Raw genomic sequence first — 47,424 nt, forward strand, 5'->3', positions numbered from 1 at the left:
GGCCACCAGCTCCCTCGAGCTCGGCATCGACATGGGCGCGGTCGACCTCGTGATCCAGGTCGAGTCGCCGCCGTCGGTCGCCAGCGGGCTGCAGCGCGTGGGCCGCGCCGGCCACCAGGTGGGCGAGACGTCCACCGGCGTCGTGTTCCCCAAGCACCGCGCCGACCTCCTGCAGGCCGCGGTCACCGTCGAGCGCATGCGCGAGGGCGCCATCGAGTCACTGCGCGTGCCCGCCAACCCGCTCGACGTCCTCGCCCAGCAGACCGTCGCCGCCTGCGCGCTCGAGCCCGTCGACGTCGACGACTGGTACGCCGCCGTCCGCCGCACCGCCCCGTTCGGCAGCCTGCCGCGCTCGGCGTTCGACGCCACCCTCGACCTCCTGGCCGGCCGCTACCCCTCCGACGAGTTCGCCGAGCTGCGCCCCCGCATCGTCTGGGACCGCGTCGGCGGCACCCTCACCGGACGCCCCGGCGCCCAGCGCCTGGCCGTCACCTCGGGCGGCACCATCCCCGACCGCGGGCTGTTCGGCGTCTACATGGTCGGCGAGAAGGCCGCCCGCGTCGGCGAGCTCGACGAGGAGATGGTCTACGAGTCACGCGTCGGCGACGTCTTCGCGCTCGGCGCCACCAGCTGGCGCATCGAGGACATCACGCACGACCGCGTGCTCGTCAGCCCCGCCTACGGCCAGCCCGGCAAGCTGCCGTTCTGGAAGGGCGACAGCCTCGGACGCCCCTACGAGCTCGGCCGGGCGGTCGGCGCGTTCACCCGCACCCTCACCGGCGCCACCCCCGACGACGCCCGCACCCGCTGCCTCGACGCCGGGCTCGACGCGTGGGCCACCGACAACCTGCTCTCGTTCGTCGGCGAGCAGCACGAGGCCACCGGCCACGTCCCCCACGACCAGCTGCTGCTGCTCGAGCGGTTCCGCGACGAGCTCGGCGACTGGCGCCTGGTCCTCCACTCCCCCTTCGGCATGCAGGTGCACGCCCCCTGGGCGCTGGCCATCGGCGCCCGCATCCGCGAGCGCTTCGGCACCGACGGTGCGTCCATGGCCTCCGACGACGGCATCGTCGTCCGGCTCCCCGACACCGACGACGAGCCGCCCGGCGCCGACCTGTTCGTGCTCGAGCCCGACGAGGTCGACCAGGTCGTCACCGACGAGGTCGGCGGGTCGGCCCTGTTCGCGTCCCGCTTCCGCGAGTGCGCCGCCCGGGCGCTGCTGCTGCCGCGCCGCAACCCCGGCAAGCGGTCGCCGCTGTGGCAGCAGCGCCAGCGGTCGGCCGCCCTGCTCGAGGTGGCCCGCAAGTACCCGAGCTTCCCGATCGTGCTCGAGGCCGTGCGCGAGTGCCTGCAGGACGTCTACGACGTGCCGGCGCTGGTGTCGCTGATGGACGACGTCGCCGCGCGACGCGTGCGCGTCGTCGAGATCACCACCCAGCAGCCGTCGCCGTTCGCGCGGTCGCTGCTGTTCGGCTACGTGGCCGCGTTCCTCTACGAGGGCGACAGCCCGCTCGCCGAGCGTCGGGCCGCGGCGCTCTCGCTCGACACCTCGCTGCTGTCCGAGCTGCTCGGACGCGCCGAGCTGCGCGACCTGCTCGACCCCACCGTGCTCGCCGACACCGAGTCCGAGCTGCAGCGCCTCGCCGACGACCGCAAGGCCAAGGGGGTCGAGGGCGTCGCCGACCTGCTCCGCGTCCTCGGCCCGCTCTCCACCGAGGAGGTCGAGGCCCGCATCACCGAGCCCGCCCAGGCCTCGGCGTGGCTCGTCGACCTCACCCAGGACCGTCGCGCGCTGCGCGTCTCGTTCGCCGACCGGCAGTGGTGGGTCGCGGTCGAGGACGCCGCCCGCCTGCGCGACGCGCTCGGCGTCCCCATCCCCATGGGCACGCCCGACGCGTTCGTCATGCCCGTCGACGACCCCCTCGGCGACCTCGTCAGCCGCTTCGCCCGCACCCACGGCCCGTTCGTCACCACCGACGTCGCGGCGCGGCTGGGGCTCGGCGTGGCCGTCGTGCACGACGTGCTGGTGCGCCTGTCCGGAGCCGGACGCATCGTCGAGGGCGAGTTCCGTCCCGGGGCGCAGGGCGCCGAGTGGTGCGACGCCGAGGTGCTCCGACGCGTCCGGCGCCGCTCGCTCGCCGCGCTGCGGCACGAGGTCGAGCCCGTCGAGGTCTCCACGCTCGGGCGCTTCCTGCCCAGCTGGCAGCACGTGGGCGGCCGCCTGCGCGGCGTCGACGGCGTCGTCACCGTCATCGAGCAGCTCGCCGGGGTGCCGGTACCGGCGTCGGCGCTCGAGCCGCTCGTGCTGCGCTCGCGCGTCATCGACTACGCGCCGTCGATGCTGGACGAGCTCACCTCCACCGGCGAGGTGGTGTGGGCCGGTTCGGGCTCGCTGCCCGGCAACGACGGCTGGGTGGGCCTGCACCTGGCCGACACCGTCGACCTCACCGTGCCCGACGCCGCCCCGCACGACCTCGACCCGCTCGAGACCACCGTCCTGGAGGCGATGGCCGGTGGCGGCGCCTACTTCTTCCGCACGCTGTCGGACGCCGTGGGCTCGACGGACGACCAGGCCCTCGCCGCGGCCCTGTGGCAGCTGGTCTGGGCCGGTCACCTCACCAACGACACCCTCGCGCCGCTGCGGGCCCTGATCGGGGCGGGCCGCACCGCCCACCGCTCCAAGGCCGCCACCCCGCGCAGCCGGTCGGTCCGCGGACGCCGTCCGATGCGGCCCGGTCGGCCCAGCATGCCGTCGCGCACGGGCCCACCCGCCGTCGCCGGACGCTGGTCGCTGCTGGAGCGACCCGTCGTCGACGTCACCGTCCGCGCGGCCGCGATGGGAGAGCTGCTGCTCGACCGCTACGGCGTCGTCACCCGCGGATCGGTGCAGGCCGAGCACGTGCCGGGCGGCTTCCAGGCCATCTACAAGGTGCTCAGCGGCTTCGAGGACGCCGGCCAGTGCCGCCGCGGCTACTTCGTCGACTCCCTCGGTGCCGCCCAGTTCGCCACCGCCGGTGCCGTCGACCGCCTGCGGTCGCACTCCCGCCAGGACGGCCAGCAGACCGAGACCACCGCCCCCTCGGCCCTGACGCTCGCCGCCACCGACCCCGCCAACCCCTACGGCGCCGCCCTCCCGTGGCCCGAGCCGGCCGGCACGCACCGCCCCGGGCGCAAGGCGGGCGCCCTGGTCGTGCTCGTCGACGGCGACCTCGCGCTCTACGTCGAGCGGGGCGGCAAGACGCTGCTCACCTTCCTCGACGACACCGACCGCCTGCAGCCGGCCGTCGACGCCCTGGCCCTGGCCGTCCGCGACGGCGCCCTGGGTCGTCTCACCGTCGAGAAGGCCGACGGGGCGCAGGTGCTGGGCACCCCGCTGGCCGACGCCCTCGAGCAGGCCGGGTTCCACGCCACCCCGCGCGGCCTGCGGATCCGGTCGTGACCGGTGCCTGAGGGCGACACCGTCTACCGCGCCGCGCAGAACCTCGCCGCGGCGCTGGACGGCGAGGTGCTGGTCAAGACCGACTTCCGGGTGCCGCAGCTGGCCGTCACCGACCTGTCGGGGCGCACGATCGAGTCGGTGCGCAGCCGCGGCAAGCACCTGCTGATGGACCTCGGCGACCACGTCGTCCACTCGCACCTGAAGATGGACGGCTCCTGGCACCTGTACACGCCGCAGAGCACGTGGAAGCGGCCCGCCCACCAGGCGCGCGTGGTGCTCAGCACCGCCGACCGGGTCGCCGTCGGCTTCCTGCTGGGCGTCCTCGAGGTCTGGACGGCCGACGAGGCCGCCACCGCCCTCGACTACCTGGGCCCCGACCTGCTCGGCCCGGACTGGGACGCCGACGCGGCCGTCGCGGCGGTCGCGTCCGACCCCGACCGCGGGGTGGCGATGGCGCTGCTCGACCAGCGCAACCTCGCCGGCGTGGGCAACGTGTACGCCAACGAGCTGTGCTTCGTCGCCGGGCTCCACCCGGAGGCACCGGTCTCGGCGATCGCCGACGTCCCACGGCTGATCGACCGCACGTCGCGGCTGCTCAACGCCAACTCGCGCCGCGCCATGCGCTGCACCACCGGCGACCTGCGGGCCGGGCACGAGCTGTGGGTCTACGGACGATCGGGGCGTCCGTGCCGGCGCTGCGGCACCCGGATCGCCAAGGGCGAGATCGGCGAGGACCCGCTGATGATGCGCGTCAGCTTCTGGTGCCCCCGCTGCCAGCCCGCCCCGTAGCGGTCGACGACCGCGTGCCGTCAGGCGGGATGCCGGGGCGTGCGGCTACGGCTCGTGCCTGGACACCAGGCCGTTGCGGACGGCGACGGCCACGGCCTCGACCCGCGAGTGGGCGCCGAGCTTGGAGAGCACGGCGCGGACGTGGGTGCGGACGGTGGTGATGCTGATGCCCATCGAGTCGGCCATGACCGAGGTGCTCTGGCCGGCGCACATGCGGGCCAGGGTCTCGCGCTCGCGACTGGTGAGGGTGGGCATGCCGCCGTCGAGCTCGCGGGGCCCCGGCGTGGTGAGGGCGACCATCGAGCGCTCGCCGGCGCTGCGTCCGCCGCGGGCGTCGACCGCCGCACGGGTCGAGGGGTCGAGGCGCGCCTCGCGGGCGCGGTGCAGCGACTCGGCCACCAGGGCCGCCGGGTCGCCGTGGTTGCCCTCGGCGTAGGCCGAGGCCACGCCGCTGCCGATGCGGATGGTGTCGCCGCCGACCGAGAACGGCTCGCCGATCGTGCGCGAGATGCGCGCGATGACGATGTCGAGGTCGAGGGGCGTGCGCACCTCGACCAGGACGGCGATCTGGTGCTCGGCCACCTGGACGACCGAGTCTCCCGAGCGGGCGACGCTCGAGATGCGCGCCGCCGCGTGCGTGTAGGACTCGCGCAGCTTGTCGGCCAGCGTCGGGTCCTGGCTGGCGGACTCCTCGGCCCGCTTGAGGTCGACGCCCACCACCCCCACGACACCGGACTGACGCGACAGGCGCGTCATCGAGTAGCGCACCCGCTCCACGAAGTCGTCGAGGTCGTTCTGTCGTCGCTGGTCGTTCATCGCAGCCCCCTCGCTCACGCTCGCGATCCTGATGATGCCGTAGTCGGACTCGGGCCCGTCGCCGGCGCGGACCATGTCCCACCGGACGGGTCCGGTGGCGCGGGAGATCCCGGCGGGCATCGGGACGGTGCCCGTGTGGTCCGCGAGGTGCTCCAGCATCTGGTCCACGGCCTCGACGTGCTCCTCCGGCGCATGGTTGCGCACGAGGTCGCCGGGACGAACCGTCCACGCGGCACCGCGTCGGTTGCTCCACCGCACCCGGCCCCGGTGGCCGGGGCGCAGGTCGACCACGGCGATCGGGTCGCGGGTGTCGCGGCTCACGCGCTCGAGAACACCCGCCAGGGCCCGCTCGACCATGGGCCGCGCAGCCACGGGCTCGCGGCGGCGTGAGTCAACTGCATCAGGTCGCACCATCACATTGTGTCAGTTTTCACGCTGGAACGTCTTCAAACCCGCCGGAGGGGACGATCAAGCAGCGTAGGCCGGTGCCGTCCCGGTGGAGGAGGACACCTCGGACAGGGCGGTCGCTTCATCGACCTCGAGCAGCACACCGACGTCGCGGAGGACCTGCGAGAGCGGGACGCCGAGGGCTCCGCAGAGCGAGGCCAGCAGCTCCGACGAGGGCTCCTTCTGGCCGCGCTCGACCTCGGAGATGTAGCCCAGGCTCACTCGTGCGCGCGAGGACACCTCGCGCATGGTGAGCCCCTGGGCGAGCCGACGCTGCCGGAGCACGTCGCCCACCAGCTGGCGCAGCAGCACCATGGCACTCCTCCCTCGGGCCGTCGACAGGACGGCCATCATCTCACCAACACCGCGCCTGCGCTGCTTCTTCCGGCGGGCCCGACGACGGCCCGCTCAGCGCTGGACGGCGCGGGCGAGGAGCGCGAGCGCCTCGCGCACGGCTGCGGCGCGCACCGCGGCGCGGTCGCCGTCGAGGTCGAGGCGCTCGACGGCGGTGCCGGTGGGCGTCGCGACGGCGACGTAGACGGTGCCCGGCGGGTGTCCCTCGCTCGGGTCGGGCCCGGCGACGCCCGTGGTGGACAGGCCGAAGGTCGCGCCGAGGCGGTCGCGGACGCCGACGGCCATCTGCCGGGCGGTGCCGGCGTCGACGGTGCCGGCGCGCTCGAGGTGCGCCGGGTCGACGCCGAGCAGGGTCGCCTTGAGGTCGGGCGCGTAGGCGACCACTCCCCCGCGGACCACGTCGGACGCACCGGGCACGGCGACGAGGTCGGCGACCACCAGCCCACCGGTCAGCGACTCGGCGACGGCCACGGTGGAGCCGGCCTCGCGGAGTGCGTCGACCACGGTCGACGACGTGGTCATGCCGCCGCCCGGGCCTCTCGCCGCATCCGGACCGCCTGCATCACGTAGTCGACGGCCGTGACCACCGTGACGACCACGGCGAGCACCATCGCGACGTGCGTGACCCAGAGCAGGATCGTGGACAGCGTGCCGCCCCAGAGCTCGAACGGCAGCAGGTAGCCACCGAGGGCCACCGACTGCAGCGTGGTCTTGATCTTGCCCCCGCGGCTCGCGGGCATGACGCCGTAGCGGATGACCACGAAGCGCATCAGCGTGATGCCCCACTCGCGCACGAGCACGACGATCGTGACCCACCACCAGAGCACGCCGATGATCGACAGGCCGACGAAGGCCATGCCGGTGAGCGCCTTGTCGGCGATCGGGTCGGCGATCTTGCCGAAGTTGGTCACCAGGCCCCGGCTGCGGGCGATCTCGCCGTCGATGCGGTCGGTGATCATCGCGAGCGCGAACACCACGAAGGCGACGACGCGCAGCGTGGTGTCCTGCCCGTCGTCCATGAGCAGCACCCAGGCGAACAGCGGGACGAGCGCGATGCGCAGGACCGTCAGGGCGTTGGCGATGTTGAGGTTGCTCACCGGGGGCTTCTCGGCGACGCCGGTGCCGTCCGCGGCCGGCTCAGCCATGGTGGTTCCCTTCGGCGACGGGCTCGGCCACGAGGTCGATGCCGTCGTGGCCGGTGACGATCGCGGCCACCATAGCGCCCACCTGCGGGGACTCGCCCGACGTGACGATCCGGACGCACCCGTCGACCTCGGGGCCCTGGTGGGCGGCCCGGCCGACGACGCCGTCGGCGACGTCCTCGACGAGCACCTCGACGACCTCGCCGACGCGCTCCTCCGCGCGCTGGTCGGTGAGCTCCTCGACCAGGCGGCTGACGTGGTCGACGCGCGCGAGCACCTCGTCCTCGTCGTGCTTGCCGTCGAGGTCGGCCGCGGCGGTGCCGTCCTCGTCGGAGTAGCCGAAGACGCCGGTGGCGTCGAGGCGCGCGGCGACCAGGAAGTCGCAGAGGATCTCGAGGTCCTCCTCGGTCTCGCCGGGGAAGCCGACGATGACGTTGCTGCGGATGCCGGCCAGCGGGTCGTGCGAGCGCACCTGGTCGAGCAGGCCGAGGAACCGCTCGGGGTCGCCGAAGCGGCGCATCCGGCGCAGCACCGGCGCCGACGCGTGCTGGAAGGACAGGTCGAAGTACGACGCGACGCCTGGCGTGGTGGCCATGACCTCGACCAGGCCCGGACGCGTCTCGGCGGGCTGCAGGTACGAGACGCGCACGCGCTCGACGCCCGGGACGGCCGTCAGCTCGGGCAGCATCGTCTCGAGCAGGCGCAGGTCGCCGAGGTCCTTGCCGTACGAGGTGGAGTTCTCGCTGACCAGGAACAGCTCCTTGGCCCCCTGCGAGGCGAGCCAGCGGGCGTCGTCCAGCACGTCGGTGGGGCGCCGCGAGACGAACGAGCCGCGGAACGCCGGGATGGCGCAGAAGGTGCAGCGGCGGTCGCAGCCCGAGGCGAGCTTGAGCGGGGCCATCGGGCCGTCGGTGAGGCGCATGCGCGCGGCCGACGGACCGCCGGCCGGGACGATGCCCGCGGGCAGGTCGGGCTCGGCGACGCGGTGCCCGGGCACGACGGCGGTCGCCGCCGCGCGCTCGACGGGCGTGATGGGCAGCAGGGTGCGGCGGTCGACGGGCACGTGCGGCTTGGGCGCGTCGCCGGCCAGGATGCGGCGCAGGCGGTCGCCGATGTCGGGGTAGCTGTCGAAGCCGAGGATCGCGTCGGCCTCGGGCAGCGCGTCGGCGAGCTCGTTGCCGTACCGCTCGGCCATGCAGCCGACGGCGACGACGGCGCGCGCCTTGCCGTCCTTGAGGTCGGCGGCGGCCAGGACGGTGTCGACCGAGTCCTTCTTGGCGGCCTCGACGAAGCCGCAGGTGTTGACCACGACCGTCTCGGCGTCGGCAGGATCGGCGACCAGGACGAACCCGTCACCGGCCAGGCGGGCGGCGAGCTCCTCGGAGTCGACCTCGTTGCGGGCGCAGCCCAGCGTGACCAGCGCGACGCTGGTGGGGGCGGTGGCGTTCTCGGTGGCAGTCATGCGACCACCAGGATAGGTGGCCGCCCGCAACCGACCGGTCTCAGGTCAGGCCTTGCCGATCTTGCGCTCGACGCGCTCGCCGGGGTCGCCGAGGCGGCCGATCGAGCGGTCGTTGACCCGGGCGGCGATCAGGCCGCCGTCCGAGGCGGTGATCGTGCCGCGGCCGACGAGCCGCACCTGGGCGGAGTCGCCGTCGGCGAGGCGCCCGACCCACACGGCCTGGCCCTCGGAGTCGCGGACGACGACGCGCGTCGACTCGCCGCGACCACGCAGGACGAGCTGGTTGGTGGTGGGGGCGCCGAGGCCGGCGACGCTGGAGGGGTCGACGGCGGGCTCGGTGGCCGCCGCGCTCGGGGCGACCGGCACCGAGTCGGCCGGCTCCTCGCCGCGGTCGGTGAGCAGGTGGCCGAGGCCCCAGATGATCGCGAGCACCATGACGACCCCCAGCAGCGCGCCCCAGTTGGGGCCGCCGGTGGTGAGCCGGATGGACGGCTTGGGCCCGGTGGCGAGCTCGGCCTCGAAGACCGTGCGGGCGCCGACGGGGGCCTGGGCGTAGTGGGCGTCGTAGTCGGCGACGAGCGCGGCGGCGTCCATGCCGAGGATGCGGGCCAGGCTGCGCAGGTGGCCGCGGGCGTAGAAGTCGCCACCGCACGGGGCGAAGTCGTCGATCTCGATGGCCTCGATGACGTGCGGACGGATGCGGGTGCGCTCGGCCATCGCGTCGACGCTCAGGCCGAGGCGACGCCTGGCCGCGGCGACCTGCTCGCCGACGACGGCCACCTCGGGCACGTCGGGCGTCCAGACCACCGGGGGCGGGCCCTCGACGGGCTCGGGCTCGCGGACGGCCGGGGTGGGCTCGAGCACCAGGCCAGGGCGGTCGGTGCGGGGGTCGAGGTGGCGTGCCTCGGGGAGCCAGGCGTGGTCGCGGTCGTCGTCGAGCGCGTGGTCGTGGCTGAGGGCGGTGGCGCCCATCGTCTGCGGGGCGTTGCGGACGAGGTTGGCGCGGATGGCGCGGCGGGCGGTCGCGGCACTCGCCACGATGCGGGCGGCGGGGCGCAGCGGACGCTCGTCCTCCACCGGCTCGGGCTCGGCCTCGGCGGCCTCCTCGTCGGCGGGCCGGTCGCGCTCCTGGTCGTAGACGTCGACGTCCGGGCGCTCGAAGGCCTGCTCGGGCACCTCGAGGGCCGGGCCGGCGACGGCGGGCACGGCGTCGCCGCCGGTGGACGGCACGACCTCGGCGACCACGGCGCGTCCGTCGGCGAGCTCGCGCAGCCGGGCGACGACGTCGGGCGTGACGGGTGTGGACAGGCCGACGCGGGTGGTGAACCGCTCGCCGGAGTGCAGGTCGACGTCGACCTCGCCGTCCTGCCAGGGGCGGCGGTGGCGTCGCACCGAGACCGCGGCGACGTCCGACCACGGCACGCCGGTCCAGGTTCGGCCGTCGCGGTAGCGGAACCCGTGGACGTCGACCACCATGACGGGGCTGCGGGCGTCGAGCGCCGCGGCCACGAAGACCGCGCCGACGAGCAGCAGCGGCACCGCGACGACGAGCGCCAGCGGCGCGCCGTCCAGGCCGCGCCACCCGTAGGCCAGCGCGAGGGCCACGGCCCCGAGGCCCACCAGGCCCAGCAGGGCGCCGTTGCGGCGCACCTCCACCGGGTCACCCACGTGCTGCTCGTCCATCTCGATCACTCCCCCTGGATGGTGGCGACGACGCCGTCGACCTCGTCGGGCTTGACGAGGACGTCGCGGGCCTTCGAGCCCTCGCTGGGGCCGACGACCCCGCGCGACTCGAGGATGTCCATGAGCCGGCCCGCCTTGGCGAAGCCGACCCTGAGCTTGCGCTGCAGCATCGACGTGGACCCGAACTGCGTCGACACGACCAGCTCGATCGCGGCGACCACGAGGTCCATGTCGTCGCCGATGTCGTCGTCGAGCTCGCGCTTGGACGCCGGCTGCACCGTGACGTCCTCGCGGTAGACCGGCTGCAGCTGCTCCTTGCAGTGCCGGACGACGTGCTCGATCTCGGTCTCGGTGATCCAGGCGCCCTGCATGCGCATCGACTTGCTCGCACCCATGGGCAGGAACAGGCCGTCGCCGAGGCCCACCAGCTTCTCGGCGCCGGGCTGGTCGAGGACGACACGGCTGTCGGCGAGCGAGGAGGTGGCGAACGCCAGGCGGCTCGGCACGTTGGCCTTGATCAGGCCGGTGACGACGTCGACGCTGGGTCGCTGGGTGGCGAGCACCAGGTGGATGCCGGCGGCGCGGGCCAGCTGGGTGATGCGGACGATCGCGTCCTCGACGTCGCGCGGGGCGACCATCATGAGGTCGGCGAGCTCGTCGACGACCACCAGCAGGTACGGGTACGGCGCCAGGACGCGCTCGCTGCCCGGGGGCGCCTCGAGCTTGCCCGAGCGGACCGCCTTGTTGAACTCGTCGACGTGGCGGAAGCCGAAGTTCGCGAGGTCGTCGTAGCGCATGTCCATCTCGCGCACGACCCACTGCAGCGCCTCGGAGGCCTTCTTGGGGTTCGTGATGATGGGCGTGATCAGGTGCGGCACGCCCTCGTACGCGGTGAGCTCGACGCGCTTGGGGTCGACCATGATCATCCGCACCTCGTCGGGCGTGGCCCGCATGAGGATCGAGGAGATCATCGAGTTGATGAAGCTCGACTTGCCCGAGCCCGTGGCTCCGGCCACGAGCAGGTGGGGCATCTTGGCGAGGTTGGCGACGACGAAGCCGCCCTCGACGTCCTTGCCCAGCCCGACGACCATCGGGTGGTGGTCGCCGCGGGCCTTGCCCGAGCGGAGCACGTCGCCGAGCGAGACGATCTCCTTGTCGACGTTGGGGATCTCGACGCCGATCGCGGACTTGCCCGGGATGGGCGAGAGGATCCGTACCTCGTTGGAGGCCACGGCGTAGGAGATGTTCTTGGTGAGCGCGGTGATCTTCTCGACCTTGACGGCGGGGCCGAGCTCGATCTCGTAGCGCGTGACGGTGGGCCCGCGCGTGTAGCCGGTGACCTCGGCGTCGATGTTGAACTGCTCGAGCACCTCGGTCAGGCGCCCCACGACGTCGTCGGAGGCCTTGGAGCGCGCCTTGTGCGGCGTGCCCTCGCGCAGGACGTCGCTGCTGGGCAGCGTGTAGACGACGTCGCCCGACAGCGCGAGCTGCTCGGCGCGGGCCGGCAGCGGCGTCATCGGCGGCGGCTCGACGACCTCGGCCTCGTCCTCGACGACCGGCGTGACGGGCTCGGGGACGTCGACCTTCAGGCCGGGCTTGCGGCGCGTGGGCGGGTGCAGGTCGGGGACGGGGTGGTCGGCGTCCGCGTGGACGTCGGCCGGGGCCTCGGGGCCGTCGACGAGCGCGGAGTCGTAGGCGCGCAGGCGCTCCTCGCGCTCCTCGTCGGTCTCGCCGGGCTTCCTGCGGCGCGACTGCTTGTACGGCTTGCGGGAGGCGTCGGCGGCGATCTGGTCGTCGTCGTCCTCGGCGGGCTCGTCGACGTGGCGGCCCAGGGCGGCGTCGCGCAGCTCGGCGAGCCGGCGCGGGATCGCGTAGATCGGGGTGGCGGTGACCACGAGCACGCCGAACACGGCCACGAGCACGAGCAGGGGCACGGCCACGTACGTGGTGCGGAAGAGGTCGACGAGCACCGCGGACACGACGTACCCGACGGCGCCACCGGCCTCGCTGAGCACCTGGGGGTCGGTGGCGCGGTCGGACGGCCGGGGCAGGCCGTGGGCGATGTGCACCAGGCCGAGCACGCCGGCGGCGATCGAGCCCCAGCCGATGACCTGCCGGCCCGCGGGGCCGTTGGCCTCGGGGTGGCGCAGGGTGCGCCAGGCGACGACGAGCAGCACGACGGGCACGGCCCAGCCGAGCACGCCGACGCTGCCGGTGACGGCCTCGCGCAGGAAGCGGCCGACGCCTCCCGGGACGTGCCACCAGACGGACGCGGCGACGACGATCGCCAGACCGATCAGCCCCAGCCCCACGCCGTCGCGGCGCTGCTCGGGGTCGAGGTCGCGGGCCGCGGAGCCGATGCTCCGTGCCACCGCGCCGACGAGCCCCGCGATGCCCAGCCACAGGGCTGCGAGCCCTCGGCCGAGCGCCATCAGGGCGCGCGGAACTGGTCCAGGTCCGCTGCGCTTCGGGGGCGTGCTCCGCTTCTTCTGCGGAGGACGCTTGCCCTGGGGCGCTTTCTTGGCCTGGCTGCCGGACGACCGCGTGCGCGCGTTGCTGCGCGCCCGCGGTGGGGAAGACGTGCGGGTCGCCATGCCAGCACCCTAGGGTCGGACCACACCAGCCCCAGGTATCCCACGCCGGGGCCCGGCCCCGAACCCAGGCGGACATGGATCTCGACGATGTGCTGAGCGCCCTCCCCGACCACCGGTGGGAGGTGCTGCAGGCGCGCGTCGAGCGCTGGCGGCCCGACCTGGTGGAGGCCCTCACCGGTCTCTACGACGATCCCGAGGGCGTCGCCGACCGTCTCGTGGCCCTCGCCGCGGCCCGGTTCGCCGAGCGGGACGACGACCTGCACGCCCTCGACCTGCGCCGCTCGCTGGCACCGGACTGGTTCCAGCGGCCCGGCGCACTGGGCTACGCGGCGTACGCCGAGAGGTTCGCCGGGACGCTGGCCGACGTCGCGTCGCGCACGGGCTACCTGCGCGACCTCGGCGTCACCTACCTGCACCTGATGCCCCTGCTGCTGCCGAGGCCCGGCAACAGCGACGGCGGGTACGCGGTGATGGACTACGGCACCGTCCGTCCCGACCTCGGCACCATGGACGACCTCCGCGCCCTCACCACGACGCTGCGCGCCGAGGGCATCAGCCTGTGCCTGGACCTCGTGCTGAACCACGTGGCTCGCGAGCACGACTGGGCGGTGCGGGCCCGCGCCGGGGAGCAGCGCTACCGCGACTACTTCATGGTCCACCCCGACCGCACCGTCCCCGACGAGTACGAGCGCACCCTGCCCGAGGTGTTCCCCGACTTCGCGCCGGGCAGCTTCACCTTCGACGCCGAGCTCGACGGCTGGGTGTGGACGACGTTCAACTCCTTCCAGTGGGACGTCGACTGGTCCAACCCCGACGTGCTGGCCGAGTACGCCGACGTCGTGCTCGACCTGGCCAACCACGGCGTCGAGGTGCTACGGCTGGACGCGATCGCGTTCATCTGGAAGCAGCTGGGCACCAGCTGTCAGAACCTGCCGCAGGTGCACGGGCTCACCCAGGCGCTGCGCACCGTGACCCGGATCGCCTGCCCCGCGGTGGTGTTCAAGGCCGAGGCGATCGTCGGCCCGCAGGACCTGCCGTCGTACCTGGGGCGCGGGCGCCACCACGGCAAGGTCAGCGACCTCGCGTACCACAACGTGCTGATGGTCCACCTGTGGTCGATGCTCGCGACCCGCGACGCCCGGATGTCGTCGCACGCCCTGCAGCAGCTGCCCGCTCCCCCGTCCACCACCGCGTGGGTCACCTACGCCCGCTGCCACGACGACATCGGCTGGGCCGTCTCGGACGAGGACGCCGCCGCGGCGGGTCTGGACGGGTTCGCCCACCGCCGCTTCCTGTCGGACTTCTACGCCGGCGACTTCCCTGGCTCGTGGTCGCGGGGCCTGGTGTTCCAGGAGAACGCCGAGACGGGCGACCGCCGGATCTCGGGCAGCCTGGCCTCGCTGGCGGGTCTGGAGGCCGGCGACCCGCACGGACGCGACCGCGTCCTGCTCGCGCACGCGCTGGTGCTGGGCTTCGGCGGGCTGCCGGTGCTCTGGATGGGCGACGAGGCGGGCGTCGTCAACGACCACGCCTGGGCCGACGACCCCGCCCACGCCGACGACAACCGCTGGGTGCACCGCCCCCGCATGACCTGGCCCGCCCCCGACGAGCACGACGTCCGCTCCGGCCTGGCCGCTCTCGTCGCCGCCCGACGCGGGCTCCCCCACCTGCACGCCGCGGTGCCCACCGAGGTGCTCGACCCCGTCGATCCCGCCGTCCTCACCACCCTCCGCCGCCACCCGCTCGGGCCGCTGCTCGGTCTCTACAACGTCGGCGACGCGGCCGTCCGCGTCCCGGCCGCGGCCCTGGCGGCCGTGGGGCTCGACGCGTCCGCGCACGACCACGTGGGTGGGGGTCTGCTGCCTCGTGACGGGGACGACGTCTGGCTGGCTCCGTACGGGGTGGCGTGGCTGACTGCTGTCTAGGGCGGCGTCAGAGCGCGGCTGTCGCCTGAGGTGCTCGTACGACGAACGGCGCACCGACGGACGGGAAGGTGGTGGGCTCGGACTGTCTGCCGGGTGCGGGTCTCGCAGGGTGAGACGGCCGGGGCGCCGACCACGGCAAACAGTCGCGAAGCATGGTGAATTCACCGTGGTCGGCGACCGTTTGCCACGGTCGGTGTGACGGGTGGTGCCGATGGGGCTCGCCCGTCCACCCAGCGAGACAGGCACCCGGCCAAGGCGACCCGCCCGCGCCCACCCCGTCCGTCGGTGCCTTTCGGCGAGCACCTCAGCGGCGCCGCACGCGGTCTGGGGTGCTCGTGGGACGAAGAGCGCGCCGACGGACGCGGCGGCGGTGGGCTCGGGCTGTCTGCCGGGTGCGGGTCTCGCAGGGTGGGACGGCCGGGCTCCGACCACGGCAAACAGTCGTGAACCATGGTGAATTCACCGTGGTCGGCGACCGTTTGCCACAGTCGGTGTGACGGCTGGTGCCCTTGGGACGAAGCGTCCCACCCAGCGAGACGCCGCCACCCGGCCGTGGCGCCCGGCCCGCGCCTACCCCGTCCGTCGGTGCCTGTCGGCGAGCCGCCCGACGGCGCCGCACCCGAACTCAGGGGCGCCGCACCCGACCCCACGGAGGAGGAGGTTTCAGGCCTCCAGCACGATCGGCAGGATCATCGGCCGGCGACGGTGGGCGCCGGAGACCCAGCGGCCGACGGTGCGGCGCATGACCTGCTGCAGCTGGTGGGGGTCGCGGACGCCGTCGCGGATCGCGGCCTCGAGCGCGTCGGAGATGCGGGGCACGACCTCGGCGAAGACGCTGTCGTCCTCGGCGAAGCCGCGGGCCTGGACGGCGGGGCCGGTGATGATCGTGCCGGTGGTGGCGTCGATGGCCACGATCACGGACACGAAGCCCTCGTCGCGCAGGATCCGGCGGTCCTTGAGCTCGGACTCGGTGATGTCGCCCACCGAGGAGCCGTCGACGTAGACGTAGCCGCAGTCGACCTTGCCGGTGATGCGCGCGCGGCCGTCGACGAGGTCGACCACCACGCCGTCCTCGGCGATGACCACGCGGTCGGCCGGGACGCCGGTGGCGCGGGCCAGGGCGGCGTTGGCGTGCAGGTGGCGGACCTCGCCGTGCACCGGCATCACGTTGGACGGGCGGACGATGTTGTAGCAGTAGAGGAGCTCGCCGGCCGAGGCGTGGCCCGACACGTGCACCATCGCGTTGCCCTTGTGCACCACGCGGGCGCCGAGACGCGTCAGACCGTCGATGACGCGGTAGATCGCGTTCTCGTTGCCCGGGATCATCGACGACGCGAGCACCACGGTGTCGCCCTCGATGATCTGCACGCGGTCGTGGGAGTTGCCGGCCATCCGCGACAGCGCGGCCATCGGCTCGCCCTGGCTGCCCGTGGAGACCAGGACGAGGTCCTCGGGGCGGTGGTCCTCGATCTTGCGGCCGTCGACGAGGACGCCGTCGGGCACGTGCAGGTACCCGAGGTCGCGGGCGATGGCCATGTTGCGGACCATCGAGCGACCGATGTAGGCCACCTGGCGCCCGTGCTTGACGGCCATGTCGAGCACCTGCTGCACCCGGTGCACGTGCGAGGCGAAGCACGCGACGATGATTCGCTGGCTGCTCGCGGCGAACGCGCGGTCGAGCGCCGGGGTGATGTCGCGCTCGGTGGTGGTGAAGCCCGGCACGTCGGCGTTGGTCGAGTCGGTGAGGAACAGGTCGACGCCCTGCTCGCCGAGCCGGGCGAACGCCCGCAGGTCGGTGATGCGGCCGTCGAGCGGCAGCTGGTCCATCTTGAAGTCGCCGGTGTGCAGGACGACGCCCGCGGGGGTGCGGATCGCGACCGCGAGCGCGTCGGGGATCGAGTGGTTGACGGCCACGAACTCGAGCTCGAACGGCCCGAACGACTGCACCTCGTCGGCGGCGACCTCGTAGGTGGGGACGTCGCGCAGGCGGTGCTCGCGGAGCTTGGACTGCACGAACGCCAGCGTCAGCCGGCTGCCGACGAGCGGGATGTCGCCGCGCTCGCGCAGCAGGTAGGGCACCGCCCCGATGTGGTCCTCGTGCCCGTGGGTGAGGACGATCGCGACGACGTCGTCCAGGCGGCCGCGGATCGCGTCGAAGTCGGGAAGGATCAGGTCGACGCCGGGCTGGTCGTCCTCGGGGAACAGCACCCCGCAGTCGACGACGAGCAGCTTGCCCTCGTGCTCGAAGACGGTCATGTTGCGACCGATCTCGCCGATGCCGCCGAGCGGGAGGACCCGCAACCCGCCCTCGGGGAGCGGCGGCGGCGCGGACAGCTCGGGGTGGCTCTGGCTCATCGAGTCAGACCTCCAGCAGGTTCGAGGCCCCCAGCGCGGCACGCAGGGCGGCGACCTCGTCGTCGGTGGCGTCGACGAGGGGCGAGCGGACGGTGCGGTGCTCCAGGACCCCCAGCAGCTGCAGGCACGCCTTGGCGGTGATGACGCCCTGCGTGGTGGCGCTCATGATGGCGCCGACGGCGGGCAGCAGGCGGCGGTAGATGCCGACGGCGTCGTCGACACGACCCTCGTCGACGGCCGCGACCATCGCCGCGTAGTCCGCGCCCGCGACGTGCGCGACCACCGACACGACGCCGGCGGCGCCGTGGGTCAGCCACGCCAGGTTGAGGGCGTCGTCGCCGGAGTACAGCGCCAGGCCCGTCTCGGCCATCACCCACGACCCGCCCGCGATGTCGCCGACGGCGTCCTTCACGGCCACGACGCGCGGGTCGGCGGCGACCTCCGTGTAGGTCTGGGGCGCGATGCGGACGTTGGTGCGCCCGGGGATGTCGTAGAGCATCACCGGCAGGTCGCCCGCCTCGACGACGGTCTCGAAGTGGCGCAGCAGGCCCGCCTGCGGGGGCTTGTTGTAGTACGGCGAGACCAGCAGGGTGCCGTGCGCGCCCGCGGTGGCCGCCTGGCGTGCCAGCCGCACCGACGCGGCCGTGTCGTTGGTGCCGACGCCCGCGATGACGGTCGCGCGGTCGCCGACGGCCTCGAGCACGGCGGCCAGCAGGCGCCCGTCCTCGTCCGGCGTGGTGGTGGGCGACTCGCCCGTGGTGCCGCTGACGACGAGCCCGTCGTTGCCGGCATCGACCAGGTGGGCGGCGACCTTCTGCGCGGCCGGGAGGTCGAGCGACCCGTCGGGCCCGAACGGCGTCACCATGGCGGTGAGCACCCGTCCGAACGGCGCCGCGGGCGTGGCGAGCGGAGAGGTCATGGGCCGCAGCCTAGCGTTCTGGGTCCGGACGGCAGTCGTCCCGGTGCTGTCCGCTCGGGGGCCCGGACAGCACCGGGACACGCGCTACATCGCCGGGGACGTGCGAAGCGTTACAGGTCATTCACATTTTCTTCCGCGTGCCGCGAGGATGGCCCCGTGACGGACCACGAGCTCGACGTCGACACCGCCAGCCGCCCCGCCGGGCCGGGCATCCGCGAGGGCGAGGTGACCGACCGCTGGAACACCCCCAACGGCACGCCGAACGGCGGCTACCTGCTCGCGATCGCCCTGCGGGGCCTGGCCGAGGACGTGGACGCGCCCGACCCGCTCGTCGCGGCGATGTCGTACCTGCGCCCCGCCGTGCCGGGGCCGGTGAGCCTGGAGCAGTCGGTGCTGCGGGCCGGCAAGCGGGTCACCACCGCGGAGTCGACGGTGAGCCAGGACGGCAGGGCGGTCGCCCACCTGGTGGCGAGCTTCGGCGACAGGTCGACGTCGTCCGGGCCGTCGGTCGAGCTGGGCGCGCCGCCCGACCTGCCGCCGCCGGACGAGTGCCTCGACCCCGGCCTGACCGCGATGTCGGGCCCGAACGGCCCCATGACGATCGCCGACCGCGGCGTCTACCGGCTCGCGTCGGTGCCCGGCTGGGCGCAGGGCCGACCGTCCGGCGACCCCACCGCCCAGTTCTGGGTGCGCTTCGCCGACGGGCGCCCGGTCGACCGTCTCGCGCTGGCGTTCCTCGTCGACGCCTGGCCGCCCGCCGTCGCCGAGCTCGGCCACCTCGCCGCGGTCACCGTCCAGCTGACCGTGCACCTGCACCGCGTGCCCGTCGGCCCCTGGGTCGCCTGCCGCGTCACCACCCGCCACCTCGTCGACGGCTACCACGAGGAGGACGTCGAGATCTGGGACGAGGACGGCAACCTCTGCGCTCTCTCCCGCCAGCTGGCTCTCGTCCTCTGAGGCGTCCCGACACCTCAGCTCGAGCTAGGCGCGCACGTACGTGACGACGTCGTAGCCCGTCTCGGCCTCGCGGGAGGTCTCGCGCCAGGCGGACCAGTCGACGTCGGGGAAGACGGTGTCGCCGTCGTGGGCGTCGTGCACGTGGCTGACGACCATGGTGTCGACGAGCCCCTGGGACAGGGCGTCGGCGTAGATGCGCGCTCCCCCGACGACGAACACCTCGGGATCGAGGCCCAGCCCGTGCGCGACCGCGTCGGCCACGGACGGCAGGACCGGCACGCCCTCGCCGAACATGCGGCGCTGGCGCGACACGACGATCGAGGTGCGCCCGGGCAGCTGGCCCATCGAGTCGAACGTCCGCGAGCCCATCACCATCACGTGGCCGGTGGTGAGGGCCTTGAAGCGCGGGAGGTCGCCCTCCAGCCGCGGCCAGGGCAGGCCGCCGTCGCGACCGATCACCCCGTTCGCGGCCACCGCGACGACGAGCGTGACGCTCATACGGCGATCGGCGCCTTGATGCCGGGGTGCGGGTCGTAGCCGGTGACCTTGACCGAGTCGACACCGAAGCCGTCGATCGTCGTGACCTGCGGGTCGAGCCACAGCTCGGGCAGCGGACGCGGCTCGCGGGTCAGCTGCTCGCGGGCCTGGTCGAGGTGGTTCAGGTACAGGTGGGCGTCACCGAGCGTGTGGACGAGGTCGCCCACGCCGAGGCCGGCGACCTGCGCCACCATGTGCGTCAGCAAGGCGTACGAGGCGATGTTGAACGGCACGCCGAGGAACACGTCGGCCGAGCGCTGGTACATCTGGCACGACAGCAGGCCCGGCCCGTCGTCCTGCGGCTGCACGTAGAACTGGAAGAACGCGTGGCACGGGGCGAGCGCCATGGCGCCGAGGTCGGCGACGTTCCAGGCGCTGACGAGGTGGCGGCGCGAGTCGGGGTCGGTCCTCAGGTTCTCCACGACGCCCGCGAGCTGGTCGATCGTGTCGCCGTCGGGCGTGGGCCACGAGCGCCACTGGTGGCCGTAGACCGGGCCGAGGTCGCCGTTCTCGTCGGCCCACTCGTCCCAGATGGTGACGCCGTTCTCGCGCAGCCAGGCGGTGTTGGTGTCGCCGGCGACGAACCACAGCAACTCGTTGACGACCGAGCGCACGTGCACCTTCTTGGTGGTGACGAGCGGGAAGCCGGCGCGCAGGTCGAAGCGCATCTGGTGGCCGAAGACGCTGAGCGTGCCGGTGCCGGTGCGGTCGCCCTTCTCCACGCCGTCGTCGAGGATCTTCTGCACGAGGTCGAGGTACTGCTGCACCCGCCGATCGTACTCCGGGCGACCGTCGGGACTGGTTGACTACGCCGCGTGACCCACCCCTCCGCGCCCCGACCGGCCTCGGCGTCCTCCCTGCGCGTGCTGACGTTCGCGCTCGCCGCCGCCCCCGTGATCGTGACCGTCGCCGTCCTGTTCGTCCTGGGCGTCCCGTCGGGCTCCCCCGACCTGCTGTCGGTGGCGTGCCTGGGGCTCGTGGCGGTCGGCGCGGTGATGGCCGAGACCGTCGGGTTCGTGGTCCCGGCCATCCCTGCAGGCGGCACCTACGACCCCCAGCACGTCGCGAACGAGTCGGTCGCCACGTTCCAGACCGCCGCGATCCGCCGGTTCGTCGCGATCGAGGCGCCGTTCATCGTGTCGCTCGCGCTTGGCTTCTCGTTCACCGAGTCCGCGTGGCCGGTGCTGGTCACCGTGGTCCCGACGGTCCTGCTGATCCTGCTCGAGATCGCCCCCAGCCGTCGCAACGCCGACCGCACCGCGGCGCGGCTCGAGCGCGAGGGCGCCCCCTCCTACCTGCACCAGGGCCTCGGCCTGGCCTAGTTTCGAGGCATGCCCGACGTCACGTACCCCGAGGTCGGCGCCACCGCGGGCGACCTGCCCACCGGCTACCACCACGTCCGCGCCGAGCGCGTGGTCGGCCACGGACGCGAGCACTTCGAGCGCGCCGCCGACGACCTGCTCTCCGGCGAGGTCCAGCGGCGGGCCGGGACGACCGTCCGGCTCTCGCAGGTGCCGCTGCGCGAGGGCACCCATGTCCAGATGCGGCTGCGCCTCGGGCCGCTGGGGTTCGACGCGCCCTGCCTGGTGGTGTGGGCCGAGAGGACGCCCGACCGCTGCGGCTTCGCCTACGGGACGCTGCCCGGCCACCCCGAGCGCGGCGAGGAGCGGTTCGAGCTGCGCCTGGCCCCGTCGGGCGAGGTGACCTTCGTGATCACCGTGTTCTCGACGCCCGCCCGCTGGTTCACCCGGCTCGGCGGGCCGGTGGGCCGTCTCGTCCAGGGCCGGATGACGCGCCGCTACCTGGGCGCGCTGGCGTCCCCCACCGCCTGACAAGATGGCGCGATGAGCCCCACAGCCGACGTCAGCGTCCGCGTCGCGTGGTCCGCGGACGCCGAGGCCGTGGCCTGGGTGCAGGTGCGCGCCTGGCGTGAGGCGTACGCCGACGTCATGCCCGCCGACGTGCTCGAGGCGCTCGTCGAGGACGACGTCGCCGACGCCTGGCGCGGGTCGATGGCCCGACCCGGCGACGCGCGCAACCGGGTCCTGGTGGCCCTCGAGCGGGCCAACGTCCGCGGGTTCGCCGTGACGGCCCCCTCCGGCGACCCCGACGCCGACCCGGTCGCCGACGGGGAGGTGTCCGAGCTCGTCGTCCACCCCGACCACCGCGGCGCCGGCCACGGGTCGCGGCTGCTGCAGGCCGCGTCCGAGACGCTCGCCGCCGACGGCTTCCGGCGTGCGTCGATGTGGGTGCCCGCCGCCGCCGACGACCTCCGCGCCTTCGTCACCGGCACCGGCTGGGCCGCCGACGGCGCCCACCGCGAGCTGGCGCTGGACGCCGAGGGCGAGGTCACGCTCAAGCAGGTGCGGCTCCACACGTCGCTGGTGGACGAGCCGTCATGACCGGGTTCACCGGCGTCCCGGTGGACGCCCTCGACTTCTACGACGACCTCGAGCAGGACAACTCCAAGGTCTTCTGGACCGCCCACAAGGAGCGCTACGAGACGTCGGTGCGTGCGCCGGTCGAGGCCCTCGCCGCCGCGCTCGAGCACGAGTTCGGCGCCGCCAAGCTGTTCCGGCCCTACCGCGACGTCCGCTTCGCCAAGGACAAGACGCCGTACAAGACCCACCAGGGCGCGTTCGTGCAGACCGCCCCGGCCTGCGGGCTGTACCTCGAGGTCAACGCGGCCGGCCTGCGCACCGGCGCCGGCTGGTACCACGCCGAGCCCGCCGCCAAGCGCCGCTTCCGCGAGGCGGTGGACGACGACGCGTCCGGCCGCGCCCTCGTCGCGCTGCTCGACGAGGCCGCCACGCACGGCTTCGAGGTGGGCGGCGACCGGGTCAAGACGAGCCCGCGAGGCTGGGACGCCGACCATCCCCGCATCGGCCTGCTGCGCCACAACACGCTCACCCTCGGCAAGGTCTACGAGAACCCCGCCTGGCTGGCCACGCCCGAGACGCTCGAGCGCGTCGCCGCCGACTGGCGCGCGGCGCGTCCGCTGCTCGACTGGCAGTCGCGGCACGTCGTCGGCGCCCTCGATGACGCCGACGTCTGACCGCTCGGTCGTCGCCGACTCCCTCGGCGTGGGGGTCGCCACCGGGGTCTACGGCGTCTCGTTCGGCGCGATCGCGACGGCGTCCGGCCTGGACGTCTGGCAGGCGTGCGCGCTGTCGTTGCTGGTGTTCACCGGCGCGTCGCAGTTCGCGTTCGTCGGCGTGGTGGCCGCGGGAGGCTCGGCGCTCACCGGCGCGCTGACCGCCACCCTGCTCGGCAGCCGCAACACGTTCTACGGGCTCAGCATCGCCCAGCGTCTCGACGTCCGCGGCTGGCGGCGGCTCGCCGCGGCGCACCTGGTGATCGACGAGTCGACGGCCATGTCGGTCACCCGCGACACCCGCCGGCACGCGCGCCTGGGCTTCTACTGGACCGGCGCGTCGGTGTTCGTGCTCTGGAACGCGATGACGCTCGTCGGCGCCCTCGCGGGCGAGGCCATCGGCGACCCCCGCACCTACGGCCTGGACGCGGCCGTGGTGGCGGCGTTCGTCGGACTGCTGTGGCCGCGCCTGGTCACGACGAACGCCCGGCTGGTGGCCGCGGTGGGCGCACTGGCGGCGACGGCCCTGGTGCCGCTGGTCCCCTCAGGCGTCCCGATCATCCTCGGCGGCGCGGTCGCCGTCACCGTCGGCGTGGCGCTGCCGAGGAGGGCGACGGCGTGACGTCCTCCTCCCCGGTGCTCTGGATCGGCATCGCCGTCGCGGCAGTGCTCTGCTACGGGCTCAAGTACGCCGGGCTCGCCGGGCCGCAGCGCGTGCTCGACCATCCATGGACGGTGCGCGTCGCCGACCTGATCCCGGTGGGTCTGCTCGGCGCACTGGTGGCGGTGCAGCTGCTGCAGGCCCCGGACGGCGGCGCGCTGGTGCTGGACGCGCGGGTGCTGGGCGTCGCCGTGGCCGTCGTCCTGCTGCTCCTGAGGGCGCCGTTCCTGGTCGTGGTGGGCGGCGCGGCCCTCGTCGCGGCGCTCGTCCGGCTGCTCTGAGTCAGCCGAGGCCCAGCACGCCGTCGAGCCCGACGGTGACGCCGCGGAGGTCGACGACGCCGCGGAGGCCGGCGACGACGCCCGGCATGAACGACTCGCGGTGGATCGAGTCGTGACGCAGCGTGAGCGTCTCGCCCTGGTCGCCCAGCAGCACCTCCTGCGACGCGACGATGCCGCGCGACCGGACCGCGTGGACGCGGACGCCCTCGACGTCGGCGCCGCGGGCGCCCTTCTCGTCGTGGGTGGTCGCGTCGGGGATCGGCGCGCTGCCGGCCTCACGACGGGCGGCCGCGATCAGCTCGGCCGTGCGCTGGGCGGTGCCCGACGGCGCGTCGACCTTGTCGGGGTGGTGCAGCTCGATCACCTCGACGGACTCGAAGAACGGCGCCGCAACCTGGGCGAAGCGCATCATCAGCACCGCGCCGATGGAGAAGTTGGGGACCACGAGCACGCCCACCTGGGGATCGTCGCCGAGCAGCTCGCGCACCTCGGCCACCCGCTCGTCGGTGAACCCCGACGTGCCCACGACCGCGTGCACGCCGTGCTCGACGCACCAGCGCAGGTGCTCCATCACGGCGTCGGGGCGCGTGAAGTCGAGCGCCACCTGGGCGCCCGCGGCGGCGACGTCGTCGAGGTCGTCGCCGAGGTCGATCCGGGCGACGAGCTCGAGCCCGTCGGCGGCCTCGACCGCCGCGCACGACTCCGAGCCCATGCGTCCCTTGGCCCCGAGGACCGCCACCCTCACCACGTCAGCGCTCATGGCGCCCATCGTTCCATGCGGGCTCAGTCGTCCTCGTCCTCGTCCCAGTCGAGGTCGTCGTCGGCGGGCGCGGCGACCCTGGGGCCCGAGCCGAGCAGGCTGCGGGTGAGGGCCTCGCGGTCCGAGAGCAGCTCGTCGAGCGCCGTGACGAGGTCGGCGTCGACGACGTCGCGGTCGTCCAGCGCGGCGGTGAGCACCGTGCGGCGCACGAGCTCCTTGGCGAACGACGCGGTGACGCCGTCGGCCCTCGCGGCCGCGGCGTCCAGCGCGCCACCGGACAGCGGGAGGTCGCGGGCGTAGAGCGCGAACAGCCGCTCGCGGGCCCGCTGGTCGGGCAGCGGGACCTCGACGGCGAGGTCGACGCGCCCGGGCCGCTGCACCAGGGCGCTCTCGAGCAGGTCGGCGCGGTTGGTCGTCAGCAGGAAGGTGACGTCCGCGTCGCCGTCCAGTCCGTCGAGGGCGTCCAGCATCTCGAACAGCATCGAGTCCTGGCCGTCGGAGAGGTCGCGGTCCTCGGCGATCAGGTCGCAGTCCTCGAGCACGACGATGCCGGGCTGCATGGCGCGGGCGATCTTGGTGGCCTCGCGGACGAGCCCGAGCGAGCTGCCCGACAGCAGGACGGCGGTGGTGCCGGGCGTGCGTGCGAGCAGGTGGCGGACGGTCAGGGTCTTGCCGGTGCCGGGCGGGCCGTAGAGCAGGATGCCGCGCTTGAGGTGCTGCCCGGCCGCCAGCATCCGCTCGCGGCGCTCGCCCAGCTCGACCACGTGGCGCACCAGGCGGTCGAGGGTGCCGTCGGGCAGCACGACGTCGTCGGCCTCGACGTCGGGGCGGTGGTGGAACGTGATGCCGCCGAGCGTCGACTCGAACTCGTCGCCGCTGAACGACATCACCTGGCCGCGCAGCACGCTGTGCTCGACCATCATCCGGCGCACCTGCTGCAGCAGCGCTCCGGCGAGGTAGGCGTCGGGCGTCAGCACCTCGATGCCAGCAGCGTCGTGGCCGTACTCCTCGTCGGCCTCGCGCTGGAGCACCGCGACGGGTCGCCCCTCGAACCTGAACAGGTGCAGCCCCCACGAGACGACCTGGCGCTCCTCCCCCGGCCCGATCGGCATGTTGGTGTACGAGACGGGTCCGACGTCGAGGGCCCCGGCCTCGCCCTGCAGGATCCCGGCCAGCCCGGCGTGACGGCGGCCGGAGCTGCCCGTGGCGCCGACGACCTGCGCGGGCCCCCCGCGTGCCGCCAGCAGCCCGAGGGCGATGTCGACGTCGGGCAGGCGGGGCGCCGCGACCTCCTCGGACACCACCGGGAGTCCGCGCGGGTCGACCCCGAGGTGCTGCTCGACGAGCTGCGCGAACCCGCCGCCCTCGGCGTGCTCGTCCTCGAACCCGTCGACCACGTGGTCGAGGAAGCGCTTGAAGCTGGCCACGAACTCGCGGTCCTGGGGGTCCATGGTCGTCAGCGTGCCACGCGCGGCTCGAACGCCTCGACCGCCTCGCGGTCGCTCGGCGGCCGGCGCAGGTAGGTCTCGGCCCACTCCTCCCGTCCGGGGAAGGTGGACCGTGCGACGACCTCGTCGGCCACCGCGTCCGGGTCGACGTCGGCGTGCCTCAGCTGCACGCCGTCCGCCGTGACCAGCGCCCAGGACGCGAGCGGGCTCCCGTAGGGCATGCCCACGCTGCCGGGGTTGAGCACGGTGCGCCGGTCGACCCGGCGCACGAACGGCATGTGGGTGTGGCCGCACGTCACCGTCCAAACCTCGTCGGGCACGCCGGCGAGCGCGTCGGCCCACGTGCCGACCGGGCTCTGCACGAGCAGCACCTCGTCGTCGTCGCGGGGTGAGCCGTGGCAGCACAACACCGGCCCGACACCCTCGACCTCGAGCGTGATCGGGTGCGGCAGGGCCGCCAGCAGGTCGACGTGGTGCGCCCCGAGCTGCGCCGCGGCCCAGTGGTCGACGTCGGGGAGGTCGCCCGGCACCATCTCGCCGCGGGCCAGCGCCACGAGCTCGCGGTCGGCGTTGCCGCGCACCAGCAGGCACCGCTCACCGAGCGCCACGAGCCGCTCGAGCACCTCGGTCGGCTGCGGCCCGGACGCGTGGTCGCCCGTCACGACGACGAGGTCGGCGGCGCGCACGTCCGGCTCGTCCAGCACCGCCCGTAGCGCCGGGTCGACGCCGTGGACGTCGGACAGCACGGCCAGGCTGCGGATCATGCCCGGAGGCTACTTCTCGGCCCAGACCCCGAGCTCGTTGCCGCTGGGGTCGGTGAAGTGGAACCGGCGCCCACCGGGGAACTCGTACGGCCCGTTGGTCACCTGCCCGCCCGCGGCCGTCACCTGCTCGACCGTCCGGTCGAGGTCGTCGGAGTAGAGCAGAACCAGCGGCCCACCGGGGCGGACCTCGCCGTGGGCGTACAGGCCGCCGACCTCGGCGGCGTCGGCGTCAGCGCCCTGGATTCCCGCGTACTCCGGCCCGTAGTCGTTGAACGCCCAGCCGAACGCGTCGGCGTAGAACCGCTTGCTGCGGTCCAGGTCGGTGACGGTCAGCTCGACGTAGTCGAGGGCGTGGTGGCGGTGTGCTGGTGGCATGCGTCAGGCCTATCGAGGCGGGGCATGACGCGTCAAGACCGTCCCTACGTCCGGATCCGGGTGGTGAGTCCGTGGGCGACCTCGAAGACCTGGCCGGTCGGTGAGGTCCAGCGGGTGGTGCCCGGTGCAGTCTTGACCGCTCTCCACCGGCCGTGGGTCTTGACGCGGTGGTGGTAGCGGCAGAGCAGGTGGGTGTTCGAGCTGGACGTCTGCCCACCGGAGCCGTGCGGGCGGGCGTGGTCGACGTCGGCCCGGCGGGCCACGCGGCGGTCGCAGTACGGGAACGCGCAGGTGTCGTGCTGAGCCAGACGCAGCCGCTCGCGGAGGCGGGGTGGTGCGGCGTAGCCGGTGGCGGTGATGTCCTGGGCGAGGTCGATGACGGGCTTGACGGTGACGTTGCCGTGGCCGACGAGGTGCTCGGCCTCGGTCTGGTCGATCGCGCCGACGTTGTCGGCCGACCAGGTGCCCGTGGCCCGATCAAGGTGGACGTACAGGACGGTCTGGGCCAGGCCGGGGTTCACGACGAGCCGTCCGAGTGCGTCGGCCCGGCGCACGGCCCGGGGGCGGGTGTCGTCCTCGGTGTCGGCCATCTCGGTCGCGATGTCCTCCACGGCCTGCTCCAACCGCTCGGCGACCTCCGAGGAGAGTCGTCCGGTCAGGTCGGCGGTGCCGTCGAGGCCGTGCTGGACCCGGAGGAACCGCTGCGACAACGCGTGCGCGGTACGGGTCTCGGCACCCTCGTCGACCTGGTCGACGTAGTCGTACTGGTCGATGACGTGCTGCAGCTTCGACCTGGTGATCCGGGCGATGGGCGGACGGACACCGTCGCGGGCCGGGTTGGCCAGGTGGCAGTCGACCAGGCGGGCAGTGGTCTCGGACAACCCGCGGGTGCCGGCGGCGACCATCCGCACCTTCCAGCACTCAGCCACCCCGGACTCCAAGCACTCGAGCAGGTGCGGGAGCCGATACACCAGCGACAGCGCGTCGGCGAGCAGCGACTGCGCCGCCGACGCCGACAACCCCAGCGTCGGGCCGAGCTCGGCGGCCAGAAACTCCGGCACCGCCGGCGACCCGGCACCGCCGAGCTGGACCATCTGCTCCTGACCCGGCAGCACGGACACAGGCCCGCGCTGCGACCTCGTCCGACCGACGGCCCATGCCGCGACACCACGGAAGCGAGCGGCCTCGAGCCGTGAGATCTCGGCACTCACGTCGATGACGTCGGCGAGCTCCTCACGAGCGTCGAACCAGACTTCTGCGGCCATGGACCCAACCTAGGACCAGGGTCTGACAGTCCGTTTCGAGTCGATCACGCGCGGTCGAGCGTCGCGCAGAACCCGTCCAGGTTGTCGGCCATCATCACGTGACCGGCGTCCGGGACGATCGCGGTCGCACATCCGGCGTCCACCAGGTCGGGCTGCGGCTCCCAGTCCCTGTCACCCGACACCAGCAGCCGCGGCAGGTCGAGCGAGGCGAGCTGCTCGCGGAACGTCGGCGTTCGGTCGGCGAGGAGCGATGCCGCCGTCCGGTGCAGCCCGCGCGGTGACCACCGGGCGACCGTCCGGGCGAACTCGGCCGCGTTCTCGTCGCCGGCCCCGGCGTCCCTCGTCAGCTGCTCGACCACCTCGCGGTGGCCGTGCGCGGCGAACCCCTCCTCGCTCCACGACGAGACCCACGAGGAGAACGTGCCGACGCCGGGGTCGAGGTTCGGCTCGCACACCGTGAGCCGCGAGACCAGACCGGGATGGCGGTGCGCCAGGGCGATGGCGACCGATCCGCCGAGGCTGTGGCCCACGAGCGAGACGGGCACCTCCACCGAGGCTGCGACGACCGACGCGACCGCGTCCGCGTGGGCCTGGATGGTCATGTCGGCGGCGTCGTGGTCGCTCCAACCGCTGCACAGCAGGTCGACGACAAGCGAGCGCCCGGCCTGCCTCCGACGGTGGACCACCGGCGCGAAGGCCACGGTCGACGCCGATCCGAGCCCACCGAGGTAGACGACGACGTCGCTGCCGGGTCCCGGTAGGTCGAGGTACGCAAGAGAGCCCGATCGCCCCTCAGGTCGGTGGAACAGCACGTCGATCCGTCAGCGCGGCACCCGCTGCGTCTCGGGCCGGGTAAGGACCGACGGCGGGACGGCGGTGGGCAGCGGGGCCTTCGCCGTGGACGGCTTGGCGAACCGCAGGTCGCCCGGCACCTCGACCGCGGTGCGCGACAGGTCGACGGTGTAGGTGCTGCGGCTCTCGTCGACGGTGTCGAGCCAGTCCGGGGACGCGCCGACGAGCACGAGGCCGAGCCGGTGGCCGGCGGGCACCTGGGTGTCGTCGGCGGTGAGCTCGACCTCCACGTCGTGGGTGCGGGCGCCGTCGAGGCGGGCCCAGCCGCGGGCGAGGACGCCGAGCGGGGTGGTCTGGACGTTCTTGGTGACCACCTTGTAGCAGGCGTCGTCGGCCGCGGTGGACTCCCCGTGGCAGGTCTCGGTGGTGCCGGTGACGACGCCGTCGCGGGCGGCGACGACGCGCGGCGCGGGGCCGTAGTCGACGAGCGCGACGCCCACCTGGCCGGTCGGCACGGTGGTGCGGACGCGCAGCTTCGCGACGGCCGAGCCGCTGATCCGCGTCGACGAGGCCAGCGGGCGGCTGGTCCAGAGCAGGCGGCCGGGCTGCGGCCCGGGGACCAGCGTCGTCGCCTCGCGCTGGGTGGGGTCGTTGACGAAGGTCTGCGTGCTGCGCGCCGGCCTGCCCGTGGACAGGGCACCGTCGGCCTCGGCCCGCAGCGTGGTGCTGCCCTTCGCCGGCCACGTCCTCGAGTCGACCCACCGGTTCGGCGCGACCTCGGCCGACACCGCGGGCTCGCGGTCGATGCCGTTGCGCAGGCCCCACAGCTCGTGGTCGAACCAGCGGTGGAGCGTGTCGACCCAGCGGTCGCGCTCGGAGTCGAACGGGTCGACGTGGCCCACCCGCATCAGCCACATCTTGCGGTCGACGCCCGCCTTGCCGAGCGAGGTCCACCACCGGGAGAAGTTGGGCGTCTTGACGTTGGTGTCCTGCAGGCCGTGGACGATGAACACGCTCGCCCGCACCTTGCGCGCGTCGGTGGTGGTGCCGCGGCGGTAGTCGCGGTCGGCCCAGAACCGGGTGAACGCCCCGGTCTCGTCGGCGTCGTCGCGCGACATCTGCTCGTTGCGGGCGGTGCAGTCGACGGTCTCGGTGCGGTTGCCCGCGACGTACGTCGAGAGCCACGTCGGGTAGTCCTGGCTGAACGGCAGACCCTGGTACCGGTCGTAGTCGTACCAGGACGAGATGCCGCCGATCGGCACGATGGTCTCCAGCCCCTTGACGCCCGTCGCGGCGACGCCGTTGGCGAGGGTGCCGTCGTAGGACTTGCCGATCATGCCGGTGCGGCCGTTGCTCCACCGCGCCCGGACCGGCTTCCCGTCACGGTCGACGGCCTTCGCGTCGCCGTTGAGCCACTGCACGACCGCCTTGACCGAGCCGACGTCGGAGCGCCCGCCCTGGTCGACGCAGCCCGTCGAGCGCGACGTGCCCGCCATGTCGACGGCGGCGTAGGCGTAGCCGCGGGGCACGAAGTAGTTGTCGTAGTACAGCGGCAGCTTGGACGGGTCGCCGTCCGCGTCGTACGTCTTGGTCTCGCTCTCGTTGCCGCGCCCGCAGCACGAGTAGTACGGGCTCGCGTCCATGACCACGGGGATCCTGGCGGTGCGGTCGAGCTCGCGGGGACGCGCGATGTCGACGGCCACGCGGTCCTTCTTCCCGTCGCCGTCAGCGTCGGGCGCGAGCACCCAGACGGTCTCGCGGATCGCGTCGGCGTAGGAGAACACCGGCTGGGTGCGCCCGTCGCGCACGGTCAGGGCCCGGGTGTCGAGGCCGGGGCTCGACGCCGCCGGCGCGGACGGCCGCGGAGCCGCCGACGTCGGCGAGGCCGCCCCCGTCAGCAGACCGGTGAGGAGGGCGAGGACGGTGGTCGTGAGCAGGACCTTGAGGCCGCGAGGGGACGCCATGGCCCCTTCATGCCCCCGTGACGTACGCCCCAAACACGCCGGACGACGGCCCCGATGCACGAGTGTGGGTCCCGGACGGGGAACAATCGGTGGGTCAGGGTGCCCTATCAGGGACTTCACCCTCCCCAGGGCACCTCGTGCCAGACAGGATGGAGCACGTGCAGATGCCCGGAGCCGGACTCAAGGACCGCATCGGTGCGGTCGTCCTGCGCTGGGGCTCGCGCCGCGAGGTCGACCTGTCCAAGGTCCGCTTCCTGCCGTCCCGCATCACCATGCCCCTGCGCCGCGACGGCCTCGACCCGCTGCCGGCGCTGCGCCGCCTCGCCGACGAGACCCCCGTGTCGCGGCTGAAGATCCCCTTCGGCCCGACCGCCTGGCTGGTGACGTCGCACGAGGTGGCGCGCACCGTCCTGGCCGACAAGGACACCTACAGCACCGACGTCAGCCACCTGCTCGGCGAGGACGCCAAGCGTGACCAGGGTGGCCTCGGCTTCACCGACCCGCCCGACCACACGCGGCTGCGCAAGTTCCTCACCCCCGAGTTCACGATGCGCCGCCTCTCGCGGCTCGGCCCGCGCATCGACCAGATCGTGTCCGACCGGCTCGACGCGATGGTCGAGGCCGGTCCCACCGTCGACCTCGTGCAGGAGTTCGCGATCCCGATCCCGTTCGAGGTGATCTGCGAGCTGATCGGCCTGGACGACATCCAGCGCAAGCGCCTCGAGGGCCTCGGCCAGGCCCGGTTCGACATCAGCGCCGGCGGCACCGGGGCGTTCGGTGCGGTCTCGCAGTCGCGCGAGGTGCTCGCCGACGCCGTCGCGCAGCAGCGTCTCGACCCCGGTGAGGGCTTGCTCGGGCAGATCATCCGCGAGCACGGCGACGCGATCTCCGACCACGACCTCACCGGCCTGCTCGACGGTTTGTTCACCGGCGGCTTCGAGACCACCGCGTCGATGATCGCCCTGGGCACCGTCCTGCTGCTGCGCGAGGACCTGCTCGCGTCCGTCGCCGGCGCGGACGACGACGCGGTGCACCGCACCGTCGAGGAGATGCTCCGCTACCTCACCGTGGTCCAGGTGGCCTTCCCGCGGTTCGCCCGCGTCGACCACGACCTGCACGGCACCGCCGTCAGCAAGGGCGACGTCGTCATGTGCTCGCTGCTGGCCACCGACCGCGACCGCGAGCTCGTCGACGGTGACCCCGACGTGTTCGACCCCACGCGCCCGCCGTCGCAGCACGACGCGTTCGGCTACGGCTTCCACCGCTGCGTGGGTGCCGAGCTGGCCCGGATGGAGCTGCGGGCGGCGTTCCCGGCGCTGGCCCGGCGGTTCCCCGGGCTCAGGCTCGCCGTCGACGCCAAGGACGTCGAGTACCGCAAGCTGTCGCTCGTCTTCGGCGTGGAGTCGCTGCCCGTCCGGCTGCGCTGACGGGCGAGGTCAGCCGAGGCCGGAGAAGCGGTCGGCGTCGTCGAACGGTCCGACGACCGCGACGGCCGGGTCGGCGGCCAGCAGGGCGGCCACCTCGCGCACCTCGTCGGGCGTGACGTCGTCGATGCGGCGCAGCACCTCGTCGACCGAGGCGAGCTCGCCGTGGAGCAGGTCGGCCTTGCCGATGCGGCTCATCCGGGAGCCGGGGTCCTCCAGGCCGAGGACGACGGTGCCGCGCATCTGGCCGCGGCCGCGCTTGACCTCGTCGTCGGTGAGGCCGCGCTCGGCCACCTGCAGCAGCTCGTCGCGGCACACCTTGAGCGCCTGGTCGACCTTGGCCGGCGCGCAGCCGACGTAGAGGCCGATCATGCCGGTGTCGGCGAAGTTCTGGGCGAAGGAGTAGACCGAGTACGCCAGGCCGCGGCGCTCGCGGACCTCCTGGAACAGGCGCGACGACATGCCGCCGCCGAGCGCCGCGTTGAGGACGCCGAGGGCGTAGCGACGCTGGTCTCCGCGGGCCAGGCCGGGCACGCCGAGCACGACGTTGGCCTGCTCGGTGGGGCGCTCGGCCAGGGAGACGCCCGCGTGGAAGGGCGTGGGACGCGCGCCCGCCGCGCGGCGGGCGCGCGGGGCGGCGTCCGACCCGAGGACGGACGCGAACGCCCGCCGGACGCGCTCGACGACGGCGGCGTGGTCGACGTTGCCGGCCACGGCGATCACGAGCGCGTCGGGCGTGTAGTGCTTGCGGTAGAAGCGCCGGATCGGGTCGCGGCCGAGGCTGCGGACCGTGTCGGGCTCGCCGGCGACCGAGCGACCGAGGGGCGTGTCGCCCCAGGCCTGCGCGATCGCGAGGTTGTGGACGACGTCGTCGGGGTCGTCCTCGTTCATGGCGATCTCCTCGAGGATCACCTCACGCTCGGACTCGACGTCCTCGGCGGCGACGACCGACGAGACCACCATGTCGGCGAGGACGTCGACCGCGAGCGGCAGGTCCTCGTCGAGCACGCGTGCGTGGTAGCACGTGTACTCCTTGGCGGTGAACGCGTTCATCTCGCCGCCGACCTCGTCGAGGGCGGCGGAGATGTCGAGCGCCGAGCGCGTGGGCGTGCCCTTGAACAGCAGGTGCTCGAGGAAGTGCGACGCACCGGACTGGCGGATCGTCTCGTCGCGCGAGCCGACCCCCACCCAGATCCCGATGGTCGCGGACCGGACCCCGGGCATGTGCTCGGTGACCACGCGCAGCCCGCCCGGCAGGACGGTGCGGCGGACGAGTCCGCCGTCGTCCTGCCCGAGCAGGGTGCGCGTGGTGCCGGGCCGGGGTGCCGGGTCGATGCTGACCGGCACGGTGGTCCTACTCCGCCGGGGTGGCCTCGGCGTCGGCCGAGGCGCTCTCCTCGACGACCGGGACCAGCGACAGCTTGCCGCGGTCGTCGATCTCGCCGATCTCGACCTGGATCTTCTGACCGACGCTGACGACGTCCTCGACGGCCTCGACGCGGCGGCCGCCGGCGAGCGAACGGAGTTTGCTGATGTGCAGCAGGCCGTCCTTGCCGGGGAGCAGCGACACGAAGGCGCCGAAGTTGGTCGTCTTGACGACGGTGCCGAGGTAGCGCTCGCCGATCTCGGGCATCGTCGGGTTGGCGATCGAGTTGATCATCGCGCGGGCGGCCTCGGCGGCCTCGCCGTTGTCGGCGCCGATGTAGACCGTGCCGTCGTCCTCGATCGAGATCTGGGCGCCGGTGTCGTCCTGGATCTGGTTGATCATCTTGCCCTTGGGGCCGATGACCTCACCGATCTTGTCGACGGGCACGCGGACCGTGATGATGCGCGGCGCGTACGGCGACATCTCGTCGGGCGCGTCGATGGCCTCGGCCATGACGTCCAGGATGGTGAGGCGGGCGTCGTGCGCCTGCGTCAGGGCACCGGCGAGCACGTCGGCGGGGATGCCGTCGAGCTTGGTGTCCAGCTGCAGGGCGGTGACGAACTCGCGCGTACCGGCGACCTTGAAGTCCATGTCGCCGAACGCGTCCTCGGCGCCGAGGATGTCGGTCAGGGTGACGTACTCGGTCTTGCCGTCGACCTCACCGGAGATCAGGCCCATGGCGATGCCCGCGACGGGCGCGCGCAGCGGCACGCCGGCGTTGAGCAGGCCCATGGTGGACGCACAGACCGAGCCCATCGAGGTGGAGCCGTTGGAGCTCAGCGCCTCGGAGACCTGACGGATCGCGTACGGGAACTCCTCGCGCGTGGGCAGGACGGGCAGCAGCGCGCGTCCGGCCAGGGCGCCGTGGCCGATCTCGCGGCGCTTGGGCGAGCCCACGCGGCCGGTCTCGCCGGTCGAGTAGGGCGGGAAGTTGTAGTTGTGCATGTAGCGGCGCGACGTCTCGGGCGAGAGCGTGTCGAGCTTCTGCTCCAGGCCGAGCATGTTCAGCGTGGTGATGCCCAGGATCTGGGTCTCGCCGCGCTCGAACAGCGCCGAGCCGTGGACGCGCGGGATGACGCTGACCTCGGCCGACAGGGTGCGGATGTCGGCCAGGCCGCGGCCGTCGATGCGGACCTTGTCGCGCAGCACGCGCTCGCGGACGAGCGACTTGGTGAGCGAGCGGATGGCCGCGCCGATCTCCTTCTCGCGACCCTCGAACGAGGCGCCGAGCTGGTCGAGCGCGTCGGCCTTGATGGCGTCCAGACGGTCCTCGCGCTCGGCCTTGCCGGCGATGGTGAGGGCCTGGCCCAGGTCGTCCTTGACGGCGCCCTCGACGGCGGCGTACGCGTCGTCCTCGTAGTCGAGGAAGACCGGGAAGTCCTGGACGGGCTTGGCGGCGGCGGCCGCGAGCTGCGACTGCGCCTCGCAGAGCTGCTTGATGAAGCCCTTGGCGGCCTCGAGGCCACCGGCGACGATCTCCTCGGTGGGCGCCTGGGTGCCCGACTGGACGAGGTTCCAGGTGGCCTCGGTGGACTCGGCCTCGACCATCATGATCGCGACGTCGTCACCGGCGATGCGGCCCGCGACGACCATGTCGAACACGGCCTCCTCGAGCTCGGAGTGCTTGGGGAACGCGACCCACTGGCCGCGGATCAGCGCGACGCGGACGCCGCCGATCGGGCCGGTGAAGGGCAGGCCCGAGATCTGCGTGGACGCCGACGCGGCGTTGATCGCCAGCACGTCGTAGGCGACGTCGGGGTTCAGCGCCATGACGGTGAGGACGACCTGGACCTCGTTGCGCAGGCCCTTCTTGAACGTGGGGCGCAGCGGACGGTCGACGAGGCGGCAGGTGAGGATCGCGTCCTCGGAGGGGCGGCCCTCGCGACGGAAGAACGAGCCCGGGATGCGGCCCGCGGCGTACATCCGCTCCTCGACGTCGATCGTCAGGGGGAAGAAGTCGAAATGGTCCTTGGGCTTGCTGCCGGCCGTGGTGGCTGAGAGCAGCATGGTGTCGTCGTCGAGGTAGGCCGCGACGGCGCCGGCGGCCTGACGGGCCAGCAGGCCGGTCTCGAAGCGGACGGTGCGGGTGCCGAACGTGCCGTTGTCGATCACGGTCTCGGCGATGTGGACGGTGGGCTCTGTCATGGGGCCCCTTCCTGGCACGGCTCGTTGCCGTGCGCGTCGTGCGGAGCGGTGCACGCGGGCTTCACGTGCGGCCGGCGGGCCGTCGTGGCGGGCCGGGCCTGGTGTCGGTCTTCGATCGAGGCCCGCGGAGCCCGCGGGTGCGGGGAGTTCCGAGGGCCACTACCGAGGACCGAGCGTTCGCGGTGCCGTGCGGCTGCTCCGCGGTGGTGGGTGCGTTGCGGGTGGTGCTGGTGGTGCGGTGTGCCTGTGGGCCCGTTCCGGCGCCCGGTACGGGACGAGCGGCCGCTCCGGTGGGGAGGGCCGCTCGTCACGGGTTCAGCGTCGCAGGCCGAGGCGCTCGATCAGCGAGCGGTAGCGCCCGATGTCGGTCTTCTGCAGGTAGTTGAGAAGACGACGGCGCTGGCCGACGAGGAGGAGCAGACCACGACGGCTGTGGTGGTCGTGCTTGTGCTCCTTGAGGTGCTCGGTCAGGTGGGCGATGCGACCGGTCAGGAGCGCGATCTGCACCTCGGGGGACCCGGTGTCGCCTTCGGCGGTCGCGTACTGCGAGATGATGTCCGCCTTGGAGGCGTCCTTCAGGGGGTTCGGGACAGACTTCGTTGCCACGTGTTCCTCTCGAGGTGTCGTTGCACGGCGCGCCGGGGCCTGTTCACCCGGGCACTACGATCCGTGGCCGTTCTACGGCATCGACCAGACTATCAGCGGGGGTCGGGACGGTCCTAATTCGCAGCAGACACCCGGCTGACAGCATGGACGCATGCGTCGCACTCCCCTGTCCCCCGTCGTCGCGGCCGTCGCGGCGGGCCTGCTCGCCCTGACGGCGTGCAGCGGGTCGGGAGCCGGCGACGCCCCCGCCACCCCGTCGTCGTCCACCGCCGACGCGAGCCCCGCGCCGTCGTCGTCGGCCACGCCGGGCGGCGAGTACGACTCCTACGTGGCGCTCGGCGACTCCTACACCTCGGGACCGTTCGTGCCCCTGGTGCGGCTCGACCCCGTCGGCTGCGCCCGCTCGGCGTCGAACTACCCGGCCTACGTCGCGCAGATGCTCCAGGTCGGCACCTACACCGACGTCAGCTGCCAGGGCGCCGAGACCGCCGACATGACCGCCACCCAGGACACCGGCTTCGGCACCAACGTCCCCCAGCTCGACGCGGTCACCGCCGACACCGACCTGGTGACGCTCGGCATCGGCGGCAACGACTTCGGCATCTTCAGCCGGCTGACGCAGACCTGCACCCGCCTGGCCCAGCAGGACCGGTCGGGCTCGCCGTGCCGCGACTCCTTCGAGCGGGGGGCGGGCGACGCCCTGGTCGACCTCACCGACCAGGTGCGCGGGCGCGTCGAGTCGGTCCTCGCCGAGGTGGCGAGGCGGTCGCCCGAGGCGAAGGTCGTCGTGGTCGGCTACCCGCGCATCCTGCCGGCCTCCGGCACCTGCGAGGCCGCCCCCTTCGCGGCGGGCGACTACGCGTTCGCGGACGAGGTGGAGCGCTCGCTCAACGCGTCGCTGAGGGGCGCGGCGAGGTCGGCCGGCGCCACCTACGTCGACACCTACGGCCCCTCGGCCGACCACACCGTCTGCGCCGGTGACGCCGCCTGGGTCAACGGCAGCCAGGTGGACGCCGAGCGGGCGCTGTCGTTCCACCCGTTCCGCGAGGGCATGCAGGCCACGGCCACCGAGGTCGTCCGGGCGCTCACCGGGCGCACCGTCGAGGCCGACCAGCCCTTCGACAGCGGCGCCCCCACGATGTCGCTGGCCCAGCAGAAGCAGCTCGCGAGCCGGTTCGGCGCGGCGCCGACTCCCTGACGCGCGTTTCGCGCACGTGACGCGTGGGTATACCGACCGGTAGCCGACCGAGGGAGCACCCGTGCGCATCCGTCCTGCCCGTGCCGTCACCGCCGCCGTCACCGCGCTCGCCGCCGCGGCGCTGGCGCTCGTCCCGACGGGGTCCGCGTCCGCGGGCACCGAGCGGCCGTACGACGACTACGTCGCGCTCGGCGACTCCTTCACCGCCGGCCCGCTGGTGCCGCTCCAGCGGCTCGACCCGCTCGGCTGCGCCCGCTCCACGCGCAACTACCCGGCCTACCTCGCCTCCTACCTGCGGGTCGCCAGCTACACCGACGTCAGCTGCTCGGCCGCCGAGACCGGCGACATGACGGCGCCGCAGTCGACCTTCGCGGGCACCAACCCCGCCCAGCTCGACGCACTCGACGCCGGCACCGACCTGGTGACGCTCGGCATCGGCGGCAACGACTTCAGCCTGTTCGGCGACCTGATCGAGGTCTGCCAGGAGGTCCGCGACTCCGACCCCGACGGCACGCCGTGCAAGGACCGGTTCACCGTCGACGGCGTCGACACCAAGCTCCGCGACGCCGCCGCGATCCAGGCTCGCGTGGCCGGCGTCCTGGACGGCATCGAGCAGCGCTCGCCCGACGCCCGCGTGGTCGTGGTCGGCTACCTGAACCTGCTGCCCGAGGTCGGCACCTGCGCGGCCGTCCCGTTCGCCACCGGCGACTACGCCTGGGGACGCCAGGTGCAGGCCGCGCTCAACGCGTCCCTGCGCGACGCAGCGGCCGACGCCGGCGCGACGTTCGTCGACCTCGACCGCGCCTCGTACGGCCACGACGCGTGCGCCGGGCGCGAGGCCTGGGTCAACGGCGCGACCACCAAGCCGCTGCGGGCCCTGTACTTCCACCCCTTCGCGAAGGGCATGCGCGGCGTCGCCGCCGAGTCGTACCGGACGCTCACCGGTCAGCCCGCCCCGACCGGGCTGGCGCCGCGCAGCACCGGCGCCCCGACCGGCTCGGTCGACACCGACCGGCTCGCGGCCCTGCTCGAGGCCCAGGTGCCGCGCTGACCGGCGCCCCGGCTCAGCGCCTCAGGGCCGCCTGGTAGACCGTGTTCACCGCCACCGCGCGGGCGAGCTCGCGCGCGACCGCGGAGAAGAACTGCTCGCGGTAGGTCGAGTCGGTGACCGCGTAGACCGTGAAGTACAGGCCCGAGAACGCGGCCAGGAACAGGCCGACCTGGAACAGGTCGTTGCTGACCAGGGGCACCTGCACGTGGCCGAACAGGGTCAGCGGGACGGGCCGGCGTCCCAGCCAGGACTCCACCACCCCGTCGCCGATCGCCAGGCTCCCGAAGCACAGCAGGAACACCAGCACCGCCACGGTGAGCAGCAGCACCTGGAGCGCCTGGCTGAACAGCAGGACGAGCACGAGGTTGACGCGTGCGAGCCGCGGCAGCGCGGGGGCCTCGGCGTCGCCGACGTCGTCGGCGGTCCTGCGCGCGAGGGCCTCGGCCGGGGTGCCGGCGCACGCCTCGACCAGGCGCTCCCCGTGCGTCTCGGCGGCGACGGCCCGCACCTCGTCGGGGAGCCGGACCAGCAGGAAGACCGTGGCCAGCCCGGCGAACAGCAGCACGATGGCCCAGAGCGACGGCCGGGGCAGGCTCGAGCCCACCTGCCAGACCTCGGTGTTGACGAACAGGAAGGTGATGAACAGCAGGAGCAGCGGCAGCGCGCGGGTGGCGAGCGGCACGAGCAGGCCGAGCGAGCCGAGCGTCCGCCGGACGGCCCACCGCAGCACCACGGCCATGCGCAGGAGCCCACCGGCGTAGAACGCGGCGACCGCGGCGAACAGCGTCGTGCCGACGAGGGTGCCGACCGAGCCCGCGTCGCTCAGCTGCGCGACGGTGACGCCCGCGGCGACGCTGACGCCCAGCAGCACCACGAGGAACGCCACGATCCGGCGGTTGCCCAGCCAGGCCTCGAGGTCGTGCGCGCGACCGGCCACCAGGTAGGGCAGTCCGTTGTCGTCGAACCACGCCTCGAGGGCGCGGACGTCAGGCGTGCTCACCGGACAGCAGCTCGCGGGTGCGCGCGACGTCGTCGGACATCTGCTCCACGAGGGCGTCGATGCCCTCGAAGCGCACCTGGCCGCGGATGCGTCCGACCAGGGTGACCTCGACCGGCACGCCGTACAGCTCGAGGTCGGTGCGGTCGAGGACGTAGGACTCCACGCGCCGCTCGAGCCCGTCGAACGTCGGGTTGGTGCCGACGCTGATCGCGGCGGGCAGCGGGGCCGAGTCGTCGTCGAGCCGGCGCAGCCAGCCGGCGTAGACGCCGTCGCTGGGCACCGACCAGCCGGGCGCGACCGGCAGGTTGGCGGTCGGGTACCCGAGCTCGCGCCCCCGCTGGTCGCCGCGGACGACGACGCCCTCGACGGCCGGCGCGCGGCCGAGCACCTCGGTGGCGCCCTCGACGTCGCCGTCGGCGAGCATCCGGCGCACCAGCGTGGACGACCAGGGGTGCGTCCCGCCGTCGAGCTGCAGGGACTCGACCACGAAGTCGTGCTCGCGGCCGAGCTCGCGCAGCAGCGTGACGTCGCCGGCGGCCCTGTGGCCGAACCGGAAGTTCTCCCCCACCACGACGCCCGCGGCGCGCACCTGCTCGACCAGGACCCGCTCGACGAACTCCTCGGGGGTCCATGCGGCCATCTCGCGGGAGAACGCCAGCTCGGCGACGACGTCGGCGCCGGCCGCGCGGAGCAGCCGGGCGCGCTGCCCCGGCGTCGTGAGGCGCAGCGGCGCCTTGTCGGGCGCGAGCACGGCGAGCGGGTGGGGCTCGAAGGTCGCGGCCACGACCGGCAGCGGCGCGTCGGCGCCGAGGGACGCGGCGAGGTCGCGGGCGACGCGGAGCACGTGCTGGTGGCCGCGATGGACGCCGTCGAAGTTGCCGACGGACACCACCGAGCGGCCGGCGAGCGGGAGCGCCTGGGTCCCGACGACCTCGTGCCACACGTCCACGGCGTCACTCTCCCACGGCGGCTAAGAGGGTTCTCATCAAGGTCTCATCGTGTGCTGGCGGTCGCGGGCCACGATGGAGCCCATGACCGGCCAGACGAAGATCGCCCTCGCGGTGCTCGCCGTCGTGGTCCTGGTGATCGGCGGGGTCGTCGGCGCCCGGGCCCTCACGGCTCCCTCGCCCCTGCCCGAGGTGGGTGACGCCGTGACCGTCGGCCCCACCACGCCGTCGGGCTCGGCCCCCACCACCGCGGCCCCCGGCACCACGCCGACCCCCGCCGCGACCCCGAGCCCCGGCGCGGCCCCCACCGACGACGACGCGGACGACGATGACGACGACGACGACGACTTCGAGAAGTCCGGGTCGGAGCCGCGCGACCTCGATGACGACGACGACGACCGTGACGAGCCCGACGACGACTAGGACGCCGCGCCGGGCCCGGCACCCTAGGCTGGACGCTGCCATGAAGCGTCTGTCCGCGTTCTCCGTCCGTGCGCGGATCACCGCTGCCGTCGCGGTCCTCACCGCGCTCGCGCTCGCCGGAGCCGGGTTCGCGGTCTACACCGTCGAGCTCGGGCGGCTCGACCGCACCATCGCGAGCGAGATGGCCCAGGAGCTCGGCGAGGTGCGCGCCTTCCAGGCCCAGGGCGTCGACCCCGAGACCGGTGACCCGTTCACCAGCGCCGACCGGCTCCTCCAGACGTTCCTGCAGCGCAACCTCCCGGCCCAGAACGAGATCCTGTTCGGCTACCTGAGCACCGGCCAGACCCGCTACCAGGGCGGCGAGAACGTCCGTCCGCTGCGGGAGTCGGCGGCGTTCCGGGCGACGGTCGACGAGCTGCGCGCCGCCGGCGGCGGGTCCCGGTCGCTCGAGGTCGGCGGGGAGAACTACGCGGTCGCCGTGCTGCCGGTCAGCGGCGCGGACACCGAGGCCGCCTTCGCCGTCACGCACAACCTCACCGCCGCCCGCGCCGAGCTGCGCAACGTCATCGGCACCTACGCCGTGATCGCGGGCGTGGCCCTGCTCGTCATCATCGCCGCCGCCTGGTTCGTCGCCGGACGGCTGCTCGCGCCCGTCCGCCGCCTGCGCGAGACCACCCAGCAGATCTCCGAGGGCGACCTGAGCGGACGCATCGAGCCCAGCGGCAACGACGACCTCACCGAGCTGACCGTCACCGTCAACGAGATGCTCGACCGGCTCCAGGGGTCGTTCGAGCAGCAGCGCCACCTGCTCGACGACGCCGGCCACGAGCTGCGCACGCCGCTGACCGTGCTGCGCGGCCACCTCGAGCTGCTCGACGTCAACGACCCCGAGGACGTCAGCTCGACGCGCGCGCTGCTCGTCGACGAGATCGACCGGATGTCGCGCCTGGTCGACGAGCTGCTGCTGCTCGCCAAGTCGCGTCGGCCCGACTTCGTCGTCCCGCGCCCCACCGACGTGGGCGCGCTGACGGTCGGCGTCCTCGACAAGTGCCGTGCGCTCGCCCCGCGCCGCTGGGTCCTGGACCAGCAGGCCGACGTCACGGCTCCAGTGGACGGCCAGCGCCTCACGCAGGCCCTGCTGCAGCTCGCCCACAACGCCGTCCGCCACACCGGGCCCGACGACGAGGTGGCCGTCGGCTCGCGCGTCGTGCGCGACCGGCTCGAGCTCTGGGTGCGCGACACCGGCTCGGGCGTCGCCCCCGACGACCGCGACCGGATCTTCGACCGGTTCCAGCGCGGCCACGGCGCCGGAGGCGACGACGGCTTCGGCCTGGGCCTGTCGATCGTCTCGGCCATCGCCGACGCCCACGGGGGCGGCGTCGGGCTCGACGACACCGTCGTCGGCGCCACCTTCCGCATCCGGGTGCCGCTCGTCGCCGACGACGCGCTCCCCCTGACGACCTCCCAGACCACCACCACGACCAGCACAGCGAGGATGGGCGCGTGAACCGGATCCTGATCGTCGAGGACGAGCCGCGCATCGCGTCGTTCGTCTCCAAGGGCCTCAAGGCCGACGGGTACACGCCCACCGTCGTCGAGGACGGCGTCACCGGCCTGGACTACGCGCTCACCGGTGAGTTCGACCTCGTGGTGCTCGACATCGGGCTGCCCGGCATGGACGGCTTCACCATCCTGGAGCGGGTGAGCGCCGAGCGCCCTGACCTGCCCGTCATCGTCCTCACCGCCCGCGACTCGGTCACCGACACCGTCGCCGCGCTCGAGGGCGGGGCCGCGGACTACATGTCCAAGCCGTTCCGCTTCGACGAGCTGCTCGCCCGGGTCCGTCTGCGGCTGCGCTCGCACGCCGGCGCCGCGGCCGCGTCCGACGTCCTGGAGCGGGGCGACGTGCGCCTCGACCTGCGCGAGCGGCACGCCTGGGTCGGCGAGAAGCAGGTCGAGCTGTCGGCACGCGAGTTCAAGCTCGCCGAGGTGTTCCTCACCAACCCCGGCCAGGTGCTGTCCCGCGAGCAGCTGCTGTCCCACGTCTGGGGCTACGACTTCGACCCCGGCTCCAACGTGGTCGACGTGTACGTCGGCTACCTGCGCAAGAAGCTCGGGCCGGACTTCGTGGCCACCGTCCGGGGCATGGGATATCGGCTGACGCGGGCTGTCTGAGACCCGTACCGTCTGAGGCGTGCTGACCGACCTCCTGCCCTTCGTGGGCACCGTGCTGCTGCTCCTGGTGTTCCCCGGGCCCGACCTGGCGATCATGGTGCGCAACGCCGCGTCCGGCGGCCAGCGCTCGGCGCGCGCGACGGCGGCCGGGATCGTCGTCGGCAACGCGGTGCTGGCCACGGTCGCCGTGCTGGGCCTGACGGCCCTGCTGCGCAGCTCGGAGGTCGCGTACACCGCGCTGCGCGTCGCCGGCGCCGCCTACCTGCTGTGGCTCGGCATCGGCGCGCTGCGCGACTGGTGGGCGCTGGGCCGTCACGGCCTCACCGACGCGACGGTGGCCGTCACCGCCGTCCCGGTCTCCCGGTCGCGCGCCTTCCGCCAGGGGCTGACGAGCAACCTGCTCAACCCCAAGGTCGCGATGTTCTACCTGGCGCTGTTCCCGCAGTTCCACCTCAGCGGGCTCGGCCCGACGGCGGGCTCGGTGGTGCTCGCCGGGACGCTGCTCGCCCTCGTCGTGCTCTGGTACGTCCTGCTGCAGGCGGCCGTCGGCGCGGTCGAGGCGTTCCTGACGCGCCGCCGCACCCGGCGGGTGCTCGCCGGCAGCAGCGGCGTCGCGCTCACGGCGCTCAGCGTCGTGCTGCTCGCCGACCGCTGATCGTCAGAGGCTGATCTTGAAGCCCGACAGGCGCGCCTTGGGCAGGGCCGCCATCAGGGGCTCCATCTGGTCGGCGAACGTCGACGGCAGCGGGCGGGCGGCCGGGTCGGCGTCGAGACAGCCCATGACCAGCTCGGCCAGGACGTCCGGCGTGCCGTCGGGCAGCGCGTAGGGCTCGTCGACGAGCTGCGGCCAGCGCGCCGGGCCGGACCCGGCCGAGGCGTCGCCGCGGTCGAAGGGGCGGTATCCGGCCACGGCCTTGAAGATCGTGGCGCCCAGGCCCCACATGTCGGCCTCGTGTCCGACGCCGCCGTGGGCGCGCGGGTCGCACTGCTCGGGCGACATGTACTCGTCGCTGCCGATCGGGTGGTCCAGGGCGCGGGCGTCCTCGACGTCGCGGGCGACGCTGAGGTCGATCAGCCGGGCGGGGGCGCCCATGATCACGTTGGACGGCTTGACGTCGAGGTGGGTCAGGCCGACGCGGCGCAGGTGGTGCAGGGCCGAGGCGAGCTCGACCGCGAGCGGGAGCACCTGCTCCAGCGGGAGCGGCCCGTGGCGTCGCAGCAGCTGCGACAGGCTCGGCCCGTCGATGTTCTCGAGCACCACGTGCGGACGGTCGGTGGTGTCGCGCCGCCCGTGCGAGAACGCGCGGACGATCGCGGGGTGCGCCGCTCGGGCCAGCACGTCGATCTCGCGGTCGAGGCCGGCGAGGGTGGCGGCGTCGTCGACCTGGTCGGGTCGGACGACCTTGACCACGACGGGCGCGTAGAGCCGCTCGTCGAAGGCGACCCAGGCCTCGAAGGCGGTGCCGCCTCCGACGCTCTTGATGGCGGTGAGCCCCGGCACGATGTCGTCACCGTGCCGGAGCCCCCAGGTGGCCGGCTCGTTCATGCTCAGCGGCCGGTGTCGGCGGTGTTGGCGGTGTTCTGCGTCGGCTGGTCGGCCGTCTGCGCGGTGTTCTGGGTGGGCTGGGTGTTCTGCGTGGGCTCGTCGACCGTGTTCGCGGTGTTCTGCGTGGGGTTCTCGTCCCGGGTGTTGTTCGTGGGCGCCGTGTTGGCGGTGGGCTGCTCGCCCTGGGTGTTCGTGGTGGGGGTGTCGACGTCGTCGTCGAGGTCGTCGTCGGTGTCGGCGACCCAGACCGCGCTGGTGTCCTCGCGCTTGACGACGGTGTCGGCGTCGTCGGCGCTGGCGACGCTCGCGGCGCCGAAGCCGACGGCTCCGAACCCGACGGTGGCGGCGAGGGCGACGATGCCGGTGCGGACGTGGCGGTTCATGGTGGCTCCTGGGGTGAGGGGGTCTGCTTGCTGATGACCCCGACTCTGCCGACGCGCGGTGAGTCGACCGTGAGACCGCCGTGAGAGCCCTCTCATCCCCCTCAGAGCAGCGGACGCAACGGGGCGAGCACCGCCTCGCTGAACCGCGCCACGACCGTCCGGTCGCGCCACTCCTGCTCGGGGAGACGTCGCGCGTTCGTGAGGTCGTTCTCGAAGACCCGCTCCAGGTGCGCGGCGACCCCGTCGTCGTGGACCTCGAGGTTGACCTCGTAGTTGCCCGTGAGGCTCAGCCGGTCGATGTTGGCGGTGCCGATCGTGCTCCACCGGCCGTCGATCGTGGCGGTCTTGGCGTGCACCATCGCGTCCTGGAACAGCCACAGGCTCACCCCGCCCCGCAGCAACGACGAGTAGAACCCCCGCGACAGCCAGTCGGCGACGACGTGGTTGGACGTCTCGGGCACCAGCAGCCGCACGTCCACGCCCCGCGCCGCCGCGGCCAGCAGCGCCTCCAGGATCGCGCGGTCGGGGATGAAGTAGGCCTGGGTGATCCAGATGTGGTCGCGCGCCCGGTCGATCGCCTCGAGGTACATGCCGCGGATCGGGTAGACGAGCTGCGACGGTGCATTGCGGTGCACCCGCAGCTTGGGCTCCCACGTCGAGGCGCCCTCGTCGTGCAGCTCGGGCTGGTCGTCGCGGCGGTGGGCGTTCCAGAAGTCGACGAACGCGTTCTCCAGCTCCCACGCCGACGGCCCGTCCACCCGGACGTGGGTGTCGCGCCACTCCGTCGCGTACAGGTGGCCCACGTTGTAGCCGCCCACGAACCCGATCTCGCCGTCGACGACCAGCAGCTTGCGGTGGTCGCGGCCGGACTTGCGGACGTCGAGCAGCAGGATGCCGGGCCGGAACACCGGGTACTTGAGCACGTGGATGCGCCCGGAGAAGTCGAAGAACGACGGCGACACCACCAGGTTGGCGAACCCGTCGTAGATCACGAAGACCTCGACCCCGCACCGAGCCGCCTCCTCGAGCGCCCGCTTGAACGCCCGCCCGGTGGCGTCGTTCTTGACGATGTACGACTCGAACAGCACCCGTCGCTGCGCGCCCCGGATCGCGGCGATCATGTCGGCGTAGAGGTCCTCGCCGTAGGTGTAGACCCGGGCGACGGACTCCCCCACCGGCAGGTCGTCCGGCGGCGTGCGGGGGAAGTCGACCGAGTGCGGCTTGATCCGCTTGCGGTAGTTGTCGACGCTGATCAGCCCGGCCACCACCCCCACCTGCGCGGCGAACAACGCGACCAGCGCTCGGCGCACGAGCGTCCGGATCCGACGGCGGGTCTTGCGGCGCAGCGGCATGCCCCGAGCCTAGGCGACCTCAGTCGCGCCTCGGCCGGTAGCGCGAGCTCGTCCTCGCTCTCCGGTACGGATCGAGGCGCGCGGGTGGGACGAACGCCGGCCGTCTGTCGTCGGTGTCGAAGGTGATCGACCATCCGTCGTCGTGCACCGTCCGATGATGGAACGGGCAGAGCAGCACGCCGTCCTCGAGATTCGTCGTCCCGCCGTGGGACCAGGGTTCGCGTGCGTGGTGGGCCTCGGTCCAGGACGGTGGACGGTCACAGTCGGGGAACGCGCAGCCACCGTCGCGGTGGGCCAGCGCGATCCGTTGGGCCCGGTTGAACAACCGCTGGGTGCGGCCGAGGTCGAGAGGCAGCGAGGCTCCGCCGAGGACCTGCGGGATGACCCCGGCGCGGCAGGCAGCACGCCTGACCTCGCCGGCGGACATGCGCTGCCCGGTGGAGGTGGTGCCCACGCCGGTGCCGGTGATGAGGGTGTCGAGGTCGACGTTCACGGTCACCACGAGGCCCGAGCCGCCTGCGTCGGGGAGGCCGTCGGTGGGCAGGTGCTCGACCAGCGAGGTGAATGCCCGGCCCTGGCGCTGGGAGTACGTGAGGTCCTCGGCGGCCTGTCCGTCGTCGAGGTGACGGCGGCGGGGCGCGGTGAACCGGTCGATCGCGTGCTTGAGCAGGCCGGCCTGCGCCTCGGGGATCCGGAAGCGCCCGGTCCAGGTGCCATCGGCCTGGTCCTGCATCCAGAACTCCGACCGGGCGTACGCGTCCTTCTCGCGGTCGCGGACGACGTCGCCCTCGTCGACGTCGACCTGGTCGGCCGGTTTGAAGACGTCGGTGATCCGATCGGCCCGGCGCTGCAGGTCCCGCATGGTCAGCGTCCTGGCGTCGTCGATGAGGGCCTGCTCGCACTTCTGGCGGGTGGCCGCGGGCAC

The 47,424-nt window shown here is 73.4% G+C and carries 44 protein-coding genes; 17 read left to right on the plus strand and 27 right to left on the minus strand.

Annotated features, from left to right (window positions below; all coding sequences use genetic code 11):
• Both ACI6PP_RS11915 and ACI6PP_RS11920 read left to right on the plus strand, forming a co-directional pair.
• Positions 1 to 3,439, plus strand: a 3,439-nt coding sequence (locus ACI6PP_RS11915) for an Lhr family helicase (RefSeq protein ID WP_421111804.1), incomplete at its 5' end; no start/stop codon positions are given.
• Between the two features lie 3 nt (positions 3,440 to 3,442).
• On the plus strand, positions 3,443 to 4,228 hold the full coding sequence (locus tag ACI6PP_RS11920) for a DNA-formamidopyrimidine glycosylase family protein (RefSeq protein ID WP_421111805.1): 786 nt from the start codon (positions 3,443 to 3,445) through the stop codon (positions 4,226 to 4,228).
• 45 nt (positions 4,229 to 4,273) lie between these two features.
• On the opposite strand, the gene ACI6PP_RS11925 is transcribed toward ACI6PP_RS11920, so the two are convergent.
• The 7 genes from ACI6PP_RS11925 to ACI6PP_RS11955 form a co-directional block, all read right to left on the minus strand.
• Complete coding sequence (locus tag ACI6PP_RS11925) at positions 4,274 to 5,365, minus strand: response regulator transcription factor (protein WP_421111806.1); 1,092 nt, start codon at positions 5,363 to 5,365, stop codon at positions 4,274 to 4,276.
• Between the two features lie 147 nt (positions 5,366 to 5,512).
• Positions 5,513 to 5,806, minus strand: a complete 294-nt coding sequence (locus tag ACI6PP_RS11930; protein ID WP_421111807.1) for a helix-turn-helix domain-containing protein — start codon at positions 5,804 to 5,806, stop codon at positions 5,513 to 5,515.
• 93 nt (positions 5,807 to 5,899) lie between these two features.
• Positions 5,900 to 6,367, minus strand: coding sequence for a CinA family protein (locus ACI6PP_RS11935; RefSeq protein WP_421111808.1), 468 nt, complete (start codon positions 6,365 to 6,367; stop codon positions 5,900 to 5,902).
• Positions 6,364 to 6,990, minus strand: coding sequence for a CDP-diacylglycerol--glycerol-3-phosphate 3-phosphatidyltransferase (gene pgsA, locus ACI6PP_RS11940; protein ID WP_421111809.1), 627 nt, complete (start codon positions 6,988 to 6,990; stop codon positions 6,364 to 6,366). The genes ACI6PP_RS11935 and pgsA overlap by 4 nt, the downstream gene beginning before the upstream one ends.
• Complete coding sequence (gene rimO, locus ACI6PP_RS11945; protein ID WP_421111810.1) at positions 6,983 to 8,449, minus strand: 30S ribosomal protein S12 methylthiotransferase RimO; 1,467 nt, start codon at positions 8,447 to 8,449, stop codon at positions 6,983 to 6,985. The genes pgsA and rimO overlap by 8 nt, the downstream gene beginning before the upstream one ends.
• Positions 8,450 to 8,494: 45 nt before the next feature.
• Entirely contained in the window at positions 8,495 to 10,132 is a 1,638-nt protein-coding gene (locus tag ACI6PP_RS11950) for a helix-turn-helix domain-containing protein (protein WP_421111811.1), read from the minus strand.
• 5 nt (positions 10,133 to 10,137) lie between these two features.
• Positions 10,138 to 12,726, minus strand: a complete 2,589-nt coding sequence (locus tag ACI6PP_RS11955) for a DNA translocase FtsK (protein WP_421111812.1) — start codon at positions 12,724 to 12,726, stop codon at positions 10,138 to 10,140.
• Positions 12,727 to 12,800: 74 nt separating this feature from the next.
• Here ACI6PP_RS11955 and ACI6PP_RS11960 point away from each other — a divergent pair, with 74 nt between their 5' ends.
• The gene (locus ACI6PP_RS11960; RefSeq protein ID WP_421111813.1) at positions 12,801 to 14,651 is read left to right on the plus strand and encodes an alpha-amylase family protein; all 1,851 of its coding nucleotides are present in this window, start codon (positions 12,801 to 12,803) and stop codon (positions 14,649 to 14,651) included.
• Between the two features lie 663 nt (positions 14,652 to 15,314).
• Here ACI6PP_RS11960 and ACI6PP_RS11965 read toward each other — a convergent pair.
• On the minus strand, positions 15,315 to 17,006 hold the full coding sequence (locus ACI6PP_RS11965) for a ribonuclease J (RefSeq protein WP_421111814.1): 1,692 nt from the start codon (positions 17,004 to 17,006) through the stop codon (positions 15,315 to 15,317).
• Positions 17,007 to 17,010: 4 nt separating this feature from the next.
• Complete coding sequence (gene dapA, locus ACI6PP_RS11970) at positions 17,011 to 17,925, minus strand: 4-hydroxy-tetrahydrodipicolinate synthase (RefSeq protein ID WP_421111815.1); 915 nt, start codon at positions 17,923 to 17,925, stop codon at positions 17,011 to 17,013.
• Between the two features lie 156 nt (positions 17,926 to 18,081).
• On the opposite strand from dapA, the gene ACI6PP_RS11975 reads away from it, so the two are divergent.
• Positions 18,082 to 18,882, plus strand: a complete 801-nt coding sequence (locus ACI6PP_RS11975; protein WP_421111816.1) for a thioesterase family protein — start codon at positions 18,082 to 18,084, stop codon at positions 18,880 to 18,882.
• Positions 18,883 to 18,906: 24 nt separating this feature from the next.
• Here the strand turns inward: ACI6PP_RS11975 and ACI6PP_RS11980 are convergent, their stop codons facing one another.
• Positions 18,907 to 19,380 (minus strand): dihydrofolate reductase, encoded by a 474-nt coding sequence (locus ACI6PP_RS11980; RefSeq protein ID WP_421111817.1) that lies wholly within the window; start codon positions 19,378 to 19,380, stop codon positions 18,907 to 18,909.
• Positions 19,377 to 20,186 (minus strand): thymidylate synthase, encoded by an 810-nt coding sequence (locus ACI6PP_RS11985; protein WP_421111818.1) that lies wholly within the window; start codon positions 20,184 to 20,186, stop codon positions 19,377 to 19,379. The genes ACI6PP_RS11980 and ACI6PP_RS11985 overlap by 4 nt, the downstream gene beginning before the upstream one ends.
• A gap of 48 nt (positions 20,187 to 20,234) precedes the next feature.
• On the opposite strand from ACI6PP_RS11985, the gene ACI6PP_RS11990 reads away from it, so the two are divergent.
• The 6 genes from ACI6PP_RS11990 to ACI6PP_RS12015 are packed head-to-tail and all read left to right on the plus strand — an operon-like array spanning position 20,235 to position 23,455.
• Positions 20,235 to 20,741 carry a hypothetical protein gene (locus ACI6PP_RS11990; RefSeq protein ID WP_421111819.1) on the plus strand — a complete coding sequence of 169 codons (507 nt, stop codon included), beginning with the start codon at positions 20,235 to 20,237 and terminating at the stop codon, positions 20,739 to 20,741.
• Positions 20,742 to 20,750: 9 nt separating this feature from the next.
• Positions 20,751 to 21,251, plus strand: a complete 501-nt coding sequence (locus tag ACI6PP_RS11995) for a DUF1990 family protein (protein WP_421111820.1) — start codon at positions 20,751 to 20,753, stop codon at positions 21,249 to 21,251.
• A gap of 12 nt (positions 21,252 to 21,263) precedes the next feature.
• Positions 21,264 to 21,821: a GNAT family N-acetyltransferase gene (locus tag ACI6PP_RS12000; RefSeq protein ID WP_421111821.1), complete on the plus strand. Its 558-nt coding sequence runs from the start codon at positions 21,264 to 21,266 to the stop codon at positions 21,819 to 21,821.
• The gene (locus ACI6PP_RS12005; RefSeq protein ID WP_421111822.1) at positions 21,818 to 22,474 is read left to right on the plus strand and encodes a DUF2461 domain-containing protein; all 657 of its coding nucleotides are present in this window, start codon (positions 21,818 to 21,820) and stop codon (positions 22,472 to 22,474) included. Before ACI6PP_RS12000 ends, ACI6PP_RS12005 begins: the two co-directional genes overlap by 4 nt.
• Complete coding sequence (locus tag ACI6PP_RS12010) at positions 22,458 to 23,135, plus strand: AzlC family ABC transporter permease (protein ID WP_421111823.1); 678 nt, start codon at positions 22,458 to 22,460, stop codon at positions 23,133 to 23,135. The genes ACI6PP_RS12005 and ACI6PP_RS12010 overlap by 17 nt, the downstream gene beginning before the upstream one ends.
• A complete protein-coding gene (locus ACI6PP_RS12015) occupies positions 23,132 to 23,455 on the plus strand; it encodes an AzlD domain-containing protein (RefSeq protein ID WP_421111824.1) in 324 nt (107 codons plus the stop codon). The genes ACI6PP_RS12010 and ACI6PP_RS12015 overlap by 4 nt, the downstream gene beginning before the upstream one ends.
• Position 23,456: 1 nt before the next feature.
• On the opposite strand, the gene dapB is transcribed toward ACI6PP_RS12015, so the two are convergent.
• The 7 genes from dapB to ACI6PP_RS12050 are packed head-to-tail and all read right to left on the minus strand — an operon-like array spanning position 23,457 to position 30,823.
• Positions 23,457 to 24,203 carry a 4-hydroxy-tetrahydrodipicolinate reductase gene (dapB, locus tag ACI6PP_RS12020; RefSeq protein ID WP_421111845.1) on the minus strand — a complete coding sequence of 249 codons (747 nt, stop codon included), beginning with the start codon at positions 24,201 to 24,203 and terminating at the stop codon, positions 23,457 to 23,459.
• Between the two features lie 35 nt (positions 24,204 to 24,238).
• On the minus strand, positions 24,239 to 25,666 hold the full coding sequence (locus tag ACI6PP_RS12025; protein WP_421111825.1) for an AAA family ATPase: 1,428 nt from the start codon (positions 25,664 to 25,666) through the stop codon (positions 24,239 to 24,241).
• 5 nt (positions 25,667 to 25,671) lie between these two features.
• A complete protein-coding gene (locus tag ACI6PP_RS12030; protein WP_421111826.1) occupies positions 25,672 to 26,427 on the minus strand; it encodes a metallophosphoesterase family protein in 756 nt (251 codons plus the stop codon).
• A 9-nt stretch (positions 26,428 to 26,436) separates the two neighbouring features.
• A complete protein-coding gene (locus tag ACI6PP_RS12035; RefSeq protein WP_421111827.1) occupies positions 26,437 to 26,802 on the minus strand; it encodes a VOC family protein in 366 nt (121 codons plus the stop codon).
• 44 nt (positions 26,803 to 26,846) lie between these two features.
• Entirely contained in the window at positions 26,847 to 28,067 is a 1,221-nt protein-coding gene (locus tag ACI6PP_RS12040; protein ID WP_421111828.1) for an HNH endonuclease, read from the minus strand.
• A gap of 44 nt (positions 28,068 to 28,111) precedes the next feature.
• A complete protein-coding gene (locus tag ACI6PP_RS12045) occupies positions 28,112 to 28,879 on the minus strand; it encodes an alpha/beta fold hydrolase (RefSeq protein WP_421111829.1) in 768 nt (255 codons plus the stop codon).
• A gap of 9 nt (positions 28,880 to 28,888) precedes the next feature.
• On the minus strand, positions 28,889 to 30,823 hold the full coding sequence (locus ACI6PP_RS12050; protein WP_421111830.1) for a CocE/NonD family hydrolase: 1,935 nt from the start codon (positions 30,821 to 30,823) through the stop codon (positions 28,889 to 28,891).
• Between the two features lie 164 nt (positions 30,824 to 30,987).
• On the opposite strand from ACI6PP_RS12050, the gene ACI6PP_RS12055 reads away from it, so the two are divergent.
• Entirely contained in the window at positions 30,988 to 32,250 is a 1,263-nt protein-coding gene (locus tag ACI6PP_RS12055; protein WP_421111846.1) for a cytochrome P450, read from the plus strand.
• A 9-nt stretch (positions 32,251 to 32,259) separates the two neighbouring features.
• Here ACI6PP_RS12055 and ACI6PP_RS12060 read toward each other — a convergent pair whose 3' ends face one another.
• The 3 genes from ACI6PP_RS12060 to rpsO all read right to left on the minus strand — a co-directional run bounded on the left by ACI6PP_RS12060 (position 32,260) and on the right by rpsO (position 36,397).
• Positions 32,260 to 33,594 carry a M16 family metallopeptidase gene (locus ACI6PP_RS12060; protein ID WP_421111831.1) on the minus strand — a complete coding sequence of 445 codons (1,335 nt, stop codon included), beginning with the start codon at positions 33,592 to 33,594 and terminating at the stop codon, positions 32,260 to 32,262.
• Positions 33,595 to 33,601: 7 nt separating this feature from the next.
• A complete protein-coding gene (locus tag ACI6PP_RS12065; protein ID WP_421111832.1) occupies positions 33,602 to 35,818 on the minus strand; it encodes a polyribonucleotide nucleotidyltransferase in 2,217 nt (738 codons plus the stop codon).
• 315 nt (positions 35,819 to 36,133) lie between these two features.
• Positions 36,134 to 36,397 carry a 30S ribosomal protein S15 gene (rpsO, locus tag ACI6PP_RS12070; protein ID WP_421111847.1) on the minus strand — a complete coding sequence of 88 codons (264 nt, stop codon included), beginning with the start codon at positions 36,395 to 36,397 and terminating at the stop codon, positions 36,134 to 36,136.
• Between the two features lie 178 nt (positions 36,398 to 36,575).
• Between rpsO and ACI6PP_RS12075 the strand changes: the two genes are divergently transcribed.
• Both ACI6PP_RS12075 and ACI6PP_RS12080 read left to right on the plus strand, forming a co-directional pair.
• The gene (locus ACI6PP_RS12075; protein WP_421111833.1) at positions 36,576 to 37,622 is read left to right on the plus strand and encodes an SGNH/GDSL hydrolase family protein; all 1,047 of its coding nucleotides are present in this window, start codon (positions 36,576 to 36,578) and stop codon (positions 37,620 to 37,622) included.
• A 61-nt stretch (positions 37,623 to 37,683) separates the two neighbouring features.
• Positions 37,684 to 38,673 carry an SGNH/GDSL hydrolase family protein gene (locus ACI6PP_RS12080; RefSeq protein ID WP_421111834.1) on the plus strand — a complete coding sequence of 330 codons (990 nt, stop codon included), beginning with the start codon at positions 37,684 to 37,686 and terminating at the stop codon, positions 38,671 to 38,673.
• Positions 38,674 to 38,686: 13 nt separating this feature from the next.
• On the opposite strand, the gene ACI6PP_RS12085 is transcribed toward ACI6PP_RS12080, so the two are convergent.
• Positions 38,687 to 39,673: a hypothetical protein gene (locus ACI6PP_RS12085; protein ID WP_421111835.1), complete on the minus strand. Its 987-nt coding sequence runs from the start codon at positions 39,671 to 39,673 to the stop codon at positions 38,687 to 38,689.
• Entirely contained in the window at positions 39,660 to 40,622 is a 963-nt protein-coding gene (locus ACI6PP_RS12090) for a bifunctional riboflavin kinase/FAD synthetase (RefSeq protein WP_421111836.1), read from the minus strand. The genes ACI6PP_RS12085 and ACI6PP_RS12090 overlap by 14 nt, the downstream gene beginning before the upstream one ends.
• Positions 40,623 to 40,704: 82 nt before the next feature.
• Here ACI6PP_RS12090 and ACI6PP_RS12095 point away from each other — a divergent pair, with 82 nt between their 5' ends.
• From ACI6PP_RS12095 to ACI6PP_RS12110, 4 genes are read left to right on the plus strand one after another with little or no spacing between them, the layout of a single operon-like run.
• A complete protein-coding gene (locus tag ACI6PP_RS12095; protein ID WP_421111837.1) occupies positions 40,705 to 41,043 on the plus strand; it encodes a hypothetical protein in 339 nt (112 codons plus the stop codon).
• A gap of 40 nt (positions 41,044 to 41,083) precedes the next feature.
• On the plus strand, positions 41,084 to 42,550 hold the full coding sequence (locus ACI6PP_RS12100; RefSeq protein WP_421111838.1) for a sensor histidine kinase: 1,467 nt from the start codon (positions 41,084 to 41,086) through the stop codon (positions 42,548 to 42,550).
• Positions 42,547 to 43,218, plus strand: coding sequence for a response regulator transcription factor (locus tag ACI6PP_RS12105; protein WP_421111839.1), 672 nt, complete (start codon positions 42,547 to 42,549; stop codon positions 43,216 to 43,218). Before ACI6PP_RS12100 ends, ACI6PP_RS12105 begins: the two co-directional genes overlap by 4 nt.
• Before the next feature lie 19 nt (positions 43,219 to 43,237).
• The gene (locus ACI6PP_RS12110) at positions 43,238 to 43,873 is read left to right on the plus strand and encodes a LysE family translocator (RefSeq protein WP_421111840.1); all 636 of its coding nucleotides are present in this window, start codon (positions 43,238 to 43,240) and stop codon (positions 43,871 to 43,873) included.
• Positions 43,874 to 43,876: 3 nt separating this feature from the next.
• Here ACI6PP_RS12110 and ACI6PP_RS12115 read toward each other — a convergent pair whose 3' ends face one another.
• The 4 genes from ACI6PP_RS12115 to ACI6PP_RS12130 all read right to left on the minus strand — a co-directional run.
• Entirely contained in the window at positions 43,877 to 44,764 is an 888-nt protein-coding gene (locus ACI6PP_RS12115; protein ID WP_421111841.1) for a serine/threonine-protein kinase, read from the minus strand.
• 2 nt (positions 44,765 to 44,766) lie between these two features.
• Entirely contained in the window at positions 44,767 to 45,147 is a 381-nt protein-coding gene (locus tag ACI6PP_RS12120) for a hypothetical protein (RefSeq protein ID WP_421111842.1), read from the minus strand.
• Positions 45,148 to 45,248: 101 nt separating this feature from the next.
• The gene (locus ACI6PP_RS12125) at positions 45,249 to 46,499 is read right to left on the minus strand and encodes a phospholipase D-like domain-containing protein (protein WP_421111843.1); all 1,251 of its coding nucleotides are present in this window, start codon (positions 46,497 to 46,499) and stop codon (positions 45,249 to 45,251) included.
• A 19-nt stretch (positions 46,500 to 46,518) separates the two neighbouring features.
• Positions 46,519 to 47,424 (minus strand): HNH endonuclease signature motif containing protein (locus ACI6PP_RS12130; RefSeq protein WP_421111844.1); only part of this gene is annotated, 906 nt, incomplete at its 5' end.

The sequence above is a fragment of the Solicola agrisoli genome (assembly GCF_049059935.1).
GTDB lineage: Bacteria > Actinomycetota > Actinomycetes > Propionibacteriales > Nocardioidaceae > JAURVT01.

Excerpts from the sequence above, each read along its gene's own strand:
- ACI6PP_RS11930 (WP_421111807.1), bottom strand. The coding sequence starts at position 5,806 with ATGGTGCTGCTGCGCCAGCTGGTGGGCGACGTGCTCCGGCAGCGTCGG.
- ACI6PP_RS11935 (WP_421111808.1), bottom strand. The coding sequence starts at position 6,367 with ATGACCACGTCGTCGACCGTGGTCGACGCACTCCGCGAGGCCGGCTCC.
- pgsA (WP_421111809.1), bottom strand. The coding sequence starts at position 6,990 with ATGGCTGAGCCGGCCGCGGACGGCACCGGCGTCGCCGAGAAGCCCCCG.
- rimO (WP_421111810.1), bottom strand. The coding sequence starts at position 8,449 with ATGACTGCCACCGAGAACGCCACCGCCCCCACCAGCGTCGCGCTGGTC.
- ACI6PP_RS11950 (WP_421111811.1), bottom strand. The coding sequence starts at position 10,132 with ATGGACGAGCAGCACGTGGGTGACCCGGTGGAGGTGCGCCGCAACGGC.
- ACI6PP_RS11955 (WP_421111812.1), bottom strand. The coding sequence starts at position 12,726 with ATGGCGACCCGCACGTCTTCCCCACCGCGGGCGCGCAGCAACGCGCGC.
- ACI6PP_RS11960 (WP_421111813.1), top strand. The coding sequence starts at position 12,801 with ATGGATCTCGACGATGTGCTGAGCGCCCTCCCCGACCACCGGTGGGAG.
- ACI6PP_RS11965 (WP_421111814.1), bottom strand. The coding sequence starts at position 17,006 with ATGAGCCAGAGCCACCCCGAGCTGTCCGCGCCGCCGCCGCTCCCCGAG.
- dapA (WP_421111815.1), bottom strand. The coding sequence starts at position 17,925 with ATGACCTCTCCGCTCGCCACGCCCGCGGCGCCGTTCGGACGGGTGCTC.
- ACI6PP_RS11980 (WP_421111817.1), bottom strand. The coding sequence starts at position 19,380 with ATGAGCGTCACGCTCGTCGTCGCGGTGGCCGCGAACGGGGTGATCGGT.
- ACI6PP_RS11995 (WP_421111820.1), top strand. The coding sequence starts at position 20,751 with ATGCCCGACGTCACGTACCCCGAGGTCGGCGCCACCGCGGGCGACCTG.
- ACI6PP_RS12000 (WP_421111821.1), top strand. The coding sequence starts at position 21,264 with ATGAGCCCCACAGCCGACGTCAGCGTCCGCGTCGCGTGGTCCGCGGAC.
- ACI6PP_RS12005 (WP_421111822.1), top strand. The coding sequence starts at position 21,818 with ATGACCGGGTTCACCGGCGTCCCGGTGGACGCCCTCGACTTCTACGAC.
- ACI6PP_RS12010 (WP_421111823.1), top strand. The coding sequence starts at position 22,458 with ATGACGCCGACGTCTGACCGCTCGGTCGTCGCCGACTCCCTCGGCGTG.
- ACI6PP_RS12025 (WP_421111825.1), bottom strand. The coding sequence starts at position 25,666 with ATGGACCCCCAGGACCGCGAGTTCGTGGCCAGCTTCAAGCGCTTCCTC.
- ACI6PP_RS12030 (WP_421111826.1), bottom strand. The coding sequence starts at position 26,427 with ATGATCCGCAGCCTGGCCGTGCTGTCCGACGTCCACGGCGTCGACCCG.
- ACI6PP_RS12035 (WP_421111827.1), bottom strand. The coding sequence starts at position 26,802 with ATGCCACCAGCACACCGCCACCACGCCCTCGACTACGTCGAGCTGACC.
- ACI6PP_RS12040 (WP_421111828.1), bottom strand. The coding sequence starts at position 28,067 with ATGGCCGCAGAAGTCTGGTTCGACGCTCGTGAGGAGCTCGCCGACGTC.
- ACI6PP_RS12050 (WP_421111830.1), bottom strand. The coding sequence starts at position 30,823 with ATGGCGTCCCCTCGCGGCCTCAAGGTCCTGCTCACGACCACCGTCCTC.
- ACI6PP_RS12055 (WP_421111846.1), top strand. The coding sequence starts at position 30,988 with ATGCCCGGAGCCGGACTCAAGGACCGCATCGGTGCGGTCGTCCTGCGC.
- ACI6PP_RS12065 (WP_421111832.1), bottom strand. The coding sequence starts at position 35,818 with ATGACAGAGCCCACCGTCCACATCGCCGAGACCGTGATCGACAACGGC.
- ACI6PP_RS12075 (WP_421111833.1), top strand. The coding sequence starts at position 36,576 with ATGCGTCGCACTCCCCTGTCCCCCGTCGTCGCGGCCGTCGCGGCGGGC.
- ACI6PP_RS12095 (WP_421111837.1), top strand. The coding sequence starts at position 40,705 with ATGACCGGCCAGACGAAGATCGCCCTCGCGGTGCTCGCCGTCGTGGTC.
- ACI6PP_RS12100 (WP_421111838.1), top strand. The coding sequence starts at position 41,084 with ATGAAGCGTCTGTCCGCGTTCTCCGTCCGTGCGCGGATCACCGCTGCC.
- ACI6PP_RS12115 (WP_421111841.1), bottom strand. The coding sequence starts at position 44,764 with ATGAACGAGCCGGCCACCTGGGGGCTCCGGCACGGTGACGACATCGTG.
- ACI6PP_RS12120 (WP_421111842.1), bottom strand. The coding sequence starts at position 45,147 with ATGAACCGCCACGTCCGCACCGGCATCGTCGCCCTCGCCGCCACCGTC.
- ACI6PP_RS12125 (WP_421111843.1), bottom strand. The coding sequence starts at position 46,499 with ATGCCGCTGCGCCGCAAGACCCGCCGTCGGATCCGGACGCTCGTGCGC.